This window comes from Pseudomonas sp. 203-8, assembly GCF_020708595.1.
GTDB lineage: Bacteria > Pseudomonadota > Gammaproteobacteria > Pseudomonadales > Pseudomonadaceae > Pseudomonas > Pseudomonas aeruginosa.
This window is the reverse complement of record NZ_JAJFDF010000011.1, coordinates 1-52,758: the sequence shown is the minus strand read 5'-3', so window position 1 is coordinate 52,758 and position 52,758 is coordinate 1. Positions and strand designations below refer to the sequence as shown.

General features: G+C 67.6%; 58 protein-coding genes and 1 other RNA gene (1 of these 59 only partly in view). 24 read left to right on the top strand and 35 right to left on the bottom strand.

The annotated features are described in order from the left end of the window. The 30 genes from acrF2 to LJF27_RS24685 all read right to left on the bottom strand — a co-directional run. Positions 1-138, bottom strand: partial view of an anti-CRISPR protein AcrF2 gene (gene acrF2, locus LJF27_RS24830; RefSeq protein ID WP_015972868.1) — the 5' portion only. The gene continues 135 nt to the left of window position 1, outside the view; the window shows 138 of its 273 coding nt (coding positions 1-138); it begins with the start codon at positions 136-138; its stop codon lies off the left edge, out of view. Between the two features lie 130 nt (positions 139-268). Next, positions 269-736, bottom strand: a complete 468-nt coding sequence (locus LJF27_RS24825) for a phage virion morphogenesis protein (RefSeq protein ID WP_126117183.1) — start codon at positions 734-736, stop codon at positions 269-271. After that, positions 736-2,022: a phage minor head protein gene (locus tag LJF27_RS24820; RefSeq protein ID WP_126117182.1), complete on the bottom strand. Its 1,287-nt coding sequence runs from the start codon at positions 2,020-2,022 to the stop codon at positions 736-738. The genes LJF27_RS24825 and LJF27_RS24820 overlap by 1 nt, the downstream gene beginning before the upstream one ends. After that, entirely contained in the window at positions 2,022-3,608 is a 1,587-nt protein-coding gene (locus LJF27_RS24815) for a DUF935 domain-containing protein (RefSeq protein ID WP_126117181.1), read from the bottom strand. Before LJF27_RS24815 ends, LJF27_RS24820 begins: the two co-directional genes overlap by 1 nt. Positions 3,609-3,619: 11 nt before the next feature. Then, a complete protein-coding gene (locus tag LJF27_RS24810; RefSeq protein ID WP_124197820.1) occupies positions 3,620-5,395 on the bottom strand; it encodes a hypothetical protein in 1,776 nt (591 codons plus the stop codon). After that, positions 5,392-5,892 (bottom strand): DUF1804 family protein, encoded by a 501-nt coding sequence (locus tag LJF27_RS24805; protein WP_015649660.1) that lies wholly within the window; start codon positions 5,890-5,892, stop codon positions 5,392-5,394. Before LJF27_RS24805 ends, LJF27_RS24810 begins: the two co-directional genes overlap by 4 nt. Before the next feature lie 8 nt (positions 5,893-5,900). After that, on the bottom strand, positions 5,901-6,089 hold the full coding sequence (locus tag LJF27_RS24800) for a hypothetical protein (RefSeq protein WP_003094538.1): 189 nt from the start codon (positions 6,087-6,089) through the stop codon (positions 5,901-5,903). A 110-nt stretch (positions 6,090-6,199) separates the two neighbouring features. Then, complete coding sequence (locus LJF27_RS24795; RefSeq protein ID WP_087937239.1) at positions 6,200-6,601, bottom strand: hypothetical protein; 402 nt, start codon at positions 6,599-6,601, stop codon at positions 6,200-6,202. After that, complete coding sequence (locus tag LJF27_RS24790) at positions 6,598-6,840, bottom strand: hypothetical protein (RefSeq protein ID WP_126117228.1); 243 nt, start codon at positions 6,838-6,840, stop codon at positions 6,598-6,600. Before LJF27_RS24790 ends, LJF27_RS24795 begins: the two co-directional genes overlap by 4 nt. Continuing rightward, positions 6,840-7,256 (bottom strand): structural protein, encoded by a 417-nt coding sequence (locus LJF27_RS24785; RefSeq protein ID WP_034051401.1) that lies wholly within the window; start codon positions 7,254-7,256, stop codon positions 6,840-6,842. The genes LJF27_RS24790 and LJF27_RS24785 overlap by 1 nt, the downstream gene beginning before the upstream one ends. Continuing rightward, the gene (locus LJF27_RS24780; RefSeq protein ID WP_164551104.1) at positions 7,256-7,726 is read right to left on the bottom strand and encodes a hypothetical protein; all 471 of its coding nucleotides are present in this window, start codon (positions 7,724-7,726) and stop codon (positions 7,256-7,258) included. Before LJF27_RS24780 ends, LJF27_RS24785 begins: the two co-directional genes overlap by 1 nt. Further along, positions 7,671-8,018: a hypothetical protein gene (locus LJF27_RS24775; protein ID WP_126117230.1), complete on the bottom strand. Its 348-nt coding sequence runs from the start codon at positions 8,016-8,018 to the stop codon at positions 7,671-7,673. Before LJF27_RS24775 ends, LJF27_RS24780 begins: the two co-directional genes overlap by 56 nt. Before the next feature lie 102 nt (positions 8,019-8,120). Continuing rightward, positions 8,121-8,570 carry a Mor transcription activator family protein gene (locus LJF27_RS24770; protein ID WP_015649664.1) on the bottom strand — a complete coding sequence of 150 codons (450 nt, stop codon included), beginning with the start codon at positions 8,568-8,570 and terminating at the stop codon, positions 8,121-8,123. Beyond that, a complete protein-coding gene (locus LJF27_RS24765; RefSeq protein ID WP_039026692.1) occupies positions 8,557-8,964 on the bottom strand; it encodes a gp16 family protein in 408 nt (135 codons plus the stop codon). The genes LJF27_RS24770 and LJF27_RS24765 overlap by 14 nt, the downstream gene beginning before the upstream one ends. Beyond that, positions 8,961-9,257 (bottom strand): hypothetical protein, encoded by a 297-nt coding sequence (locus LJF27_RS24760; RefSeq protein ID WP_039026691.1) that lies wholly within the window; start codon positions 9,255-9,257, stop codon positions 8,961-8,963. Before LJF27_RS24760 ends, LJF27_RS24765 begins: the two co-directional genes overlap by 4 nt. Continuing rightward, positions 9,258-9,329: hammerhead ribozyme type II (locus tag LJF27_RS24755), an RNA gene on the bottom strand. Continuing rightward, positions 9,328-9,597, bottom strand: a complete 270-nt coding sequence (locus LJF27_RS24750; protein ID WP_039026690.1) for a hypothetical protein — start codon at positions 9,595-9,597, stop codon at positions 9,328-9,330. The genes LJF27_RS24755 and LJF27_RS24750 overlap by 2 nt, the downstream gene beginning before the upstream one ends. Positions 9,598-9,599: 2 nt before the next feature. After that, entirely contained in the window at positions 9,600-9,806 is a 207-nt protein-coding gene (locus LJF27_RS24745) for a hypothetical protein (protein WP_031299445.1), read from the bottom strand. A 1-nt stretch (position 9,807) separates the two neighbouring features. Continuing rightward, positions 9,808-10,089 carry a hypothetical protein gene (locus LJF27_RS24740; RefSeq protein ID WP_016068556.1) on the bottom strand — a complete coding sequence of 94 codons (282 nt, stop codon included), beginning with the start codon at positions 10,087-10,089 and terminating at the stop codon, positions 9,808-9,810. A 224-nt stretch (positions 10,090-10,313) separates the two neighbouring features. Continuing rightward, positions 10,314-10,592 carry a hypothetical protein gene (locus tag LJF27_RS24735; RefSeq protein WP_039026689.1) on the bottom strand — a complete coding sequence of 93 codons (279 nt, stop codon included), beginning with the start codon at positions 10,590-10,592 and terminating at the stop codon, positions 10,314-10,316. A gap of 1 nt (position 10,593) precedes the next feature. Beyond that, positions 10,594-11,211: a DUF3164 family protein gene (locus LJF27_RS24730; RefSeq protein ID WP_023107237.1), complete on the bottom strand. Its 618-nt coding sequence runs from the start codon at positions 11,209-11,211 to the stop codon at positions 10,594-10,596. A gap of 13 nt (positions 11,212-11,224) precedes the next feature. Then, positions 11,225-11,536: a hypothetical protein gene (locus tag LJF27_RS24725; RefSeq protein ID WP_023105785.1), complete on the bottom strand. Its 312-nt coding sequence runs from the start codon at positions 11,534-11,536 to the stop codon at positions 11,225-11,227. Further along, the gene (locus tag LJF27_RS24720; RefSeq protein WP_031670550.1) at positions 11,499-11,912 is read right to left on the bottom strand and encodes a hypothetical protein; all 414 of its coding nucleotides are present in this window, start codon (positions 11,910-11,912) and stop codon (positions 11,499-11,501) included. Before LJF27_RS24720 ends, LJF27_RS24725 begins: the two co-directional genes overlap by 38 nt. Before the next feature lie 100 nt (positions 11,913-12,012). After that, positions 12,013-12,648 (bottom strand): hypothetical protein, encoded by a 636-nt coding sequence (locus LJF27_RS24715; RefSeq protein WP_124097318.1) that lies wholly within the window; start codon positions 12,646-12,648, stop codon positions 12,013-12,015. A gap of 71 nt (positions 12,649-12,719) precedes the next feature. Beyond that, positions 12,720-13,385, bottom strand: coding sequence for a hypothetical protein (locus LJF27_RS24710; protein ID WP_034065211.1), 666 nt, complete (start codon positions 13,383-13,385; stop codon positions 12,720-12,722). Next, on the bottom strand, positions 13,382-14,134 hold the full coding sequence (locus tag LJF27_RS24705; protein ID WP_023102198.1) for an AAA family ATPase: 753 nt from the start codon (positions 14,132-14,134) through the stop codon (positions 13,382-13,384). Before LJF27_RS24705 ends, LJF27_RS24710 begins: the two co-directional genes overlap by 4 nt. 14 nt (positions 14,135-14,148) lie before the next feature. After that, the gene (locus LJF27_RS24700; RefSeq protein ID WP_124097317.1) at positions 14,149-16,221 is read right to left on the bottom strand and encodes a DNA-binding protein; all 2,073 of its coding nucleotides are present in this window, start codon (positions 16,219-16,221) and stop codon (positions 14,149-14,151) included. Continuing rightward, the gene (locus LJF27_RS24695; protein ID WP_033972341.1) at positions 16,214-16,423 is read right to left on the bottom strand and encodes a hypothetical protein; all 210 of its coding nucleotides are present in this window, start codon (positions 16,421-16,423) and stop codon (positions 16,214-16,216) included. Before LJF27_RS24695 ends, LJF27_RS24700 begins: the two co-directional genes overlap by 8 nt. Further along, complete coding sequence (locus tag LJF27_RS24690; protein WP_015649675.1) at positions 16,423-16,857, bottom strand: hypothetical protein; 435 nt, start codon at positions 16,855-16,857, stop codon at positions 16,423-16,425. Before LJF27_RS24690 ends, LJF27_RS24695 begins: the two co-directional genes overlap by 1 nt. A gap of 2 nt (positions 16,858-16,859) precedes the next feature. Continuing rightward, complete coding sequence (locus tag LJF27_RS24685) at positions 16,860-17,216, bottom strand: helix-turn-helix domain-containing protein (protein WP_015649676.1); 357 nt, start codon at positions 17,214-17,216, stop codon at positions 16,860-16,862. A 183-nt stretch (positions 17,217-17,399) separates the two neighbouring features. Here LJF27_RS24685 and LJF27_RS24680 point away from each other — a divergent pair, with 183 nt between their 5' ends. Then, positions 17,400-18,110 carry an XRE family transcriptional regulator gene (locus LJF27_RS24680; RefSeq protein WP_223193921.1) on the top strand — a complete coding sequence of 237 codons (711 nt, stop codon included), beginning with the start codon at positions 17,400-17,402 and terminating at the stop codon, positions 18,108-18,110. A 183-nt stretch (positions 18,111-18,293) separates the two neighbouring features. Here the strand turns inward: LJF27_RS24680 and LJF27_RS24675 are convergent, their stop codons facing one another. The 3 genes from LJF27_RS24675 to LJF27_RS24665 all read right to left on the bottom strand — a co-directional run bounded on the left by LJF27_RS24675 (position 18,294) and on the right by LJF27_RS24665 (position 20,987). Continuing rightward, positions 18,294-18,659, bottom strand: coding sequence for a cupin domain-containing protein (locus LJF27_RS24675; protein ID WP_003089408.1), 366 nt, complete (start codon positions 18,657-18,659; stop codon positions 18,294-18,296). Between the two features lie 32 nt (positions 18,660-18,691). Continuing rightward, a complete protein-coding gene (locus LJF27_RS24670) occupies positions 18,692-19,990 on the bottom strand; it encodes an NAD(P)/FAD-dependent oxidoreductase (protein ID WP_003089406.1) in 1,299 nt (432 codons plus the stop codon). A 103-nt stretch (positions 19,991-20,093) separates the two neighbouring features. Beyond that, positions 20,094-20,987, bottom strand: coding sequence for a LysR family transcriptional regulator (locus LJF27_RS24665; protein WP_003117841.1), 894 nt, complete (start codon positions 20,985-20,987; stop codon positions 20,094-20,096). 114 nt (positions 20,988-21,101) lie between these two features. Here LJF27_RS24665 and LJF27_RS24660 point away from each other — a divergent pair, with 114 nt between their 5' ends. From LJF27_RS24660 to LJF27_RS24650, 3 genes are all read left to right on the top strand, one after another. Then, the gene (locus LJF27_RS24660) at positions 21,102-22,277 is read left to right on the top strand and encodes a serine hydrolase domain-containing protein (RefSeq protein ID WP_023116873.1); all 1,176 of its coding nucleotides are present in this window, start codon (positions 21,102-21,104) and stop codon (positions 22,275-22,277) included. Next, a complete protein-coding gene (locus tag LJF27_RS24655) occupies positions 22,277-23,530 on the top strand; it encodes an MFS transporter (RefSeq protein ID WP_003124611.1) in 1,254 nt (417 codons plus the stop codon). The genes LJF27_RS24660 and LJF27_RS24655 overlap by 1 nt, the downstream gene beginning before the upstream one ends. A gap of 299 nt (positions 23,531-23,829) precedes the next feature. Beyond that, the gene (locus tag LJF27_RS24650) at positions 23,830-24,333 is read left to right on the top strand and encodes a hypothetical protein (RefSeq protein ID WP_003113089.1); all 504 of its coding nucleotides are present in this window, start codon (positions 23,830-23,832) and stop codon (positions 24,331-24,333) included. 76 nt (positions 24,334-24,409) lie between these two features. On the opposite strand, the gene LJF27_RS24645 is transcribed toward LJF27_RS24650, so the two are convergent. Beyond that, a complete protein-coding gene (locus tag LJF27_RS24645; RefSeq protein ID WP_078465427.1) occupies positions 24,410-24,991 on the bottom strand; it encodes a helix-turn-helix domain-containing protein in 582 nt (193 codons plus the stop codon). A gap of 54 nt (positions 24,992-25,045) precedes the next feature. Continuing rightward, on the bottom strand, positions 25,046-25,204 hold the full coding sequence (locus LJF27_RS24640) for a hypothetical protein (protein ID WP_003089396.1): 159 nt from the start codon (positions 25,202-25,204) through the stop codon (positions 25,046-25,048). A 289-nt stretch (positions 25,205-25,493) separates the two neighbouring features. Here LJF27_RS24640 and LJF27_RS24635 point away from each other — a divergent pair, with 289 nt between their 5' ends. The 20 genes from LJF27_RS24635 to LJF27_RS24540 form a co-directional block, all read left to right on the top strand. Continuing rightward, a complete protein-coding gene (locus LJF27_RS24635) occupies positions 25,494-26,381 on the top strand; it encodes a TauD/TfdA dioxygenase family protein (protein ID WP_003144063.1) in 888 nt (295 codons plus the stop codon). 40 nt (positions 26,382-26,421) lie between these two features. Beyond that, positions 26,422-27,444, top strand: coding sequence for an ABC transporter substrate-binding protein (locus LJF27_RS24630; RefSeq protein WP_023116870.1), 1,023 nt, complete (start codon positions 26,422-26,424; stop codon positions 27,442-27,444). Between the two features lie 7 nt (positions 27,445-27,451). Continuing rightward, positions 27,452-28,300: an ABC transporter ATP-binding protein gene (locus LJF27_RS24625; RefSeq protein WP_003113091.1), complete on the top strand. Its 849-nt coding sequence runs from the start codon at positions 27,452-27,454 to the stop codon at positions 28,298-28,300. 16 nt (positions 28,301-28,316) lie between these two features. Beyond that, the gene (locus LJF27_RS24620) at positions 28,317-29,183 is read left to right on the top strand and encodes an ABC transporter permease (RefSeq protein ID WP_003117834.1); all 867 of its coding nucleotides are present in this window, start codon (positions 28,317-28,319) and stop codon (positions 29,181-29,183) included. A gap of 109 nt (positions 29,184-29,292) precedes the next feature. Then, positions 29,293-29,910, top strand: coding sequence for a LysE family translocator (locus LJF27_RS24615; RefSeq protein ID WP_003113093.1), 618 nt, complete (start codon positions 29,293-29,295; stop codon positions 29,908-29,910). 95 nt (positions 29,911-30,005) lie between these two features. Continuing rightward, positions 30,006-33,755, top strand: coding sequence for a non-ribosomal peptide synthetase (locus LJF27_RS24610; RefSeq protein WP_023116869.1), 3,750 nt, complete (start codon positions 30,006-30,008; stop codon positions 33,753-33,755). Between the two features lie 29 nt (positions 33,756-33,784). Further along, positions 33,785-34,873, top strand: a complete 1,089-nt coding sequence (locus LJF27_RS24605) for a TauD/TfdA family dioxygenase (RefSeq protein WP_003115897.1) — start codon at positions 33,785-33,787, stop codon at positions 34,871-34,873. Further along, complete coding sequence (locus LJF27_RS24600) at positions 34,870-35,889, top strand: TauD/TfdA family dioxygenase (RefSeq protein ID WP_023116868.1); 1,020 nt, start codon at positions 34,870-34,872, stop codon at positions 35,887-35,889. The genes LJF27_RS24605 and LJF27_RS24600 overlap by 4 nt, the downstream gene beginning before the upstream one ends. 19 nt (positions 35,890-35,908) lie before the next feature. Beyond that, the gene (locus LJF27_RS24595; RefSeq protein ID WP_023116867.1) at positions 35,909-42,286 is read left to right on the top strand and encodes a non-ribosomal peptide synthetase; all 6,378 of its coding nucleotides are present in this window, start codon (positions 35,909-35,911) and stop codon (positions 42,284-42,286) included. Positions 42,287-42,353: 67 nt separating this feature from the next. Then, positions 42,354-42,896, top strand: a complete 543-nt coding sequence (locus LJF27_RS24590; protein WP_003089366.1) for a YbaK/EbsC family protein — start codon at positions 42,354-42,356, stop codon at positions 42,894-42,896. A gap of 219 nt (positions 42,897-43,115) precedes the next feature. Further along, positions 43,116-44,567 (top strand): carbohydrate-binding protein, encoded by a 1,452-nt coding sequence (locus LJF27_RS24585; protein ID WP_003089363.1) that lies wholly within the window; start codon positions 43,116-43,118, stop codon positions 44,565-44,567. Positions 44,568-44,742: 175 nt separating this feature from the next. Further along, positions 44,743-45,492 carry a GntR family transcriptional regulator gene (locus LJF27_RS24580; RefSeq protein WP_003113099.1) on the top strand — a complete coding sequence of 250 codons (750 nt, stop codon included), beginning with the start codon at positions 44,743-44,745 and terminating at the stop codon, positions 45,490-45,492. Next, positions 45,489-47,213, top strand: coding sequence for a fumarate reductase/succinate dehydrogenase flavoprotein subunit (locus LJF27_RS24575; protein ID WP_003113100.1), 1,725 nt, complete (start codon positions 45,489-45,491; stop codon positions 47,211-47,213). Before LJF27_RS24580 ends, LJF27_RS24575 begins: the two co-directional genes overlap by 4 nt. A gap of 85 nt (positions 47,214-47,298) precedes the next feature. Beyond that, a complete protein-coding gene (locus LJF27_RS24570; protein WP_003089354.1) occupies positions 47,299-47,544 on the top strand; it encodes a 4Fe-4S dicluster domain-containing protein in 246 nt (81 codons plus the stop codon). Positions 47,545-47,678: 134 nt separating this feature from the next. After that, positions 47,679-49,085 carry an ABC transporter substrate-binding protein gene (locus LJF27_RS24565; protein ID WP_003113101.1) on the top strand — a complete coding sequence of 469 codons (1,407 nt, stop codon included), beginning with the start codon at positions 47,679-47,681 and terminating at the stop codon, positions 49,083-49,085. A gap of 24 nt (positions 49,086-49,109) precedes the next feature. Then, entirely contained in the window at positions 49,110-49,907 is a 798-nt protein-coding gene (locus LJF27_RS24560; RefSeq protein WP_023116866.1) for an ABC transporter permease, read from the top strand. Further along, positions 49,904-50,758 (top strand): ABC transporter ATP-binding protein, encoded by an 855-nt coding sequence (locus tag LJF27_RS24555; RefSeq protein ID WP_003122732.1) that lies wholly within the window; start codon positions 49,904-49,906, stop codon positions 50,756-50,758. Before LJF27_RS24560 ends, LJF27_RS24555 begins: the two co-directional genes overlap by 4 nt. Next, positions 50,755-51,720, top strand: a complete 966-nt coding sequence (locus LJF27_RS24550; protein WP_023116865.1) for a HEAT repeat domain-containing protein — start codon at positions 50,755-50,757, stop codon at positions 51,718-51,720. Before LJF27_RS24555 ends, LJF27_RS24550 begins: the two co-directional genes overlap by 4 nt. Then, complete coding sequence (locus LJF27_RS24545; RefSeq protein ID WP_003160279.1) at positions 51,717-51,998, top strand: DUF971 domain-containing protein; 282 nt, start codon at positions 51,717-51,719, stop codon at positions 51,996-51,998. Before LJF27_RS24550 ends, LJF27_RS24545 begins: the two co-directional genes overlap by 4 nt. 341 nt (positions 51,999-52,339) lie before the next feature. Further along, positions 52,340-52,758 (top strand): carbohydrate porin (locus LJF27_RS24540; protein ID WP_170943111.1); only part of this gene is annotated, 419 nt, incomplete at its 3' end.

Below are 52,758 nucleotides of genomic sequence, written 5' to 3'. Positions count from 1 at the left end.
CGACTGGATCAGGACGCTGTTGTCGTCGAACGTGTACTTGGTATAGCCCTCGCCATCCCATACCTGATCTTTAGCGATAGCGATGGCTTCGGCGGCTTCGCACGCTGCGACAGTATCTTTGTGCTGCTGAGCGATCATTTGTGCGGTCTTAGTCATGGTGTCTCTCCTTGGGTTCGCCTCGCCGTTGTGGCTGGCATGACGCTAGATTAGGCACATTGTGCCTAATGCGCAATAGGCACAATGTGCCGCTTGTCCGAATTCATTTCCCCTAACGCCCCTGGGATAGAGCAGCTAGAAGGACGTCCAGGACCGCATCGCGGGCGCTTGGCTTGAGCTGGCCGTTTCTGAGGACCGGGAGATACGGGCGCGCAGGGATCGTCACCTTGCGACCCCGCCCAGCCTGACCGCCCAACTGCTGGATAGCTGCGTAGCTCAGATTGGAGCCGATCTGCGCCTGGTCACGGTCAGCGCGGGTTGTGATCGAGCGCGCTAGGGCGTTGGTGACCTGGAGAATCGGATGCGCGCCGCGCCCCTTTGCCTCTCGCGCTGCAACGGTAATGGGGCTCAACTGGGGCCATCCCGGCCCCTCGTCCATGAATGCAAACTCCGTCTCGGCCAGCAGCTCAGCAGCGATGCCGCGCATCAGCGGCAGAGTGTCGGTTACCGCCGCGTAGAGCGCCGCCAGGCGCTCCTGGACCTCGCGGTCCACCAGTTCCAGCTCGATGCGATTGGCCATTAGCGAACCCTCCTGTAACGGCCCAGGGCGAGCCCGTCGTCGATGCTTTCCATCGTCACCTCTGTAACCTGGCTGATGTTCTCCATTTGGCCCGGCCCATAGACGCCACCGCGCAGCCGAACCGCCAGGGTAGAGTCGCCGTCCTGGACGACATAGACCAAGGACTCGCTGCCACGCTCCCACAGCACCATGGCGGGCTGGGCCAGGCGCTGCGGCAGGTTCGCCAACTGCTCGCGAGCGACCGGACTGTTACGGATCACGGTGTCGCTGGCCGATACCACGCCAGCCTGGAGCTGGGCGCCTTGGGCAGCCGCGTAGGTGATATCGGTCGGATCGAGGACGCCGACCGACATCGTCTGTCCCTGGGGCGACGTGGAGCGGTCCACAAACGCCTTCCAGGCGCGCTGGCGTACCGGGTCCAGGAGCACGCCCTGGACCTCGCCGAGGGCGGCAGGCGCTCCCAGCGTGCGCTCGGCCTTGTTGTACAGCACCTGGTCCATCAGGGCGCTCTGTATCGGGCTGCCGTCGAACCCGGCATCGGGACGAAATTGGATCTTCCGACCGGCCCGGTCGGTCGTCTCCAGGGTGGTCAAGGTCTGCTCCCGAATCTCCCCCGTCCGCTTGTCTACGCCCGTCTCGACGGTCACCTGGCCCGTCTTGCCGACGCTGGATTCGACCGTCAGACCACGGCGACGCACAGCGGCCGCCGTCAACGGAACGATTCGGCACCGGCAGTTGTAGCCATTCGGCGGCATGATGTGCTGCCAGATCGGGTCGTCCCAGCGGAACACCTTGCCATGTAGCGCCGCATGGCTGGGCCGGGTGACGCTGTCCATGACGGCCACATACATCCAGTAAGGGTGAGTTTCCCTGGCCTCGTATGCGGCGGCATAGCGCCCGGCCATGTAGGCCGACTGCATGTTGGTCTGGTAGATCGTTTCCAGCCGGCGCGGGCTGCCGAGCTGGGCGACCTCGGCCCCGCCGTCCGGCGCAACCACTATCTGACGTCCCCACCAGCCCTTGGCCTCCAGGATCGGCCGCAGGTTGCGCTGGAAGTCGCGCAGCGTTCCGCCACGCTCCAGGTTATCGACCAGGGCGTCGCGGATGTCCTGGAGCACGTCCAGGCGTGCCGCCTTGGCCACCGTCAGCGCTCGGGCATGGGTGGCCGCGTCAACATCGTGCCAGTTCCAGGTAATGGCGAATCCCTTGCGCTCCAGGTACTCAATGGCGGCCTCCGGCCGCATGGCGAAGATGGCCCGCAGATCGGCCTCGGTTGGCGTTGCCATCAGTCGATCCGATCCAACGTGCCATTGAGCCGGCCCCAGGTGTCGGCCACGAACAGCAACCGATGGAGGGCATCCGCCAGGGCGCTATCGTCCATATCCGGGAATGCCTCGGCCAGCGCGCCGAGCAGCTCTGCCTCGCTACCCCCGCGGCTGATCACATCCAGGAGCGGCGCGACCAGGCTATCGGCCTGGTTTTGCATGTCCTGGGCCGGCAGGCTGGCCAGCACCTGGTCCAGCGCTTCCTGATCGCGGTAGCGTGGTCCAATCACCTGGGCCAGCGCAGCGACGCGAGGACCAGGGCGCCGGCTCAGTTGGGCGATGCCTGCGCCGGCCTGATCGACCAGGACTGCCTCGCCCTTGGCTGGCAGCGGGATTCCCAGCTGCTCCTGGACCCAGTTGACCGGAACCTGGACGCCCAGCTTGACCAGGGGCGGTAATGACGTTGCCATGGCGGCCAGGTCGGCCCGGTCCTTGAGGTCGAACACCAGGCGGGGGGCGCGGCGTGCGTCGAGGTTGCCGGAGCGGTTGAGGACCAGGAGGGGCCAGAGTAGGTCTCGGCTCAGCGTGGCGGCGAGCTGTCGGGCATCCGCCGCCAGAAGGTCATGGCGCACCTCGTTATGGACCTGCCCCAGGGCATAGGCACCACCGCCCGACTCGCTGGTCTGGCTGGTGAGCGTGCCGCCCAGGATGGCCTTCGACATTGAGTCATCGCACCAGCGCATCATGGCCATGAACGGCTCGGCCGAGCCTTTCGACGCTTCCTGGAACTCGATGGACATACTCTCGGGGATGATGCCTGCTGCGGCATGGCCGAGGCCGGTCACGGCCCGCAGCAGGGTCACCTTCTCTTCGTCCGGCGTGCCGGGCGGGTACTTCCCGAGCCGGATCGGCAGACCGTAGATTTCGAGCATTTCCGCCAGGTCGGCCGTGGAGTAGTGCTTGAACAGGTACGGCCAGGCCAGCACCCGGAATAACCCGCTACGCGCCACGTATCCCGAGCGCGAACGCGGCTTGTGCATGATCCAGCCGAACGGCTGGAGTACCTCGCCCGCGATGCTGTTATCGCGCAGGCGCAGCTCGTCCTGGTCGTCCGGGCTCAGTTGAAACCAGCTCTGAGGCCGGTGGTCGAAGGCCTGCGGCAGCCACTCCCGTCCCTGGAGGGACCAGTCCATCTCGATAGCGCTATAGCCGTGGCCGACGCCATCCATGCAATCGAGCATGAGGTCTTCAATGCCCTCCAGGTCGAGCAGCAGCTCGTGGAGATACTCCGCGTCGGCCTTCTCTGCGGCCGAGGCGTTGCGCGGCGGCTCGATGGTCCAGTCCAGGCCGAGGACAGCGCGCTTGCGCTTGCTCATTTCGGCGAACAGGTGGGCGTCGCGTTCCTCCATGTCCATGAACAGCTCGGCCTGAGCCTGGAGTTGACCCTGCTCGGCCTCGATCAAGATGCGAGCCAACTTAGCTGGGGTCAGCCCCTTGGCCGGGTGGTTGGCGAACTCTTTGGCCAGTCCCGTCAGGTGCGCGGTCTGCTGCTTGCGCAGCTGCTGGGTTCGAAGGGGGTTGCCGTAAATATCCACGATGGTGGCCATCGTTGCGTCTCCTACCAGTCGCCGCCCATGCGGCCACCTATGTCAAAAGAGTCTTTGAACTCACTGGAACCCGCAGAGCTGCGACGGCCAGGCACCGGGGTGAATTCATAGGAACCAGCGCGGGTGCTAGCGATCATCCAGAGGATCGACAGGGCGCAAAGGCCGTCGTAGTGGTGCCCGGTCTGCGGTTCTGGCCAGCTGTCCAGCTCGTCGAGCAGGGCGACCAATCCAGGCGAAAACAGAATCCGTGGCGCAAATGCGTCGTTGATGAACGGCTCCATGGCATCGATTCGAACGGACTGGTCCGCCATGCTGGTAACACCGACCAGAGGGAGCGCTACGCGCTGCATCAGCGCAGCCTTGGCGATGTTCTGCCGCTGGATTTCGAATGCCCCGTTGTTCTCGAAACCGATAGCGCGCATCTGGTACTCCCTCTGCGCTGCGATCAGGTCGGCTTCCAGTTTCGAGGGGACGCGCCGCTTGATGGCCGCCTCTATGACGTTGAGTACCTGTTTCTCGGTGTCCCAGCCCCCCACGATGATTGCCGACGGGTCGGACTGTGCGCTCGCCCCGACAGAGGGGTCGCAGGCGCCAAACATCTGCCAACGGCCGGAGCGCATGACCCAAAAGCGCGGGTTGGTAAACGTCTTGTCTTCATCGGATCGCGGGTCGCCTTGCAGCTCGGTCGCGAACGCGGCTTTGTTTTTCGCCCGCTGACGCATCAGCCAGTAGAGCGACCGGACACCTGGCCAACTGGTGACGGCCCCCAGCTCCATCTGCTCACGGTTGTCCTGGTAGAACTGAAACGACGGCAGAGCGCTATCGGGCGCGACGCTACCGCGCTCGGCGTATTGCTCCATCACGGGCTTATCGTCGTTGAGCATCACCTCTTCGCAGTGTGCCCATAGGTCCATGTGGGTGGGGAACGTCTCGATAGCGCGGAAGTGGTGGACCAGGTGCCCGACCGTGCGTTTGGCTCGGCTGATCGGATCGTCCTTATTCAGCACTGTGCCCACGCCTAGATATTTGACGGAGCCATCCGGTGGGCCGAGGTAGTCGATAGCCTTTTCCAGCCAGTCCCATCGGTTGTTGCGCTCGGTCGGGGACTTGGCCTCTTTGTCGGTGATCAGGTCATCGCCCAGGAGCAGCTTGGGACGGCTCGCGCCGTGGAATGTGCCCCGGATCGCCTGTTCAGCGCCGAAGGCCTCCAGCTTGACCCCGGAGAGGGAAACAAACTCGCCGATCTTCCAGACGCTTCCCTTGCCGCAGACTTCGGGGAAGTCCAGGGACAGGGAGGCGTTTACCAGTAGCTCGGTCTTGACTACTTCCAGGAGCTTGGTGGGCAAGCGCGTTTCGGCGCCTAGGAGCGTGATGTAGTCGACGAAGTACGGCGCCGGGCCGGTCATGCCCAGTTCGGCCCGAATCTCCGGTCGCTGGAGCAGCCCCTGGACAACGACATAGCACGGCCCGACCTTGGTCAGCAGTGAGGACTTCGCCTCGCCACGCGGAGCTACCCACCATTCCTTGAGGCCGCTGGAGCTACTGATGAGCTGGGGAAAGCGCTTGAAGAAATGCGCATGGAACAACGAGGCAGGCGGCCGGATGTGGTGCGGGAAGTAGGTATACGCGAAGAACTCGAAATCGCGATCTACCAGTACGCGACGGCGCCGCTCGGCCCGAGCTTCCGGGGAGCTATCGAGGCCGACCTGTTGCGCCTCGATGTCGCGGCGCAGCTGCTGCGCCATGGCGGATAGTTCCCGTAGGAACTCTTTTTCCTCGGCGTTCATTTCAGCCCCTTGGCGATTACTTCCCCGAACGGCTCCAGAATCTCGGCGAAGGCCTGGACGTGCTGCGGGAACTGTTCACGGATGAAGGCCGCCAGGCGCTGGATGACTTCCATTGCGGTGGCCAGGCTGGAGGTTTCCGGTAGTACCCGCTTCGATGCGCTGATCGACTTGTTGTAGGCGTCGGCCAGGCTGGCGAGCATCTGCACCTTGACCGCTGGCGTGATCGCGCTGTCCACCTGGATCGCCTCCATGGTGGCCTGGAACTGCGTCACCAGGCCGGCCAGCACCTGGCGCGCCACGTCCTCCAGCCCACCACCGGCCAGCAACTGCGCCGATTGCGCCTTGTCCCAGTCGTCCCCCTCGGCTTCCGCCTGCTGTTTCCAGCGGCGGGCGGTGCCGTAGGAGACGCCGAACATGGCGGCCGCGACCTCCAGGGACTGGCGGTCGAGGACGTAGGCGCGGCGCAGGGCGTCGCGGGTTTCCTTCGGGTGCGCCATTGACTACCTCAGATACCGAGCTTGATACGCGCCGCGAGCAGGCCGCAGGCAACCAGGCCACCCGCCAGCGCGCCGGCCGCCGAGCCGTACAGCACGGCCTTACGTTCGATCTGCGGGAATCGGTCTTCGAAGCGCTCAAGGCGGCCGTCGATGCGTTGCAGCAGTTCGAACTCGGGAGAGGCTTTCTTTTCGGTCATCGGATCAGTCCTTTTGAAGGTGCCGCACGGTGTCCCAGTGCAGTCCGGCGCAGAGGCCGTATTGGTCGTAGAGTTGTTTGAGGGCAATTGCGGTGGCATCGGGGCTGTCATCAGTCACCGCCACCGGGGTCGGGCACGGTTGAGCCAAGGCCGCCGGTAGTGGCCTTGGCGGCACGTTGACGGGCGGTTTCGAGCTGCTGCATGACGCCAGCAGGAAAGCGGCAGGCAGCGCGATCAGCAGCGGTTTCGGCCAGGGCATGGCGAAGCTCCCGAGTAGTTTGTTGGTCGCTGTCGGCCCGCTGGGCCAGGCGCTGGAAAAGAGCCGCGCTGGTGTCCTGGACCGTCTTCAGTTGTGCCGCCGATTGCTCCAGGACGTCGCGATATGCGCGGGTCTGTGCGTCGGCGCAGGCGGCGCGCCCATCGGCCAGCCCAGCCTCGCGACCGCCCCACCAGCCGGCCGTCCAGACCATCACCAGGAGCACAAAGACAACCAGGCCGACGCGCCAGGTCATGGCGATTTCTCGACGCTGAGCTGGACCTGGTAGGACGCAACGGTCTGCATGAAGCCGTAGGCGAACGCCCCGCCCAGGCCATAGGCGAGGCCTGCGGCACCAATTGCCATGAAGGCCAGAATCACGACGCGGGCCAGCAGGTCGCGGAGATAGAGGCGTATCCAGAGCCATCGGTTGGCCGGGGCTTCACGGCAGATCGCGAACAGATCGCTGAGGCTGATTCCGCTGGGGCGCTGCATCACAGCACCTCCCGCACGGCCTGGGCGATCTGCTCGGCGCTGTAGGGCTGCTGCCCGTTTTCCTGGTGAATGATGGCGGTCACCAGAGCGACCAGGGTGGCCTGGTCCAGGTGCAGGCTGGCCTGCGGCGGAACTCCCATCGCTCGGGCCACGGCCGAGGCATACGCGCGGGTGTTGTTCTCGTTCGACGGCGCCCAGCGTGCGATCAGCGATTCGACGGTGCGCAGGCCATAGACCTTGCGATAGTTCAGCAGCAGCTTTGCCAGGGCGCGGATGCCATTATGCGCGGTGTCGAAGCGGGCGAATCGGGGCTCGACCTTCGGGTTGTGCGGGAGCTGGCCCTGCCAGTTGTTGCGTGCCGACCAAACGATGTTGCCGGGGTTGTTGTTGCGGATGCCGCGAGGTTGAAGGGCCATCAGTTGTTCTCCAGTTTGCGTTTTACCCACTGGGCGAACGCGCCCAGCCATGATTCGCCGTCCCGCTCAAACAGGCGCAGGGCTGCACCGATCAGCCACCAGGCAGGCAGACCGGCAATCACCAGGAGCGGAGCGGAAACGAACAGCAGGCCGACCGCTGGTTCCAGTTGGTAGAGCCCGGCCACCACCTGGGCGGACTCGAACAGCTCGGGGCGGTTGGAGTGCAGGTAAACCACCAGGATCGGGCCGAAGACGCTGGACGCGACGATGGTGCAGAACAGCCGGGCGAACCCCTCTTTCATGGTCCGGGGCCACAGGACGAGGAAGCCCAGGGCGGCGGCCAGGGCGCCCGCGCTGATGTGGATGCCGAACATTTTCAGCAGCGCGGCGCTGCCGGCCGAGGTGGATGCGGGATCAGGCATTTGGTGCTTCCGATGCGAGCGCTGCCCGAATTGCGGATAGGTGCGCATTGCCTACCTCCGGGGCGGACTTGGTGTAGTTGGATATGCGGAAATCGGTGTCGGTGACGCGGGGAGCAGGAGGCGGGCCGCGCCGGATCGACTCGGCGCGGTGGTCCATCATCTGGCGATACGCCTTGACCTTCGCGAAAGCGTCCTCAACGTGCGCCCGAACAAGCGGCTGCCAGTTGACCGGGCAGGCTGCCAGCAGAGCGTTACGACGTTCGCGGCTGGGCTCGGCCAGGATGGCGGCGGCGTAGTCGCGGGGGCTGCGTAGAGACGTTGGGGGGCTAGATGTGCTCATGCCGCCATCGTGGCGGCGAGTGCGACGCGGGATTAGCGGAAGGGGTTCAACGGCTGAGACAGGATCGGCGCGGAGACGCCGGCCGGGGCGTTGCGCCCCGGCTTAGTGGAACAGGGTGGATTGCTGCGGTGCCGGCTCGCTCGGCCGGTTGACAATCTCCCATATCCAGCGGTCGGACAGGTTGTACTGGCGGGCTAGATCGCTGAGCAGGCTACGGGCGGTTTGCCCATCACGCAAGCCCTGTTCGAAGCGCTCGACGATCTCCAGATCGCGCCACCGTACCAGCGCCTTGTGGCAGCGGGCCACGTAAATTTCTTCGCCCCGATAGTGCGTGTGGAGCTGCTCCTCGATGTCGCTGCCCACCAGCTCGGCCAGCGCAGCCCGGCGCGCTTCGCCCCTCCGCGCCCGGCCCTCGGCTATCCGCCAGGACGTTCCGCCGAGCTGCTCGACCACCACCAGGGTGGCCGGCAGTCCTATGCGTCCGGCCATGTCGCGGACGGTATCCGGCAGCATGTCCTGGACCTCCCGAAGATCCACCTCAGACCTGGCCATGGCGGCTCCTGTCGATGATAAGCGCCTGCATCAGCCGGTAGAGCTGGCTGTCGTCCAGCCACTCGACCCGCTCGACCTTGAACATGCGCCGGGCCATATGGTCGGCGTAGCTCCAGGGGCGTTGAGCGCTGGCCAGGAGCGCGGTGATTTTGCGCAGCACGGTTTGTCGATTTTGCGGCACTTTTGGCGTCGCCCGGCCCTGCCGGTTGCTCTTCGGTTTCCAGCCCAGGCGCTGGAACTCGGCCAGCACCTTTCCCACTTGGCGCGGCCCCAAGTCCTTTGCAGAGCGCACGCCCGCGACGCGAGCCAGCAATGCGCGATAGGTGTCATCGTCCATGCCCAACTGGGCCTTGGCGATGTGGATTTTTGCGAGGTTGACGGCGCGTAGGCTCATCGCTTGGTCCTCTTTGGATGGCTTCTCTTTTGGATCAATTCGGCAAAACGTGACGCGTCACGCTCAGCAATTTCGGCAACGTTGTGTAGGAGCAAAGTGACCGCCTCGGCCGGCTCGGCGAAGCCACCGGCTGCGCAGATCAGATCGAGTGCATCAGCCGTTCCCTGGTACATGTCCATGTTGAAGCGGCGGCCGCCCAGCGCAGCGCGGCGCAGGGCATCGCGCTCGCGCTTCGCCCGTTGGCGTTCCCGCGCCAGGCGCCGCTGGCGGTCTGTCTTGGTTTCGTTCGTCATGGGTGGCTGCTCATCAGTACCGGACCACCACGTCCGGCAGACCGTCCCGGCCAGGCCGGGGCGGTTTCGCTCAGTGGACGGTGCGGTTCTTGGCCTTGGTGTAGTGGATTTCCTGCTGCGGTTCTTCGCCGCGAGCGCGGCGCGCCAGGCACTCGTCGCAGGCGCAGGAAACGCCGTTACCAGCTCCGTTCTGCTTTGCGAGTTCCTGGCCGAGGGACATCGTCGCTTGCATAAGGGCATAGGCGACCTTCGATGCTTCGGAGTCGTGCAGCGGCGGGCCTTGCATGGAAAAATCTATTCCGCCTTCGGTGTCGCTTAGGGTGATGGTGTATACGGCCATGGTTATGCCTCCTTCTGTGCGGATGCCTGCTTTTCCAGCTGGCGGATGCGGGTGCGTATTTTCTTCTCGACGATCTTCTGGAGGCCGGTGACCGCGAGCGCGGCGCGGCATTGCTCCAGGTCGAAGCCGGCAACGGCGCGGAGTCGGCTATCGACGTCTACGGCGCCGTAGCTCTGTCCGGGGTGATTGAAGGGGTTGGACTGCTGCATTTCACACCCCCAGCGCACGGAAGCCGGGCCGATCCTGCTGGCCCAGGGTCTGGATGTAGCGGGCGATGGAACCCAGGTTCTCGCGGTCGGTGGCCTCGGGGCTCACACCCGGCACGCGCCGGGCGACTTTCTGGCCCACCTGGTGCGGCTCAGCGGTTGCAAAGACCGCCGCCCGCACGCTGGCCAGCTCGCCCACGGCAAGGGCGAAATAGCCCTCGCCTGGGTGCTCTTCCCGCAGCTCGATTAGGCCGTCGATGCGGCACATGGCGAACGTCTTGGTCATGTCACGCCTCCCGACGCATGTGGCTAGATAGGCTTTCCCGGATTTCCTCAGCGCAGGCACGCCAGGACGCCTCGGAAACCATGGGGCTTTCGAGCGACCCCGGCTCCGAAGCCAGTACCATGCAAGCGAACTGATCCAAGGCTTGGAGGACCATTGCTTGCATCAGCGGTCCGCTTTTGGGGTACTCCATCAAGCGGGTTACAAGCTCCACGTTGGTAGGCATGTCACACGTCTCCCATGAAAACCTGGAACGACTCGCTGTTGTGCGAGGCGATCCAGCGAACGAACTTTTCGAGGGCGTCAATGCCTTCCGCCTGGTTTTTCGCCTCGGGTATGCCGGGCACCAGGAGCGACTTGCCGTCGTAGGCGTGGCGCGAGGTGACTTCGATGATTTCGCGAACGACCTGGTCGTCCCCACGGGCGATCTCGATGGCGCCCTCGGGCACCTGGTCACCGAACTGGATCAGGCCAGAGGCCCAGCAGAAAGCGATGGTGTCGGCCATATCACACCCCCGCCATGTCGAGGCTGATCTGCTGGTACTGGTCGCTGTCGCCGACCCGTTCATAGACGCGGATGTAGGCCTTGGAACCCACCGCCTGGCAGGCGTCGCCAATCGCATTCATGGCTCGCAGCCAGCGCTCGTCTTGGATGTCCAGGCGGCGCAGGGCGAGCACTCGGGCGGTACGGATTTCGCCCTTCGTGTCAGTGCGGAAAGCGTTGGTTACCAGGGTGACCACTTCGGGCCTGGCGCCCTGGGTCCAGTCGCGAAGGCATTCCTCGATCAGCTCGCGGGCGGCCTGGATACGCTCGTCGAACTGGATGGTTTCCTGGATCGCTTTCTTGATCATGTAGCGGCCATCGAAGCTCAGGAGGGAGACGTTCCCTTTCTTGCCTCCAAGCTTGGTGCCGTACTGCTCGACCGACAGATCGACGAAAGCGTCGATGTCGCCGAACGCGGAAGCCTTGAAGCGGGCCAGCTCGCTCTGGACTGCCTTGGCCTTGCCCACCAGCTCCATAACCAACTGGTCGCGGGCCAGGTCAACGGGCTTGATGGTGGCCTCCGGGATCAGGCGCTTTTGCCCGTCCATCCGGTAGCCCTCGGGGATATGTACGTCGTTCATGGGGTAGTCCTTTTCAGTGAATTACGGGTTTGCTGCCGGCGAAGTCGCGGTAGCTGATCGGTTCGCTCCAGGCCAGGGTGATGCCCTGGAAGCGGGTGATGTAACGGGTGCTGCCGGCCGAGGCGTCGCGCTGGAAGCCCATCAGGTAGCCTTTCTCCAGGAGCTGGCGGGCGTCATCTGCGGCAATGGTCACGCGCCCCTCTGTCGGCTCCAGGCGATGAAGGCGAACCCCCATGCGCTGGAGCAGCCGGGCGGCATCGTTGAAGGTGCGCAGGCTCTGGGCCAAGTCAGGCGTCAACACTTTCAAGGGCAATGCGGTTCTCATGGCCTTGTTCCTCTCGTTTCATGGGGGCGGTATGCGGGTTGCGTGGACAGGCGCGGCACGCTTTCCAGCAGCGCATCGCGACGGGGTTGTTCAGCGGCGCCGGCCGCTGGAGGTACTCGCTACACTCGACCGAGGTCACCGCCTCGCCCAGGGCCGGGCACTCAATGCGGCTCAGCGCGGCCAGGACACGACGCTCGACGCGGATCGTCGAGGGCGACGGGTAGCGGTTGGCGAGGATGGTGCTGACGGTCGAACGGCTCATGCCGATTGCCTCGCCGGCCTTCGTCTGGCTGCTGCGGGCCACCTCGGCGGCCAGCAGCTGGACGAAGACGGGCGGACGCTCGCCCCAGGCCGACAGATCGATTGCGCGGTCCATTAGCACCCCCACTGCCAGGCAATGAGGCGGCGGATCGGCAGCAAGGCATCACCGACCAGGACCAGCAGCAGGCCGAGGACCAGGACGATGCCGATGGGCATCAGTGCTCGGCGCATGGCGGCACCTCCTGGCTCAGCAGTGAGGCCGCTCGGTCCAGGCGCTTCCCCTGAACGCGCTCCTGCATTGCAGCGGTTTGACGCTCAAGGTGATTGATAGCCCCCTGGTGCGCCTCCTGTTTCCAGGGATGGCTGTCAGCGACCTTCCTTCCACAAGGATCGCTGCGCACGGAGGCAAGGGCCTGCTCCAGAGGCATTCCCTTGGCCAACCGCATGCGCACGCAGGCGGCGGTGACCTGGCCGAACTGGCTCACCAGCTCCGGCAAGGTGGCTGTTACACCAAACGCGGTGTAGCGGGTGTGTTTTGCCATCGCGGCGCGCCTCGCCGCGACAATCGAGCGCAGACGCCCCTCTGTCATCGGACACTTGCGTCCCTTCTTCTCCTGGTCAGCGCGCAGGCGGTCCCACGACTGACAAGGAGGCACCCAGTCCATGTCTGGCAGGAGTTCCAGGAGTTCCTTGAACTTCCGCGACTGCATACCCAGGGCCTTACTCACGGCCCGACGACTGAACCCACGGCTCGCCATGTCGCGGATGTACTCCTCAATGTTCATAGTGCCGCGAAAGTGGCTTGTGCTAGCCTTCGCGGCGCTACCGCCTTGCTGTGCATGCATTTGCATGGCTCCTCTCCTTCCGGGTGGTGGTAGGTGTCGAGGGGCGGCCACCCCTCGGCACCGTCTTCATCAGGGCCTCAGCCGCCTGATTCGTTGTTCTCTTCGGTATCCGCCACGCCAGCCTGGGCAGCTCCCCGCGAACGACTCCGGTTGTGCTGGTACTCGCCGTGCGAACTCCACATGACCTGGTCCAGGTTCGGGTCGTAGACCTGGCGGCGCGTCTCGCGCTGGACGATGGGCGGCCGTGGACCGGTGTAGCGGCCCGGCTTGAGGGCGTAGTGGCGGCCGTTGCGGGTCAGGTATCCGGCGTTTTGGAGGTCGATGAAGTAGCGCTGAACGGTGCTGGGCGACACGGGCGTGCCCGAGGCCGCCACCGATGCGGCGATCTGTTCCGGGGTCGATGGGCCGAGGATTCGCAACGTCCGCCAGACCGCCTCGGTGGTGTAACCCTGCTGGGATGGCTTGCCATCGGCATTCAGGTTCGGTGCCTCGACGCCGTTGTCGCGGATCAACCGGAAAACGACCTCTTCGCCGCGCTTGAATCCGCGGATCGCCTCGACGTAGCCGCCCAGGCGCAGGCAGGCGACATACTTCTCGACGGTCTTGTCGTGCTGGTTGGAGCGGCGCGCCACGCGGTAGACGGTGAACTCTTCGCGGTTGGCCCGGATGACTTCCCACATCTGCTGGCGGGGGCTCTTGCCCCCGACCATGCAGAGGTGAGCCGGGTTCTTGCCGAGGCTCACTTCGAAGTCCTCGGGCTCGGGGCCGCACCGGTGTACAGCTCCAGGTTCAGGCGCTGGAGGTCGGCCAGTTCCAGCTCGCGCCGGCCCTGAACGGTGGCGGCCTCGGCCAACTGCTCCAGGTTCACCGCGACGCGACGGACAGAGCCCAGGGACTTCTTCACCAGGTGCGCGAGCAGATCGTCAGCGATAGCCACTCCGGGGCTGTAGACCGGCGCCAGGTTGCGGGCGTCCTCCAGGGACACTGGCTGGGCCGGAACCCAGCTCAGAACGCGGCCATGGAAGCGTTCGAACTTCTTGAGCTTGGTCGGCAGCATTTCCTCGCCGATCAGCAAGATGGAGGCTTGGCTGGACTCGTACAGGTCGCGAATCAGCTCGACCTGGCCAGCGGCGACCAGGTGGTCCATTTCGTCGATGATCAGCGGGCGGCCGCTGGCGGCCAGTTCCTCGGCGATCTGGTCGGCCATTTCCGGGATGGTCCCGGCCGGCTTGATGCCCATTTCACCCAGGATCGACTTCAGCGTGTGCTTGCGGGTCCAGACGCTTTTGGCCTGGACGTAGTAGGCGCGGCGGCGATTGGCGACCCAGGCGGCCGAAACGGATTTGCCGAAGCCGGACGGGCCGTAGAAGCAGACCAGGCCGGGCAACGTGGAGGTACGCGACAGCGCTTTCTCCAGGGCGATATCGCAAAGGGCGATGTTGGCGATGTCGGCCATGCCATTGGCCAGTTGGGTGGTTTTCGGGGTGGTCATGAATACAGCTCCTTTCATGCTTGCCGCTGCTGGGCGGCGAATTCTTTGGATTTGGGGTAAACCTCGAACCACTGGGCGGCGTCCGGCTCGATGGGCAGGCCGGAGCGCTGCCGCTCGGCCAGCTCGCACCACTGCCGGTAGCGCTGGGCGGGAGCGGTCGGCAGGGTGAAGACCTGGGCGGTGGTGGCTTGGGTGGCGGCTGCGGCCGGGCGCGGTTCGTCGATCCGCTCGGCCTGCATTTCGAGGGTCGCGGCGCTGCGCGACCGGAGTTGCTCGGGAGTGATCGTGCCGAGGCCGGGGATGGACAGCGGCGTATCCATTTCCAGGGCATACCCGCCGTCACGCTCGGCGCGAATCTCGTCGAGGTGAGCCAGGGCGCGCTTCTCGCGGGCCTCTGCGCGTTTCTCGCGGGCGCGCTCGACATACGAAGCCGGCATGTAGTCGCGGCTGTTGCCGTTCAGCTCTGCTGTGCAGAGGAAGCGGCCCTCGCCGTCGTAGACCCACACCCGGCTGGCGTCGTGGATGTCGTAGCCCACGGCCACCTGGTCGCCGTGGAATTCCTCCAGCTCGCGGGCGAAGTAGCGGTTGCCGATGAACTCCAGTTCGCAGCGGCGGACGGTGCGCAGCACCTGGGGTCGGAACAGCGGCCGGGCCTCGTCGTCGGTGACCCGCATCGGGCTGAAGCCATCGGCTTCGTGGAGCGCCCACGCTTCGTTGGGGGTCATGTGCCGGCGACGACCGGTGTTCGGGTCAACGATGCGCGGCAAGCTGCTGTGCGGCCGGTCGTTGTACTCGGCAATCTGCTGTTCGCAGAACGCGACAAAAGATTCCCAAGACATCAGCGGCATGGTGCCGCCCTTGGCAATGGCCCGGCGAGTCAGCTTGAAGGTGGCCAGCTTGGCCTGGCGGTCCATGTCGGCGCCGATGTAGCCGGGCAGTTCCTTGGCGGCCCGAATCCACAGGCTCTGGTGGACGCGCTCAATCACGCCCCGCGCCTGGCTGTTGTAGGGCAGGCTGTTTTTCATGTCGATGCCCAGGCGGCCCATAAGGCCGACCGCCTCGTCGCGCATCATGTGGTTTACGTAGCCTGAGCCGTTGTCCACGTAGAAGATGGCCGGAATGCCGCCCTTGGTGCAGGCGTCGCGCAGGGCATCGACCACCACCAGGGCCGACTCGGCCAGGCCGGTGGACCATCCCGGAATTCGACGGGTACGGATGTCGATGATGGTGGTGATTTCCGGCCGGAAGGGCCGGCCGTGCATCGGGTGCTGGACCTCGGCGTCGAACGTGTGGCCGTCGCAGGAATAGACGTCGGTCGGGAGTAGCTTGGTGAAGTCGCGGCGAATGAACGGGCGCAGTGCCTTGATTTCATGCTCACCCATACGCCCGACCTCGCGGCTGACGTTGCCCACCTTGCGCAGGAACGCATAGACCTGGTCCAGGCTGGGCATTTGCCCCTGCCAGTGCTTCTCCAGCAGTGCATGGGCAGCGCGGGCGCTGCGCTTCTCCGGCCCCTGGTAGATGGTCATGAATGCCGGCGCCCAGTCGGGAACGCTCATGTCCGGGCGGCGGACCTTCGGCACCAGGGCGCCACGCTCGGCTTGGTCCAGGAAGCGCTCCAGGCTGCGCACGCTCGGCAGGCCATCCGCGCTCGGGCGGCCGCGAGGATCGCGGGCCATCTTGAGCATGGCGAGCAGTTGCGGCTCGACCTGGCCGAGGCGCGCCATGTCCAGCATCAGGGTGATGGAGCGTTTCCGGCTGTAGCCGGTGCGGGCCATCATCAGGTCCAGGGCGTGCAGCACCCCCTGGCGGGCATCGGCGACCAGCTGCTGGCGGTTGCTTTCGACCAGGGCCAGTTGAGTCTCCTGGCGGACCACCTTGGTGGCCACCTCGCCCAGGGCGGCGTTCAGCAGCGCGGCGCGGGTTTCCTCGGGGAGGCTGGAAATGTGGTATTCACGCCCACCGCCTCTACCCATGTGCTTTCTTTGCTGCCAGGAGTCACGGGTGGCGCGACTATTGATGCCTTGAACCGTGCCAGGCAGTCCGGGCAGGCCGGCCAGCTTCTGTGCGGAGAACCATTCACTCATGGTCGCCCCCGACAGCTTTGCGCTGGGCGATCAGGGCGTCACCGAGGGCCAAGGCCGCCGATTCGAGCCAGTCCAGTGCGTCCCGAAAGGAACGGTTGTGAACGGTGCTTTCGTCCGTAGCGCTGGCCTCTTTGACTAGGTTCCAGAACTCGGTGGCGTTCCGCAGGTTGTCGAGCAGCGGTTTGAGGTCGGTGTTTGTCATCACGGCTCCCCCAGGATTCGTTTCAGCTCACGCGCCTGCCGACCCGCTTCCTCGCGGGTCCGCTCCAGGCGGCCCAGTTCGGCGAGCAGTGCGTCTCGGCCATAGGCCACGCGGCCACCCCGCACATCGACCAGCCAGTTGGTCAGCAGGTGGCTCGCGCAGACGTCTTCCAGGAGGGCGGCGCGGTAGAAAGGCAAGTTGTGATCAACTCGGGCGGGACTCGACCAGGCGTCGAGCATGTTCTTGCTCACGTCATCGCCGGAGAGGCGCGACATGCGGGCGGCAATCTCGTAACGGTCGAGGTTGGCGGCCTTCAGTATTTCGCTGACCAGCTCGCTGACCTGGGCGGCGTAGTTGCACTCACCGGGTATAGCGCGAGCTGGCTGCGGAACATCGAAGATGTCCAGGGTGCGGTCGTCTTTGCGGCGGGCCATGTTCAAGCCCCCGCGTCGGCTTTACGCTGCGCTTGGTCAGCGTATCTGTTATTTTTCCCGGATCGGCATATGACACTGTCATATGCCTTGAGGGTTTCCGAACGATTGGGCCGTTGCCGCTTCGGATTCTCGTCGTCGAGCCAGCGCTCAGGCCACAGCACCAGGGGGCTGAGGTCGAGTACAGCAGCGATGGCGCGCTCTACCCGAGGGTAGGGATTCAGCTTGGCGTTTTTGACTGCCGGGCTGGAGACGTCGAGGGAGCGGGCCACCTCGGCCAGGGACGACCCCCTGGCGCGGAGCTGGTATTTGATCCACTCCCAGCGGACGTTGTTGTCGCGGGGGATTTCGGTTCTGTTCATGCCTACGTTCCATCTCAACCACCGTGCCGGGTGGTTTTTTAGGGGTGTCTAACGTGACTTAGGGCATAAACATAGCGCTATAGAAGTTGAAAAACAAGCTCTATAGCGGTTTTCAAGTTCTATAGGATGCGGTTTTCGATCTCTATAGAATTAATATCAATTAAATCAAATAGTTAGGTCTACATGAAAACGCGTAGCGAGCGCACCGCCAGCCTTTCAAGTTCCGCAACCGAACCTGAAAATGACGCTGCTTTCATCGAAAGGCTGCGCTCCATTGTCGCTATAGCAGGGAGCGCAAGTGCTTTAGCGAGGAATGCTGGAATCTCCCAAGGCGGGTTGCAGAGGTACCTGAAAGGCGGGGAACCCACCCGGAGAGTGCTAATTTCCTTGGCGAAGGCGGCAGGCGTGAGCCTGGGCTGGCTTATGACCGGCGAGGGCAGCCAGAAGTCGGAAGAGCGGGAGGCTACGGGGTCGGACCAATACGTCTACGTCCCCCTGTATGACGCAAGGGTCAGCGCGGGACATGGAAGCTGGAGCGAAGGCGCGCACGTTATTACGCAGCTTGCCTTTACGCGCTACAGCTTGAGTAAGAAGGGGTTAGAGCCAACCAGGATGTCGGCAGTAAGGGTCGGGGGCGACTCCATGGAGCCCCTCCTGTCGGATGGCGACGCCGTTGTTATCGACCATGACCTCAGAACCGTGCGGGATGAAGCGATCTATGTGATTCGGGTCGGGGATCAGCTCTACGCCAAGCGCTTACAACGACAGTTCGATGGCTCTATCGCGATCATCAGCGAAAACAAGGCGTATAAGGACATGGTCGTCCCCAAGGACCAGCTTTCTGACTTGGATATCATTGGCCGCGTTGTCTGGCTTGGTCGATGGATGGTTTAGCGCTCATTCCGTGCCAATTAACGATCAATATTTTGCAGTCCTTGCTCAATCCTGATCGATTTTTTCCAAACTGTCCCACAGTGCCTGTCCGGCTGGAGCCCTAGTGCTATAGGGGCTCTGGCCTATCCCTCCCTCTTTTGGCATGTGTCAAAACAGTCACCTCCCCACAGTCTCTTCGGTGTCTCAAGCCACCGCGTAGTAATGCTTGACGAAGCCGCCGTCGGCAACCTCCCAGAGCACCGGGGTGCCCTTGCTGACGAACCAGCTGTCGCCGGCCTTGTAGAGCGTGCTCTGGCCGGTGGACTCGTCGGTGAGGCGGACCTCGCCGCTGACCACCGTGGCCTGTTCGCTGAACGGATAGGTCATGCGGAACTTGCCGGCGGTAGTGCCGAAGTAGGCGGCGCTGACCGGGTCGGTGGGGGCTCCTGCGGTCATCTTGCCGAAGGCTTTCACCTCGCCTTCGAGGATCTCCGAGCCGAGGTCGGCGACGCTGCCCCAGGCGTCCAGTTCATCGAGGGTGATGCCGTGGCGGATAACGGTAATGGCCATGGGAATGCTCCTTGTAGAGTGATCGGTAGGTTTCAGCGCCGGCCGTTCCAGTAGCCGGAGAGCTGGTGCCAGGTCTTGCCTGCGCTGAGCAGCAGCGGGCGGAAGTGGTCCTTGCCGTGGATCGGGATGCGGCGCACCGAGCTGAGCAGGTCGTAGCGCGCCGAGCCTTCGCTCATGCCTTCGGCGAGGACCTTGCAGACGATGTGGCTGGGGGTCACGCCGAACCCGGAATAACCCTGGACGAAGAACGCGTTGGGCCGCCCCGAGAGGCTGCCGATCTGCGGGAACAGGTTGGCGCTGCAAGCCATCGGCCCACCCCAGGCGAGGTCGATGCGGACGTGCTCCAGGTAGGGGAAGATCTTCAGCATCAGCTTGCGGTTCCAGGCCTTGAGGTCGCCGGGAATGCGTTCGACGAAGGGCGTGGCGGCGCCGAACAGCAGGCGGTTCTCGTTGGTCACCCGGTAGTAGTCGATGACCGGGCGGATGTCGCTGTAGGCGCCGCGGATCGGGCTGATCCGCTGGATCAGTTCGTCCGGTAGCGGCTCGGTCATCATCTGGAACGCGTAGGTATTGATGGTGGTGCGGTGCAGCTCGGGTTCGAGCCGGTTGAGGAAGCTGTCGCAGGCCCAGAGCAGCTTGTTCGCGGTGACCGAGCCCTTGGCCGTGCGCACGCGGATGCGCTCGCCGTATTGCACCTCCAGCGCCGGGCTGTATTCGAATATCCGTGCGCCGAGGCCGGCCAGTGCCTTGGCTTCGCCGAGCAGCAGGTTGAGCGAGTGCACATGGCCGCCGCCCATGTGCAGCAGGGCACTGCCGTAGGCGTCCGAGCCGATGATCTGGCGCACCTCGGCACCGTGCAGGTAACGGATCTCATGGGGCGAGCCGAGCGACCGGAATTCCTTTTCCCAGGCCTGCAGGGTCTTCGCCTGGCGTGCGTTGAAGCCCATGTAGCCGTAGCCGTGGCAGAAGTCGGCGTCGATGGCGTACTTCTCGATACGGCCCTTGATGATGTCGGCGCCGAGGTCGCTGATCTCGAAGATCGCCCGCAGGCCGTCCTCGCCGACGTCCTTGCGGATCTTCTCCAGGTCGTGGCCGATGCCGGCCATGATCTGCCCGCCGTTGCGCCCGGTACCGCCGAAGCCGAGGTGGCGGGCCTCCAGCACGACGATGTCGGTGATGCCGTGCTCGGCCAGCTCAAGCGCGGTGTTGATCCCGGAGAAGCCGCCGCCGATCACCACCACGTCGGCGTCCAGGTCGGTTTCCAGGGAGGGGAAGGACAATTCGTACTTCTTGGTCGCCGTGTAGTAGGTCGGCGTCTCGATGTTGATCATGGATGCGGCCTGGCAAGGGGTGGATGTACCTATTAGACGCTCCGTGGCCGCCGCGGTCTTGTTCCTGTCTGCCGCCGGCTTGACCGGCCCTGCCAGGCGCGCTTCAGCCCAGCGTGGCGATCACCCGTGGCGCGACGAAGTCGATGAAGGCGCGCAGCTTGGGCGAGACCTGGCGGCCGGACGGCCAGAGCAGGAAGAACCGCGCGCGGCGCTCGCAGAAGGTGTCGAGGACGCTGACCAGGCGCCCTTCGCGCAGCGCCTCGCGGATCGAGAAGTCCGGCAGGCAGGCGATGCCCTGGTCGCGCAGGGCGAAGCAGACGCGGGTCTCGATGTTGTTGCAGACCATCGACACCGGGATCTGCGGCGGGGCTTCGCCGTCCGCGCGGCGCAGCGGCCATTCCTCGAGGCGGCCGGTATTGGGGAAGCGGTAGTGCAGGCAGGTGTGCCGCAGCAGGTCTTCCGGGCAGCGCGGCGTGCCGTGGCGGGCGAAGTAGGCCGGCGAGCCGACCAGCTTCAGCTGGAACTCACCCAGTTCGCGCATGGACAGCCGCGAATCCACCGGCTGGCCGGTGCGCAGGACCACGTCGAAGCCTTCGTCGACGACATCCACCACGCGATCGCTGAAGTCGAGGTCTAGCTCGATGTCCGGATAGGCCTGCATGAAATCGGCGAGCGTCGGCAGGACCAGCCCGCTGACCAGCGGCAGGCTGACCCGCAGGCGCCCGCGCGGGGTCTCGCGGCTTTGCGACAGCTCCAGCTCGGTGGCTTCGATCTCGGCCAGGATGCGCCGGCTGCGCTCGAGGAACAGGCTGCCTTCGGCGGTCAGGGTGATGCTGCGGGTGCTGCGGTGGAACAGGCGCACGCCGAGTTTCTCTTCCAGGCGGGCGACCCGCTTGCCCACCGCCGAGGCGCTGACGCCGAGGGTCCGGGCGGCGCCGACGATGCTGCGGGTCTCGGCGACGCGGACGAAGACGGTGAAACCGCTGAGGCTGTCCATGCAAGGCTCCGATTACGGACATGATGGTCCGGATAGAACGGAACTCTATCCGTCTTTTTCCGCTTTTGCAGCGCTCTTAGCCTGTCCGCATCCTTCATCTGCGGAGAGTCCCGCATGTCCAGTTTCGAACGAGAGCCAGGCTGCGGCCTGGCGGAAAATGTCGATCAGGTGATCGAGGCGGCATTCGCCGACCAGCGCCTGGTGGGGGCGGTGGTGCTGGTGGCACACCGGGGGCAGTGGCTCTATCGACGGGCTGCCGGCCTGGCCGACCGCGAGGCCGGCCGGACAATGGGCGAGGACAGCCTGTTCCGCCTGGCCTCGGTGAGCAAGCCGATCGTCAGCGTCGCCGCCCTGAGCCTGGTGGACGAGGGCCGGCTGGCCCTCGATGAGCCGATCGCCGACTGGTTGCCGGCGTTCCGTCCGCGCCTGGCCGACGGCCGCGAGGCGCGCATTACGCCGCGGCAGTTGCTGAGCCACAGCGCCGGCCTCGGTTATCGCTTCCTCGAAGCCGACGCAGACGGCCCCTATGCCCGCGCCGGGATTTCCGATGGCATGGACCTGCCGGGTTTCGACCTGGCCGAGAATCTCCGTCGCCTGGCCTCCGTGCCCTTGCTCTACGAACCCGGCCGCGCCTGGGGCTATTCGCTGGCCACCGACGTGCTCGGCGCGCTGGTGGAGCGGGTCGACGGGCGGCCGCTGGCGGAAGCGCTGCGGCAGCGGGTCGGGATTCCAGCCGGCATGCGCGACAGCGGCTTCCTCTGCGCCGACGCGTGCCGACTGGCGGCGGTCTACGTCAGCGACCGGCCACGCCCGCGCCGAATGGCCGGGCGGGAGACCGTGGCGCCGTTCGAGGACAGCGTCGGCATTCGCTTCGAGCCGAGTCGGGCTTTCGAACCGTCTGCCTATGCGTCCGGCGGGGCGGGGATGATCGGCAGCGCCGGCGACGTGCTGCGCCTTTTGGAAATCCTTCGCCAGGGCGGCGCGCCGTTGCTGACGCCTGGCCTGGCGGAGGAGATGGGCCGCGACCAGGTACCCGGCCTGGAACTGCCGGCCAATCCCGGTTTCGGCTTCGGCCTGGGTTTCTCCGTGCTGCGCGACCCGGCTATCGCGCAATCGCCGGAGGCTCCCGGCACCTGGCGCTGGGGCGGCGCCTACGGGCATTCCTGGTTCGTCGACCGGGCCCGCGAACTGTCGGTGGTGGCGCTTACCAACACCCTGTTCGAGGGCATGTCGGGACGCTTCGTCAACGACCTGCGCGACGCCGTCTACCGTTCCGCGGAGCTGCGCTGATGGGACGCCGCGAAGCATTTCCGGAGAACGCCGGGGCCGCTGCGTCGGCCGTGGCGCCGCGGCTGCCGCTGAGTGCGCTGCTGGCGATGGCGATGTCCGGCTTCGTCGCCATTCTCAGCGAAACCCTGCCGGCCGGCCTGCTGCCGCAAATCGGCGCGGGGCTGGCGGTCAGCGAGGCGCTGGCCGGGCAACTGGTCAGCGTCTACGCCTTGGGTTCGCTACTGGCCGCGCTGCCGGCGGCGAGCCTGACCCAGGGCTGGCGGCGGCGCCGGGTGCTGCTGCTGGCGCTGCTGATCTTCTTCGTCTGCAACAGCCTAACCGCCGTTTCCTCGGATTACCGCCTGACCCTGCTGGCGCGCTTCGGCAGCGGCGTCGCCGCCGGCCTCGCCTGGGGCCTGCTGGCCGGCTACGCGCGGCGCCTGGTGCCGCCGGAGCAGCAGGGGCGGGCGCTGGCGGTGGCCATGCTCGGTGCGCCGCTGGCGCTGTCGCTCGGCGTTCCGCTGGGCACCTGGCTGGGCGGCCTGCTCGGCTGGCGCTGGGCCTTCGGCCTGTTGTCGCTGACCGCGCTGCTGCTGGTCGGCTGGGTGCTGCGCAGCGTGCCGGACTTCCCTGGCCAGCCGGCCGGGCGGCGCCTGCGCCTGCTCGGGGTGCTGCGCACGCCGGGCGTGCGTCCGGTATTGCTGGTGATCGTCGCCTGGGTGCTGGCGCACAACATCCTCTACACCTATATCGCGCCGTTCCTCGCCAAGGTCGGCCTGGGCGCCTCGGTGGACCTGGCCCTGCTGGTATTCGGCAGCGCCGCGGTGGCGGGAATCTGGCTGGTCGGCGTGCTGGTCGACCGGCACCTGCGGCGGATGGTCCTGGCCAGCCTGGCGCTGTTCGCCGTGGCGGCGCTGGCGCTGTGCCTGGGCGCTCGCTGGAGCTGGCTGGCGTTCGCCGGCCTGGCCCTCTGGGGGCTGACGTTCGGTGGCGCGGCGACGCTGCTGCAGACCGCCTCGGCGGACGCCGCCGGGGAGGGCGCCGACCTGGCCCAGTCGATGATCGTGGTGGCCTGGAACCTGGCCATCGCCGGCGGCGGAGCGTTGGGTGGCATGGTGTTGCAGCGCTGGGGCAGCGAGATGCTGCCCTGGACCCTGCTACCGCTGATCGGCTTGGCCGCCGTGCTGGTCTGGGGCAATGCCGCGCACGCTTTCCGCGTCGGCCCGCGCGACTTCCGCAGGGCATCGTCCGAGCACCGGAAAGCGGCGCAATAGACGGGGCTGCGCCCGGCAAGGGGAAAAAGGCTGCGGGTCTTAGAACGTTTATTCACCTGGGTTATTTGGATAGGTCCGTTTCGAATATCCATCGCGTCGAAATACCGGCTGTGACGATGCGTTCCTCCGCCATGCAGCGGAATCCGCTGTCATTGCGCCGAACATCTTCGCTGTCTCGCCGCTAGCCACCATGCAGCGCCCGGCTCGGCTGTTGCACCGGCATCTTGCCGGTGCGTCGGCGCTGCCTAGAATCGGCCCCATTCGCACCTACCCCCGCTTCGCCTACAGGAGTTACCGCCATGATGAATGCCATGCAGATGCCGATGAACATGAATGCCGCCATGCCGATGATGCCCATGATGGGCATGCCGATGATGATGGCGACCATGCAGTGCGAAACGATGGACGACGGCATGCTGTGCAAGATGATGCCGGCGATGGGCATGGACATGGGCCAGTTCCGCAACAGCGCCGAGATGATGGCGATGATGATGAACTGCGGCATGCCCATGATGATGCAGTGCGGCAACCTGGCGATGATGGGCATGTCCCAGGCCTGCATGGCGATGATGCCGACGATGGGCATGGGGATGGGCATGCCGATGATGGGCATGGCTCCGATGAAGTGCATGATGGAGTGCTCCATGCAGGGCGACGCCATGCACTGCAGGATGATGCCGATGCAGGGCATGGACATGGAGATGTTCAAGAACTGCTGCATGCTGATGGCGAAGATGATGGAGTGCGGCATGCCGATGATGATGAGTTGCAACGGCATGCCGATGATGTGCTGCACCTGCTGATCCGTCGCCGGATGGAAAAGGCCCGCCCGGGATGACCGGGCGGGCCTTTCTTCGTCCATGGCAGCAAGGCCGGGGGTCAGTACAGGCGCTCCGGGTAGGTCATCACCAGGTACGCCAGGGCTTCGCTATCGGCGGGGTTGCGGTAGCTGTGCGGCTGGTCGGCGTAGAACAGGATCGAGTCGCCGGTGGCGAGCAGGAAGCGCTCCTCGTTGACCCGCACTTCCAGTACCCCCTGCGCCACCACCAGGTTCTCCTGGGTGCCGGGGGCGTGGGCTTCGGCGTCTTCCTGGCCGAGGCCGCGCAGGCGCAGTTCGTAGAACTCCACCTGGCGCGCCACATCGAAGGGGAACAGCGCGCGGCTGGTGAAGGCGCCGTCGGCGCTGACCAGGCGCTTGCTCTGTTGCGCCGGCAGCACGGCGACACCGGCGAAGGCGCGATCGTCGAGGAAGGCTGCCACCGACACCTTGAGACCCTGGGCGATCTTGCACAGCACCTTGATCGACGGCACGCTGCGCCCGGACTCGATCTGCGCCAGCATCGCCCGGCTGACACCGGAAATCCGCGCCAGGGCGTCCAGCGAGAGATTGCGCTTGCCGCGCAGGCGCAGCAGGTTGTGGGCGACGCGCTGGCCAATCAGATCATCGGGTTCGGTATGCACGCCGGCGGCCAGTTCCAGGTGGGCAACGCCATCGCTGGCGGGCAGGTTCATCGGTCAGGCCCGGCGGCTGCGCTCGTCGTGCCTGGCTGGCGGTTGCGGCACGGCGTAGCCGGCCCGCCAGGCGTACACCGCCCACATCATTTCGCCCAGGCGGCGTGCCTGGCGGCGCGAGCGGTAGCGGGCGAAATCGATGACGTTGTCGGTGCGGTCCATGAGGCATTCCTCGGGCGGCGGGTTCGATGGCAGCCAGACTATCCCTTCGCCGCTTAGAGCCATAAATACTAAGTTTTTATTTATTAATTCACTTTTGTGCTTACAAGGAACGCCGAACCGTACGGAGCAGCATATTTATATTCTTTAAAGGTATTTAAATTAATTTTCTTATTCCAATAAATTAAAGGCTCTCGCGTACCTGCCGACCAATCGGCGCGCCGCACCGAATCCATGCCGCCTCGCGCGGTATCTCGTGCCCGGCGTGTCCGGGCTTGCGTGGGAGTCAGCGATGTCCGTTTCCCTTCCGGCGCCAGCGCGCGCCGACGTTCCCTTGCAGATCCGTGCCCTCGATGCCGCGTTCGGCGCCGAGGTGCTCGGCCTCGACCTCGGGTTGCCCCTGGCCGCCGAGGACTTCCGCCGTATCCACCGGGCGCACCTGGACCACCATGTGCTGGTGTTCCGCGAGCAGCGCATCACCCCGGCGCAGCAGATCGCCTTCAGCCGGCGCTTCGGTGAGTTGCAGATCCATGTGCTGAAGCAGTTCCTGCTCCCAGGGCATCCGGAGATCCTCATCGTTTCCAACATCGTCGAGAACGGCCAGCCCGTCGGTCTCGGCGATGCCGGCAAGTTCTGGCACTCCGACCTTTCCTATAAGGAGCTGCCGAGCCTCGGTTCGATGCTGCATGCCCAGGAGCTGCCGGAGGAGGGCGGCGATACTCTGTTCGCCGACATGCACAAGGCCTGGGACAGCCTGCCGGAAGCCCTGCGCAAGGCCATCGAGGGACGCACGGCGGCGCATTCCTATACCGCCCGCTACAGCGAACCGCGCTTCGAGGGCAACTGGCGGCCGACCCTGAGCGCTGCCCAGCTCGCCGAGGTGCGCGAAGTGGTCCATCCGATCGTGCGCACCCACCCGGAAAGTGGGCGCAAGGCGCTGTTCGTCAGCGAAGGTTTCACCACCCGCATCGTCGGCCTGCCGGCTGACGAGAGCGCCCAACTGCTCGCCGAGCTGTATGCGCACAGCGTGCGCCCCGAGCACATCTACCGGCATCGCTGGCAGGCGCATGACCTGGTGTTCTGGGACAACCGCTCGCTGATCCATCTCGCCGGCGGTTGCCCGGCACACCTGCGGCGCAAGCTCTACCGCACCACCATCCAGGGCGACGCGCCGTTCTGACGACGGCACGCGCTTCCCCCTTTTCGCCAGGAGCGTTTCCATGAACCGCATTCCCCGTTTCACCCGCCTGGTCGCCGCGCTCGGCCTGGGCCTGAGCCTCGCCACCACGCTGCTGGCCAGCCGGCCGGCGCAGGCCGAGGGCGAGATCCGCATCGCCGAGCAGTTCGGCATCGTCTACCTGCTGCTCAACGTGGTCCGCGACCAGCACCTGATCGAAAAGCACGGCCAGGCCGAGGGCCTGCAAATCAAGGTCGACTGGACCCAACTGTCCGGCGGCGCGGCGGTCAACGATGCGCTGCTGTCCGGGGCGATCGATATCGCCGGTGCCGGTGTCGGTCCGCTGCTGACCATCTGGGACCGTACCCGCGGGCGCCAGAACGTCAAGGCGGTGGCTTCGCTGGGCAACTTCCCCTACTACCTGCTGAGCAACGACCCGCGGGTCAGGAGCATCGCCGACTTCGGCGCCGGGGATCGCATCGCCGTGCCGGCGGTGGGGGTTTCGGTGCAGTCGCGCTTCCTCCAGTACGCCGCGGCGAAGCAGTGGGGCGACAAGCAGTTCGACCGCCTCGACAAGTACACCGTGGCGCTGCCGCATCCGGACGCCACCGCCGCGCTGGTGGCCGGCGGCACCGAGCTGACCGGGCATTTCTCCAACCCGCCGTTCCAGGACCAGGCGCTGGCCAACCCGAAGGTCCACGTGGTGCTCGACAGCTACGAGCTGCTGGGGCCGAATTCGCCGACCGTGCTGTTCGCCACGGAGAAGTTCCGCCAGGACAACCCGAAGACCTACCGGGCCTTCGTCGAGGCGCTGAAGGAAGCGGCGGCCTTCGCCCAGAACGACAAGGCGGCCGCCGCCGATACCTATATCCGGGTGACCGGGGCGAAGATCGACCGAGCCGCGCTGCTGAAGATCATCGCCAATCCGCAGGTGGAGTTCAGCGTCACGCCGAAGAACACCTATCCGCTGGCGGAGTTTCTCTACCGGGTCGGTGCGATCCGCAACAAGCCGGCCTCCTGGCAGGACTATTTCTTCCAGGACGGCGCGCCGTTGCAGGGGAGTTGAGACGCCGATGAACGCCGCCTCCCGCCAACCTTCCACGCTCCCCGCCGACGCCCTGCTGGCGGTGGACGGAGTCAGCCTCGAATACCGCACCCGCTCGCGCGTGGTGCGGGCCACCCAGCGGGTCAGCTTCGAAGTCGACCCGGCCGATCGCTTCGTCCTGCTCGGCCCGTCCGGTTGCGGCAAGTCGACCCTGCTCAAGGCGGTGGCCGGCTTCATCACGCCCAGCGAGGGCGAGATCCGCCTTCAGGGACAGGCGGTCAGGGCGCCCGGCCCCGACCGTATCGTGGTGTTCCAGGAGTTCGACCAGTTGCCGCCATGGAAGACCGTACGGCAGAACGTGCTGTTCCCCTTGCGGGTGTCCGGCCAGGTGACGCGCGACGAGGCCGAGCGACGCGCCGACGAATGCCTCGAGAAGGTCGGCCTGGCGGGCTTCGCCGAGGCCTACCCGCACACGCTGTCCGGGGGCATGAAGGCGCGGGTGGCGATCGCCCGGGCGCTGGCGATGCAGCCGAAGATCCTGCTGATGGACGAGCCGTTCGCCGCGCTGGACGCGCTGACCCGGCGAAAGATGCAGGAGGAACTGCTGCGCCTGTGGGAAGAGGTGCGTTTCACTCTGCTGTTCGTCACCCACTCCATCGAGGAGGCGTTGGTGGTGGGCAACCGCATCCTGCTGCTCTCGCCGCACCCGGGGCGGGTCCGGGCCGAAGTGCACGGCCACCCGTTCGGGCTGCACAGCCTTGGCGGCGAGCCGCTGCAAGCCGCGGCGCGACGCATCCACCGCTTGCTGTTCGACGAGGGCGGCGAACCGACGGCGGCCGCGACCCTCGACTTCGCCGATATCCGGCTGGCCCATTGAGCAGAGGAATCGATCGATGAGTCGAGTCACGCGCGTTCGCGAAGAATACGAAGTCCAGCTCGAACCCCTGCTGGAGGTCTCCCTGGAGCGGCGCCTGCCCCTGAGCCAGCGTCTCTGGCAACAGGGCTGGCTGCGCAAGGGGCTGATCCTGGCGCTGCTGGCGCTGGCCTGGGAGCTGGCGGCGCGGGTCCAGGGCAACGACCTGCTGCTGCCAGGCTTCCTGCAGACGGCCAGGGCCCTCGGCGAGGGCCTGGCCAGCGGCGAACTGCCGGCCAAGGCGGGGATCTCCCTGCTGGTGCTGTTCAAGGGCTACCTGCTGGGGATCGTCCTGGCCTTCGTTCTGACCAGCCTGGCGGTCTCCACGCAGTTGGGCCGCGACCTGCTCGGGACCCTCACGGCGATGTTCAACCCGCTGCCGGCGATCGCGCTGCTGCCGCTGGCGCTGCTCTGGTTCGGCCTGGGCCAGAACAGCCTGATCTTCGTGCTGGTGCATTCGGTGCTCTGGGCGCTGGCGCTGAACACCTATGCCGGTTTCCTCGGTGTCTCGGAGACCCTGCGCATGGCAGGGCGCAACTACGGCCTGCGTGGCCTGCGCTTCGTCCTGCTGATCCTGGTGCCGGCGGCGCTGCCGTCGATTCTCGCCGGGCTGAAGATCGGCTGGGCCTTCGCCTGGCGCACGCTGATCGCCGCGGAACTGGTGTTCGGCGCGAGCAGCGGCAAGGGCGGGCTCGGCTGGTACATTTTCCAGAACCGCAACGAGCTGTACACCGACAAGGTATTCGCCGGCCTGGCCGTGGTGGTGCTGATCGGCCTGCTGGTGGAGAACCTGGTGTTCGGCAGCATCGAGCGCCTCACGGTGAAGCGCTGGGGAGTGCAACGCTAGGGCGGCGGACGGGTGGAGTGTTACGGCAACTTTCTCGGCAACTGTTGCGCTGGCGCGGCGGCAAAGCGGAGTAACGTCTTGCCCGCACCCACTTCAAAGGATGGAACGAATGTCGCTCTCCGTGGATCTGCTGCTGGCGTTCTCCCTGTTCGCCTTCGTCACCTCCGTCACGCCCGGTCCGAACAACACCATGTTGCTGGCCTCGGGGGTCAACTTCGGTTTCGTCCGCTCCATCCCGCACATCCTCGGGATCAGTTGCGGCTTCTTCATCATGGTGATGGCGGTGGGCTTCGGCCTGGGCACGGTGTTCGAGGCCTATCCGGTGCTGTACACCATCCTGCGCTACGTCGGCGCGGCGTACCTGCTGTACCTGGCCTGGAAGATCGCCACGTCCGGCCCGGCCGGCAACGACCCGGAGGGACGTGGCAAGCCGTTGAGCTACTGGGGCGCGGCGGCGTTCCAGTGGGTCAACCCGAAGGCCTGGGTGATGGCGGTCGGCGCCATAAGCACCTATACGCCGTTGCAGGGCTACTTCACCAACGTGGTGGTGATCTCGACGGTATTTGCCCTGATCAACGCGCCGACCATCGGAATCTGGGCCGGTTTCGGCAGCATGCTGCGCAACGTGCTGCGCGATCCGCGCTGGCTGAGGGTGTTCAACGTAGGGATGGCGCTGCTGTTGGTCGCGTCGCTGTACCCGATCCTCGCGGAAAGCCATTCGGCCTGACCTGTCACCACCCTATCAATTGTATTAGCTCGTAACTCGTCGCCATTTCGTGAAGAGTTTTTCGCTCGGTGCCCAGCCTCGGAAGGGGGAGAGCGATGCAGGAGCGACATGGCTTACCGTTACGCAGCTTTTCGTCGGGCAAGGCGCTGACCGCGGGACGCGCAGCGCGCCCGGAGGTTGCGCAGGAGCGGCGCTACCTGCAAGGCGCCCCGCTGGGGCTGGAGTTGCCGGGACGAATCGCCTTGCGCGACCCGCATTGCGCCTGGCAATGGTTCGAGCCGGAGGCGGCCGCGGAAGCGTTCCCGGCGGCGCACTGGCTGGCGGCGTTCCTGGTACTGCTGGGACGCTACGGCAACGAAGAGATCACCCTGGGCTTTCCCGAGCCGATCACGGTTCGCGGGCGGCAGGCGCCCGCGCTGCTGCGTTCCTCCTACCGGGCGATGGAGTCGTCCGCCGAACGTAGCGCGCGGCTGGCGGAAGAACTCGATGACGCCCGGCGGCAGCTATCCGCCGACGGCCAGGAGCGCGCCGCCCTGGCCGGGCGCTGCGCGGTCCAGGTGCTGGCGGCGCGGCCGACGGCGAGCAGCCCCGGCTGGCTGGCCCTGGTGCTGGCGGCGGACGGCAGCGTCGGCCTGGCTCTGCGCGATCCCCAGTACGACGAATTGCGGCGTATCGCCGGCCATCTCGCGCGCCTGGCGCGCGGCCTGGTCGACGCCCAGGCCTGCGTCGGCCGGCTGCCCTGGCTGGACGCCGACGAAGAGCGCCGTTTGCAGGCCCTGCGCAGCGAGCCCCAGGCCGCCCCGTCGCGCGGCGTACTCCACCATCTGTTCGAGGCCCAGGCGCGGCGCACACCGCAGCGCATCGCCGTGCACGCCGCCGACCGTAGCCTCAGCTATGCCGAGCTGGAGCGCGAAAGCGCCGCGCTCGCCGTGCGCCTGCGCGCCGCCGGGGTGGCTCCGGAGCAGCGGGTCGGGGTCTGCCTGCGGCGCGACAGCGGCCTGCTGGTCGGCCTGCTTGGCGTGCTCCGCGCCGGCGGTTGCTACGTCCCGCTGGACCCGGCCTATCCGGAGGAGCGGGTGGCCTACATGCTCGACGACGCCGACTGCCTGCTGGTGCTGGTCGACGCGAGCACCCGCGAGCGGGTCGCCGCGCTGGGCCGGCCATGCCTGACGCTGGAGGAGGGCGGCGACCAGGCGAACGACCTGGCGCTGCCCGCGAGCGAGGTCGGCGCCGACCACCTCGCCTACATCATCTATACCTCCGGATCCACCGGACGCCCCAAGGGCGTCGCCATCGAGCACGGCAGCGCCCATGCCTTCCTGCGCTGGGCCGGCCAGCACTATGCCGCCGAAGAATGGAGCGGGGTACTGGCGGCGACCTCGGTGTGCTTCGACCTGTCGGTCTACGAGCTGTTCGGCACCCTGGCCGAAGGCGGCACGCTGCACCTGGTGGAAAACCTGTTCAGCCTGCCGGACTACCCGCGCCGCGACGAGATCAGCCTGCTCAATACCGTGCCCTCGGTGTGCGCCGCGCTGCTCGCCCTCGGCGACCTGCCGGGCGGGGTGCGCACGCTGAACCTGGCCGGCGAACCGCTGCGCGGCCACCTGGTGCGACAGATTCGTGGCCAACCCCAGGTACGGCGCCTGGTCAATCTCTACGGGCCGACCGAGGACACCACCTATTCGACGGTGCACGAACTGGACCTGCACGCCGAAGCGCTCGACGAGCCGCCCATCGGCCGACCGCTGCCCGGCACCACGGTGGAGGTGCTCGACGGCTTCGAGGCGCCGCTGCCGCTGGGCGTGGCCGGGGAACTGTACCTCGGCGGCATCGGCCTGGCGCGTGGCTATTTCGGCAAGCCGGAGCAGACCGCCGAGCGTTTCCGCGTCGATCCGGGCAGCGGCGAGCGCCGCTATCGCACCGGCGACCGCGTACGCATGCGCGAGGACGGCGTGCTGGAACACCTCGGCCGGCTCGACGACCAGGTCAAGTTCAACGGCTTCCGCATCGAGCTGGGCGAGATCGCCTCGTGCCTGGCGAGTTTTCCCGGGGTGAGCGAAGCCTGCGCCATGCTCACCGAGGACAGCGCCGGCCTGCGTCGGCTGGTCGGCTACCTGGCGGCGCCGTTCGCCCCGCCGCTCCAGGCGCTGAACGAGCACCTTGGGCAAAGTCTGCCGCACTACATGTTGCCGTCGGCGTTCGTGGTCCTGGCGGAGCTGCCCAAGACGCTCAACGGCAAGATCGACCGCAAGGCCCTGCCGCGTCCCCAGGCGACCGGCGCCGAGCCCCAGGCGCTGCCCAGCGATCCGCTGGAGCAGGCGCTACACCAGGCCTGGCAGGCGCAGCTTGGTGCGCCGCCGCGCGCCGGACAGGGCTTCTACGCCGCCGGCGGCGATTCCCTGCGGGCGGTGCACCTGCTCGCGACGCTGCGCCAGCGACTGTCCCGACGCGTACCGTTGCAGGCGTTCGCCGGTGGCCCGGCGACCCCCGAGGCCCTGCTGGAACTGCTGCGCCAGGCCGCGCCCGAGGGCGACGAGCCGGAGCCGAGCGCCGGCGCCGCCGGGCTGAGCCTCGCCGAACGGCGCCTGTGGGTGGCCCAGCAACTGGCGCCGGAGGACACCTCCTACAACCTGCTGGCCCACCTGCGCATAGTCGGCGCCACGGCCGACGCCATCGAACAGGCCTTGCGCCAGTTGCTGGAACGGCATGTGGCGCTGCGCCGGCGTGTCGAAACGGGCGTCGACGGGCCGCAGCCGCATGCGCTGGCGGCGCATGCGGTGCCCCTGCAACGCCTGCTGGCGAGCGACGCCGTCCACGCCGAGCGGTTGCTGGAGGATGGCGTGCGCCGTGAGGGCGCGCGAGTCTTCGACCTCGCCCACGAGGCGCCGGCACGCCTGCTGCTGGTCGTCACCCGCGACAGCGCGCGCGCCGACCTCCTGCTCAGCGTCCATCACTACGCCTTCGACGATGTGTCGCTGGCGGTCTTTGCCGCGGAACTGAAGACGCTGCTCGATGGCGGTCGCCTGGGCGTGCTCGCCAGCACGCCGGAACAGGTTGCCGCCCGCGAGCGCGCGGCGTTGGCCTCGGGACGCCTGGACCGCGTCGCCGAGCGCTGGGCTGAGCGTTTGTTGCCGCTGGCGAAGGCTCCCGGCGCCGCGCCGGCGCGCCCGGAGGAGAGCGGCGGGCGCGCCGGCCAACGCCTCGCCCTGCCGGTTTCCGCCGCCGTCCATGCCGCCTGCCGGGCGCTGGCCGAACGCACCTCGGTAAGCCCGTTCAGTGCTGCGCTACAGGCCTTCGCCGAAGTGCTCGGCGCCGAACTGGGCGTCGACGACCTGCTCGTCGGCGTGGCCCTGGCCGGGCGTTCGCGCCTGGAAATGCAGGGGCTGGTCGGCTGCTTCGTCAACCTCCTGCCGCTGGCGGTCGGCCTGCGTCCGGAGCAGTCCGTGGAGTGGCGCCTGCGCCAGGTCGGCCATGATCTGCTGGAACTGCTCGAACACCAGGACGTGCCCCTCGAATGCGTGACCCAGGCCCTGCGCCAGCGCGGCGCCAGCGGCCTGCCGATCCGCATCGCCTGCGGCGCGCACAACGGTCGGGCGGCCCCGGCGGTGGATGCCGGGGTGCGCGTCGAAGCCGACTTCATCCCGGTGCCTGGCGCGCGCCTGGACCTGACGCTGTGGCTGGAAGACCAGCCGCAGGGTTGGCTGGCCGTCTGGACCGGGGCCAGCGCGATCTTCGACCTGCACCGCATCGAGCGCCTGCACCAGGCCTGGGAGCGGCGCCTGCTGGCGAATGCCGGCGAACCTATCTCGAAACGCATGTCGCCGGAGGGCTGCAACGCTTCCTGACGACCCCGAGCCTCCCACGGAGAACAGCGATGGAACGAACAGCTCCCAGTCTCACCGGTCGCGGCTTCGCCCGGCCGCGCAATCTCAGCCCGCGCAGCAGCGAGGCGCTGGTGCGGCGCCCGGCGGCGGAGCGCGACGGCCTGCCGCTGCTGATCGAGGCACAGGCTCCCGGCCTGTCCCTGGCCGACTGGATTCGCGAGCAGGGCCAGTCCCTGCACGACGACCTGAACCTGGCTGGCGGCCTGTTGCTGAGAGGCTTCGAGGTCGATTCGGCAGAGCGCTTCCGCGCAGCCGCCGCTGCCTTCGCCCCGCAACTGCTCGACTACAAGGAGCGTTCCTCGCCGCGTAGCCAGGTCAGCGGCGAGGTCTACACCTCCACCGAGCATCCGGTGGACCAGCCGATCTTCCTGCATAACGAGCAGTCCTATACCGCCGACTGGCCGCTGTACATCATGTTCCATTGCCAGGTCGCGCCGCTCGAGGGCGGCGCCACCCCGGTGGCGGCCAACCGGCTGGTGCTCCGCCACCTGCCGGACGAATTGCTGGAACGCTTCGGGCGCCTGGGCATCCTCTACGTGCGCAACTACCGCGCCGGCCTCGGCCTGTCCTGGCGCGAAGCGTTCCAGACCGACAGCCGCGCCGAGGTCGAGGCGTTCTGCGCTGAGCACCGGATCGCCCATGCCTGGATCGGCGACGAGCACCTGCGCACCTGGCAGAGGCGCGCGGCGTTCCAACGCCACCCGTATACCGGCGAGCGCCTGTGGTTCAACCACGGCATGTTCTTCCATGCCACCAGTCTCGAGCCGGGCCTGCGCGATGCGCTGCTGCGCAGCGTCGCCGAGGAAGACCTGCCGTACCAGACCTACTACGGCGATGGCAGCCCGATCGAGGCGCAGACCCTGGCGACCATCCGCAGCGCCATAGACCGCGAGACGCGGCGCTTCGACTGGCGCGTGGGCGACGTGCTGATCCTCGACAACATGCTCGCCCAGCACGGCCGCGAGCCGTTCCGCGGGCCGCGACGGATCCTCACCATCATGTCCACGCCGTATTCCAGCCTGGCGCCCGCCGACGTCCCGCCGACACCTCCGCGCCTGGCGCTCGGAGGTGCCGCATGAGCGCCTCGTTCAGCGCGCCGCGCCTGCGCCCCCGGCAGCTCTCGGCCGGCGACCTGGTGGAGGAAAGCCTGCTCGACCCGGCCAACGACTACCTGCGCATCGTCCGCGCGCGCCAGCCGGGCATGGACCTGCGGCAATGGATCGCCGCCGCCGGCGCAGGGCTGCGCGACAGCCTGCTGCGGCATGGCGGCATCCTGTTTCGTGGCTTCGCGGTAGACGGAGCGGAGGGCTTCTCCCAGGCGGTACAAAGCTTTTCGCCGAACATGCTCGACTACCTGGAGCGCGCGGCGGCACGCCAGGAAGTGGCGCACCGGGTGTTCACCTCCACCGAGTTCTCGCCGGACGGCTGGATTCCGCCGCACCACGAGATGTCCTACTCGCACAACTGGCCGAGCTATATCCACTTCTACTGCCAGACACCGCCCGCCACCCAGGGCCGCACGCCCCTGGCCGACGAGCGCCGGGTCAGCGCTCGGATACCCGAGGCGATCAGGCAGCGCTTCCTCCGCCATGGGGTGTGCTACGTGCGCAACTACGGGCCGGAGATCGACCTGACCTGGCAGGAAGGCTTCCAGACCGACAGTCGCGCCGAGGTCGAGGCCTACTGCCGGCAGACCGGTACCCAATGCACCTGGCTCGACGACCAGCGCCTGAATACCCGCCAGGTACGCCAGGCGATGGTGCGCCACCCGCTCAGCGGCGAGACGCTGTGGTTCAACCACGCGCACATGTTCCATGTCTCCAACATGCCGCCGGCCCTGGCCCGGGCCTTGCTCGACGAGGTCGGCGAACAGGGCCTGCCGCGCAACGCCTACTACGGCGACGGCAGCCCGATCGAGGCGGAGGTGCTGGACACCATCCGCGCCGCCTACCGCGAGGAAACCCGCGCGTTCGCCTGGGAGCGCGGCGATGTCCTGATGCTCGACAACTTCATCAGCGTCCACGGCCGCGAGCCGTACACCGGCGAGCGCAAGGTGCTGGTGGCGATGACCGACCTGCATGTCCACCAACCCTGAACCCGTGCGAGGGATAGCCATGAGTGCGTCAGAAGACCTGCAATCCGCTGTGCAACCGGCCGCGAGCGAAGCGCTCGAAGGATTCCCGCTGTCTCCCTTGCAGACCCGCGCCTGGCGCCGCCATGCCGAGCGGCCGGAAAATACGGTTGTCGGCGTGCGCCTGCACGCCCCGGCCGATACCGTGGCGACGCTGGAGCGGCTGCGCCGGGCGCTGGACGGCGAGGCGCAACTGCGCGTGGCCTACCGGACGATGCCGGGCATGAGCCTGCCGGTGCAGGTACTGGATGGGCGCGCGGCCGATCTGCTGGTCGAGCGCCTGCCGGGAGATGGCGACTGGGCCGGACGCTTCGCGCGCGAAAGCGCGCGTCTCGCCGCTTCGCCCCTGGGCGGGGAAGGCCAGCCGGTACTGGCGCTCGGCCTGCTGCTGGACGCCGCCGGAGAGACGCTCCAGGGGCTGTTGCTGGCGGCGCCGGCGTTCGTCGTCGATGCGGCCAGCCTGGTGGCGCTGCTGCGCCGCGGCCTGGGGCCGGCCGGCCAGGCGAGCGCGGACGAGGGAGACGAGGCGCTGCTGTTCCAGCATTTCTCCGAGTGGGCCAACGAGGCGCTGGCCGGCGAAGACGGCGAAAGCGCCAGCGGTTACTGGCGCGAGCAGGCGGCCGTTGCGGCGGAGAGTCCGCTGGCGCTGGCGGACGACCTGGGCGAAGGCGAGTGGACGGCGCGGCGCCTGCTGCCGCGCGCGCTGCTCGTACGCCTGGCCGCCAACGGCTTGCCGGAGGCGGCCGCCCTGCTGGCCTGGACCCAGGTCGCCGGGCAGTTCCAGGGCGACGAGGGACTCCCTCTGGAAATGGCGCGACTGGTCTCGGGGCGCCTGTTCAACGAGTTCGCCGAGCTGGCCGGACCGTTCGCCGGGGTCGCGCCGCTGTGCCTGGAGAATGTCCGCGCGGGCAGCGTCGGCGAGCGGCTCGACGCCCTCCAGGCGGCGATCCTCGCCCAGGAGGAGGCAGCGGCCCTGCGCGATCCCTTTGCCCCCGACTGGCCGCTCGCCGAGTTGGGCTTCGCCTGGCTGGCGGGCGAACTGGATGGCGCCGGGGTGGCCGAGCTGGATTGCCGTCAGCCGCCGCTGGGTGGGTTCCTCGAGTTGCAGGTGCTGCCCCACGGCGAAGGCCGGCTGGCCAGCCTGCGGGTCCGCCGCGACCATGACGGAACGCTGGCCGGGCGCTTGCTCGACGCCTGGGTCGAATGCCTGGAAAGCATCGCCGCCGACAGGCAACTGCCACTGGCCGGGCTGCCGTTGATCGGCGCGGCCGAGCGCGAGCGCTACCAGGCCTGGCAGGGCGAGCGCGTGGAGCCCGCGCCGGTGGAATCCCTGGTGGCCGCGTTCGATCTGCGCGCCTCCCTGCAGCCGCAGGCGCCGGCGTTGCTGGATGCCCACGGCAGCCTGGATTTCGCCACGCTGCGCGCGCGCAGCGAAGCGGTCGCCGAAGCGCTGCTGGCTGCCGGCGTGCGGCCCGGCCAGGCGGTGGCGGTGATGACCGGGCGCAACCGCGAGGCGATCGTCGCCCTGCTCGGGGTGATGCGCGCCGCGGCGGTGTACACCCCGGTCAATCCGGAGTTTCCGGCGGCGCGGGTGGAGCGGATGCGCGAAGCGGGCGGGATCGTCTTCGCCCTTGCCGATGCCGAGTGCGCCGGGCGCGCCCGCGAGGCCTTCGCCGGGGCCTGCCTGGACCTGTCGAGGCTGCCGCTTGCCGGCAGCGGCATGAGCCTGCCGGCGCCGGGCGGGCGCGATGCGGCCTACATGATCTTCACCTCGGGCACCAGCGGCCAGCCCAAAGGCGTGGTGGTCGAGCACGCCAGCGCGCTCAACCTGTCCCAGGCCCTGGCGCGCACGGTATACGCGAACGTGGTGGGCGAGGGCCTGCGGGTGACGGTCAACGCGCCGTTCTCCTTCGATTCCTCGATCAAGCAGATTCTCCAGTTGCTCTCCGGCCATTGCCTGGTCCTGGTGCCGCAGGAGGTGCGCAGCGATCCGCAGCGGATGCTGGGGTTCCTCGAAGAACGGCGCATCGACGTGCTCGACTGCACCCCGTCGCTGTTCCGCCTGCTGCTCCAGGCCGGCCTCGACGATGCCCACCCGGCGCTGCCCGGGCGCATCCTGGTAGGGGGCGAGCGCTTCGACGAAGCGTCCTGGGAGGTCGCCGCCGGCTGGCGCCGCTGCCAGGTGTTCAATCTCTACGGTCCTACCGAAGCCACGGTGAACGCCAGCCTGGCGCGGGTCGCCGAGCATGCGCGGCCGACCATCGGCCGCGCCCTGGCCAACGTCGATCTGCATGTGGTCGATGGCCTCGGTCGTCGCAAGACCCGTGGCGCCAGCGGCGAACTGTGGATCGGCGGCGCCGGGGTGGCGCGCGGCTATGCCGGCGACGCCGGCGAGGCGGCCGGGCGCTTCCTCGAGGAGGGCTGGCCGGGCAGCGGCCGCCTGTACCGCAGCGGCGACCTGGTGCGCTGGCGCGCCGACGGTTGCCTGGAGTTCCTCGGGCGGATCGACGAACAGGTGAAGATCAACGGCTACCGCATCGAACTGGGCGAGATCCGCAGCGCGTTGCTGGAACACCCGGCGGTGGGCGAGGCGGCGGTACTCACCGACGAGGCCGATGCGGCCGAGCCGGGCGCGGATCGCCGGATCGTCGCCTTCGTCACCGCCGCCGGGGAGACCGCGGACGAGTCCTGGCTGGAAGTCGACCTGCCCAGCGGGCACCGGGTCGCCGGACTGAACCTCAACGAAACCGAGTACGTCTACCAGGAAATCTTCGTCGACGAGGTCTACAGCCGCGACGGCATCGTCCTGCCGCCGGACGCGGTGGTCCTCGACGTCGGTGCCAACATCGGCCTGTTCTCGCTGTACATCGCCAGCCGCGCGCCGCGCGCGCGAGTGGTCGCCTTCGAGCCGCTGGCACCGATCCGCCGGCGCCTGGAGGCCAACCTCGGACGCTACGCACCGCAGGTCGAGGTATTCGGCATCGGTCTGTCCGACGCCGAGCGCGAGGAAACCTTCACCTACTATCCGGGCTACTCGACCTTCTCCGGGATCGCCGAGTACGCCGACGCCAACGGCGAACGCGACGTCATCCGACGTTACCTGAGCAACCAGGGCGAGGAGGGCGGGGCCAACCTGCTGCTGGACAACATCGACGAAATCCTCGACGACCGCCTGCGCGCCGAAGCCCACCGCTGCCGCCTGCGCCGCCTCGACCAGGTGATCGGCGAACTGGGCCTGGAGCGTATCGACCTGCTGAAGATCGACGTGCAGCGCGCGGAAATGGATGTGCTGCTCGGTCTCGACGATGCGGCGCTGGCCAAGGTCCGGCAGATCGTCCTGGAGGTCCATGACAAGCGCGACGGTGCCACCGCCGGCCGCGCCGATGCCTTGAGCGACCTGCTGCGCCGCCATGGCTTCGAGGTGAGCATCCGTCAGGACGCGCTGCTGGAGGGTACCGACCGTTACAACTGCTACGCGGTGCGCCCGGGCTATGCCGAGTCGCTGGCTGAGCGCATCGACTGGCGCGCGCTCGCGCCGCGCCCCGCCGCGGCCCTCGGCGGCGAGCTGAGCGAGCAGGCCCTGCGTGGCTTCCTCGAGGCGCGCCTGCCGGCCTACATGCTGCCGAGCCGGATCGCCCGGGTCGAACGCCTGCCGCTGACCGCCGAAGGCAAGCTCGACCGTCGCGCGCTGTTGGCGGCGCTGGCCGCCGAGGCGGCCGCGCAGACCCTGGAAGCGCCGGCCAATGCCACCGAGGCGGCCCTGCTGGATATCTGGAAGAGCGTGCTGAAACGCCCGGCGATCGGCGTCAGCGACAATTTCTTCCAGGTCGGCGGCGACTCCATCCGCCTGATCCAGATGCAGGTCATGGCGCGCGAGGCGGGGCTTGCCTTTACCCTGCGCGACGTGTTCAACCACCAGAGCATCCGCGAACTGGCGCGCCTGCTGGCCGCTCCGGCGAGTCCGGCGGATGCGGCCGCGAGCTCGGCGCCGCAGACGCTGGAGCCGTTCGCCCTGTTGTCGGCGGCGGAACGCAAGCGCCTGCCGGAGGGGCTCGACGACGCCTATCCGATGACCAGCCTGCAACAGGGCATGCTCCTGCAAAGCGAGGCCAGCGGCGATCCACGGCTGTTGCACAACGTCGTCCTGCACGAGGTGCATGGACGCCTGGACGGCGAGTTGCTGGCGCGCGCCTGGGCGATCCTGATCGGCCGCCACGCGATCCTGCGTACCGGCTTCGATCTGCACGGTGGCCAGGTTCCCCTGCAATGGGTCCACCCGGCCGCTGCGGTCGCCGCCGAGGTGCCGGTGCACGACCTGTGTGGCCTCGATGGGGAAACACGGCGCCTGCGCCTGCGTGCCTGGATCGAGGAAGAGCAGGCCACCCCGTTCGACTGGAGCCGCCCACCGCTGGTGCGCCTCGCCGCGCTGGCGCTGGACGAGCGGCGCTTCGCCCTGGGCGTCGCCGAACACCATAGCGTGCTGGACGGCTGGAGCCTGCAAAGCCTGGTGGACGAGCTGCTGGCGGTCTACGCCGACCTTCTCGCCGGTGTCGTCGCGCGGGAAGCGGAAGCGCCCGCGGTAGGCTTCCGCGACTACGTGGCGCTGGAGCGTGAGGCCGAGGCCAACGCCGCCTCGGCGCTGTTCTGGCTCGACTACCTGGCCGGCGCCCGCTACCGGCCGTTGCCCGGCCTGGCGGAGGAGGGACCCCGGCGCATGGCGGCGGTCCGCGTGGACGTGCCGGCCGACAGCCTGTCGCGCTTGCGCGCCCTGGCCGAACGCAGCGGCTTGCCCTTGCGTTCGTTGTTGCTGGCGGCGCATGGCCGAGCGTTGTGCCGCTTCAGCGATGCCGATGAAGTAGTCACCGGCTTCGTCAGCCACGGGCGCCCCGAGGAGCCGGGAGCGGACCGCCTGCTCGGCCTGTTCCTGAACACCCTGCCGTGCCGGCTGTCGGCTTCCGTCGATCTGCTCGACAGCGCCCGTCGCGCATTCGACTACGAGCGCGCGAGCCTGGAACATCGGCGCCATCCGCTGGCGGCGATTCGCAGGCGCAACCGCGAGTTGCGCCTGGACAGCCTGTTCAACTTCGTCGACTTCCACCAGGACGACGCCGCGCCGACGGCGGGAGTAAGGCACGGCGGCATCCTCGACCAGGTGGTGGTGGACGTCGACGTGCCGCTGGCGGTGGACTTCGCGGTGGCCGGCGAGCGCCTTGAGGTGGGCTTCCAGTACGCCGCCGGACGTTTCCCCGCCGAGCGCGCCGAGGCGCTGGCCGACGCCTACCGCGAGGCGTTGCTGGCGCTGCTCGAGGACCCGGCGCAGCCGCCCACGGCGGCCCAGGCCGAGGACAGCGTGGAGCTGCGGCGGGTGCTCAAGGTGTTGTCCCGGGTGCTCGGCCGGCCGCTGGCGGCCGACCAGGGCTTCGCCAGTGCCGGCGGGCATTCGCTGCTGGGCGTGCAGGCGATCGCCGAATTGCGCCGGCTGACCGGCAGGCAACTGAGCCTGGGGCTGTTGCAGGGCGATCCGGATGCCCGCGAAGTGGTGCGCCGCTGCCATGCCGCCGACGCGCCGCCGTTGCCGCCCGCCACCGAGCGCGCCCGGGCCCTGTGGTTGCAGCGCAGCGGGAGCGCGCAGCCGCGCCTGCGCCTGATCGCGCTGCCGCCCGCGGGCGGCAACGCCGGCACTTTCCGTGGTTGGGACGCGCGCCTGCCGGCGGACGTGGAGCTGCTGGCGATCCAGTATCCGGGGCGCCAGGAACGCCAGGACGAGCCATTCGTCACCGATGTAGAGGCCATGCTCTGTGCCATCGACGACGCGCTCCTGCCATTGCTCGACCGTCCGTTCGCCCTGGTCGGCGCCAGCCTCGGTGGCATGCTCGCCTACGAACTGGCGGCACGCCTGGAAAGCCTGCACGGCCTGCGCGCCAGGCAGTTGTTCGTGATCAGCAGCCGCGCTCCGGGGCCGGACCTGGAATACCCGCGCTTCCATGCGATGGGCGACGCCGAGTTGCTGCGAACCCTGCGCGAGTACGACGTGCTGCCGCTGGAAGTGCTCGACGACCCGGAGCTGCGCGAGATCAGCCTGGCTACCCTGCGCGCCGATTCGCGCCTGGCCGCCGACTATCGCTACCGCCCGCGCGAGCCGTTGGCCATACCGATCACCGCGATCCTCGGCGAGCAGGACCCGGGCGTCTCCAGGGCGGCCATCGACGGCTGGCGGCGGCACGCCAGCCGCTACGAGCTGGAGACCCTGGCCGGCGGCCACGGCCTGGTGGTGACGGCGGCGGAGGAGGTCTGCGCGATCCTGCGGCAGCGCCTGGCGCCCGATGTGCCTGGCGGCGTGCCGGCGAACCTGGCAACCTGAACCGCCGGCCCCTGCCACCCGCCTGGCGGCAGGGGCCGGTGCCGTCCGTCTTCATTCGAGGTTGCCCATGGTTCTGCGCGAATACACCCAACGCCACCGGCTCGACGCCGTCGCCCCGGCCGACTACCACCGCCATCTGCCGGAGCAGGTCGCGCGCGGCCTGCCTTCCGCCGAGCTGGTGGTGTTCCGCGTCGCCGACGAGCATTCCGACACCGCGGCGTTCAGCGCACGCTACGGCTTTGGCCTGGAGGACTGCGCCAACACCCTGGTCCTGCGCTACAAGCGCGACGGCGCCGAAGGCTATGCCGCGGTGGTCAACCTGGGCTCGCGGCGGCTCGACGTGAACGGCGCGGTCAAGGCGCTGCTCGGGGCCCGCCGGCTGTCCTTCGCCGCCCGCGAGGTCGCCACCGAGCTGACCGGCATGCAGTTCGGCGGCATCACCGCGTTCGGCTTGCCCGAAGGCATGCCGCTGCTGGTCGACGCGGCGGTCTTCGAACGGCCGTTGGTGGTGATGGGCGCCGGGGTCCGCGAGACCAAGCTGCTGCTGTCCCCGGCACTGCTGAAAGACCTTCCCGGAGTGGTGGTCGCCGAACTCAGCGAAGCCGGTTGAACCCGGCGCGGAGCATCGCCGCCGCGGCTCTGCCAATTGTGGTAGGTGAAGCCTTCCGCCGTCTCTGCAACCATGCCCCCGCCCTGATCGCGACAAACGCCGGAATGCCCCGTGGTAGACGCTCGCGCCTGTTTTTTCTAAGCGTTCGCGGCGGCCACGGCGCGGTTCGTCGGACAGCCCCTCCGGATGCGTTTCCTACCTTCATCCGAGGAGCGGTAAATGATCAGGATCGACTTTTCCCAGTTGCACCAGGCCCGCGAAGATGCCGCGGCGGCCATGCCGAGCATCGCCGGCAAGAAGATTCTCATGGGCTTCTGGCACAACTGGCCGGCCGGCGCCGCCGACGGCTACCAGCAGGGCTCGTTCGCCAACATCGCGCTGGAAGACGTGCCGAGCGAGTACAACGTGGTCGCCGTGGCCTTCATGAAAGGGCGCGGCATCCCGACCTTCCAGCCATACAACCTGTCCGACGCGGAGTTTCGCCGCCAGGTCGGCGTGCTCAACGCCCAGGGCCGCGCGGTGCTGATTTCGCTGGGGGGCGCCGACGCGCACATCGAGTTGCACGCCGGGCAGGAGCAGGCGCTGGCCGCCGAGATCGTCCGCCTGGTGGAAACCTACGGTTTCGACGGCCTGGACATCGACCTCGAGCAGAGCGCCATCGACCTGGCCGACAACCAGCGGGTGCTGCCGGCGGCCCTCAAGCTGGTGCGCGAGCACTACGCCGGGCAGGGCAAGCACTTCATCGTCAGCATGGCCCCGGAGTTCCCCTATCTGCACAAGAACGGCAAGTACGTGCCTTATCTGCAGGCCCTGGAAGGCGTCTACGACTTCATCGCGCCGCAGTACTACAACCAGGGCGGCGACGGCCTGTGGGTCCAGGAGGCGAACGGCGGCAAGGGCGCCTGGATCGCGCAGAACAACGACGCGATGAAAGAAGACTTCCTCTACTACCTCACCGAGAGCCTGGCCACCGGCAGCCGCGACTTCGTGCGGATCCCGGCGCAGCGCCTGGCCATCGGCCTGCCGAGCAACGTCGATGCGGCGGCTACCGGCTACGTGATCGATCCCGCCGCGGTGAGCAACGCGTTTCGCCGCCTGGAAGCCGCCGGTCACGCGATCAAGGGCCTGATGACCTGGTCGGTGAACTGGGACGATGGCCTGAACAAGCGCGGCGAGCGCTACAACTGGGAGTTCCGCAAGCGCTACGCCAGCCTCATCCATGACGGCGAGGGCGGCGACCAGCGCCCGGCGGCGCCGCAGGGCCTGCGTCTGCTGGAGCGCGGCGAGACCAGCCTGGTGCTGGCCTGGAACGCCTCCAGCGGGCAGCGTCCGATCGATTACTACAGCCTCTATCGCGACGGCGCCATGGTTGGCCAGAGCGCCGCGCTGGGTTCCACCGACAGCGGCCTGACGGCGGACACCCGCTACAGCTATTTCGTCACCGCCACCGATACCCAGGGCAACCAGTCGCTGCCCAGCGAAGGCCTGGAGGTCAGCACCAGCGGCGGGGCGGTGGATCCGCAATTCCCGCAATGGCGGGAGAACCAGGCCTATCGGGTCGACGATGGGGTGACCTACGAGGGGCTGCGCTATCTCTGCCTGCAGGCGCACACCTCCAACAGCGGCTGGACGCCGCCGGTAGCCTTCACCCTCTGGCGGCCGCTGCGCTGAGGGGGCGGGCCGGTCCGCGCTGCGGGCCGGTCCTTTGGCCGGCGAGAGCCACGCACGGGTGGCGCCATATCCATATGCGTTTTCGGTATTTCCGCTTGATCGTTCATGGCGTTTACCATCACAGCATAACTTGTTATAACAAGTGTCCGAGCCACTCCGACAAGCGAATCCGACCATGGGCAAACTGCTCCCGCTTTCTCCCGTGCCGCTGTACAGCCAGCTCAAGGAGCTGCTGCGCGGGCGCATCCTCGACGGCGTCTACCCGCCGCTCAGCCGCATGCCCTCGGAGAACGAGCTGGGCAAGGCCTTCGACGTCAGCCGCATCACCGTGCGCCAGGCGCTCGGCGACCTGCAGAAGGAAGGGCTGATCTTCAAGATCCACGGCAAGGGCACCTTCGTCGCCCGGCCGAAGGCGTTCCAGAACGTCAGCACCCTGCAAGGCCTGGGCGAGTCCATGACGCAGATGGGCTACGAGGTCATCAACCGCCTGCATGGCCTGCGCTACGTGCCGGCCGGCGCGCGGGTGGCCGAGCGCCTGCGGGTGGAAGAGGGCAGCCCTGTGTGCGAGATCAAGCGGGTGCGGCTGGTCAACCGCGAGCCGGTTTCGCTGGAAGTCACCTACCTGCCGCAGGCGCTCGGCGAGCGCCTGGAGAAGGCCGACCTGGTGACCCGCGACATCTTCCTGATCCTCGAGAACGATTGCGGCATTCCCCTCGGCCATGCCGACCTGGCCATCGACGCGGTGCTCGCCGATGCCGACCTGACCCGCGCCCTGGCGGTCGAGGAGGGCGCGCCGATCATGCGTATCGAGCGCCTGACCCATGCCGCCGACGGCGCGCCGCTGGACTTCGAATACCTCTACTACCGCGGCGACGCTTTCCAGTATCGCCTGCGCATCGATCGGCAGAAGGGAGAGCGGGCATGAACACCCTGGAGCAGGAATACGACATCGTGGTGATCGGCGGCGGCACCGCCGGGCCGATGGCGGCGATCAAGGCCAAGGAGCACGACCGCGAACTGCGCGTGCTGCTGGTGGACAAGGCCAACGTCAAGCGCAGCGGCGCCATCAGCATGGGCATGGACGGGTTGAACAACGCCATCGTCCCCGGCCACGCCACGGCCGAGCAGTACACCCGGGAAATCACCGTGGCCAACGACGGCATCGTCAACCAGGCGGCGGTATACGCCTATGCCAGCCACAGCTTCGAGACCCTGCGGCAGCTGGATCGCTGGGGCGTCAGGTTCGAAAAGGACGAGACCGGCGACTATGCGGTGAAGAAGGTCCACCACATGGGCGCCTATGTGCTGCCGATGCCGGAAGGGCACGACATCAAGAAGGTGCTCTACCGCCAGCTCAAGCGTGCGCGGATCCCCATCGCCAACCGCCTGGTCTGCACCCGCCTGCTCACCGATGCCGAGGGCGCGGTGAACGGCGTACTCGGTTTCGACTGCCGCAGCGGCGACTTCCATGTGATCCGCGCCAAGGCGGTGATCCTTTGCTGCGGCGCGGCGGGCCGCCTGGGCCTGCCGTCCTCGGGCTACCTGATGGGTACCTACGAGAACCCGACCAACGCCGGCGACGGCTACGCCATGGCCTATCATGCCGGCGCCGAGCTGGCCAACCTGGAATGCTTCCAGATCAACCCGCTGATCAAGGACTACAACGGCCCGGCCTGTGCCTACGTCACCGGCCCGCTGGGTGGCTATACCGCCAACGCCAGGGGTGAGCGCTTCATCGAATGCGACTACTGGAGCGGGCAGATGATGTGGGAGTTCCACCAGGAACTCGAAGGCGGCAATGGCCCGGTGTTCCTCAAGCTCGACCACCTGGCGGAGGAAACCATCCAGACCATCGAGGACATCCTCCATGGCAACGAACGCCCCAGTCGCGGGCAGTTCCACGCCGGGCGCGGCACCGACTACCGCCAGCAGATGGTCGAGATGCACATTTCCGAGATCGGCTTCTGCTCCGGCCACTCGGCCTCCGGCGTGTGGGTCAACGAGAAGGCCGAGACCAGCGTGAAGGGCCTCTACGCCGCCGGCGACATGGCCGCGGTGCCGCACAACTACATGCTCGGCGCCTTCACCTATGGCTGGTTCGCCGGGCGCAACGCCGCCGAATACGTCGCCGGGCGCGCCTTCAGCGCGGTCGACCGCGCCCAGGTCGAGCGCGAGCGTGCGCGGATCGAGGCGCCGCTGCTGCGCGAGCATGGCCTGCCGGCGGCGCAGGTGGAGTACAAGCTGCGCCGGCTGGTCAACGACTACCTGCAACCGCCCAAGGTGACCCGCAAGATGGAATTGGGCCTGCAACGCATCCAGGCCATCGCCGAGGACCTGGAGCGGATCAAGGCGGACAACCCCCACGAGCTGATGCGCGCCCTGGAAGTCAGCGTTATCCGCGATTGCGCGGAGATGGCCGCGCGCGCCTCGCTGTTCCGCACCGAGAGCCGCTGGGGCCTGTACCACCACCGGGTGGACTATCCGCGGCGCGACGACGCTGCCTGGTTCTGCCACGCGCACCTGAAGAAGGACGAGCAGGGACGCATGGCCAGCTTCAGGAAACCGGTCGAACCCTACCTGTTCGCCATCGACGAAGGCGAACAGCAGGCCTACCAGCGCCTGCGGCTGAGGAACGACGCCGCCTAGGGCCCCACGCCCCGGCGTAGTACCGCTAGACACCGAGCCCGCCGCCACGAAAGCGGGCCAGATCGAACCACGAGGACCGCGTGCCATGGCCTACCGACCCCAGGACATCTTCTTCCGCAGCAGCGCCCCGGTGACCATCGACGAAGACCGCTGCATCGCCGACAAGGGCTGCACCGTCTGCGTCGAGGTCTGCCCGATGGACCTGCTGGCCATCGATCCGACGACCCGCAAGGCCTACATGGCCTACGACGAGTGCTGGTACTGCATGCCTTGCGAAAAGGACTGCCCGACCGGCGCGGTGAAGGTCGAGATTCCCTACCTGCTGCGCTGACGCCCGCTCCCGGCAAGCGAGGCAGAACCCGCCATCCGGCCACTCCCGGACGCCACCCTGAAACACCCCTCGTTTCCCACCACCGTCCGGGTGGCGGAGACGATTCCCATGACCATGATTCGAGGGGAATCCCCATGCGACTGCGTGCAATCCTGGCCAGCCTGGCGCTGGCCCTGACTTCCCTGGGTGCCCAGGCGGAAACCATCCGCGTGGCCATCGGCACTCAGGACACCACCATCAACTGCGCCGCCGGCGGGCTGCTGATCCGCGAGCTGGGCCTGCTGGAGAAATACCTGCCGCGCGACGGCCGCTACAAGGATGCGGACTACCGGGTGGAGTGGAAGAACTTCACCAGTGGCGCACCGCTGACCAACGAGATGGTCGCCGGCAAGCTCGACTTCGGCGCCATGGCCGACTTTCCCGGCACCTTCAACGGCGTGGCCTTCGCCGCCGCCGGCAAGCGCAGCCTGTTCATCAGCGTGCTGTCCGGCAGCACCCGTGGCAGCGGCAACGGCATCGTGGTACCGAGCGGCTCGCCGGTGCAGTCGCTGGCCGAACTGAAAGGCCAGACCATCTCCGTACCGTTCGCCTCCACCGCCCATGGCATGCTGCTGCGCGCGGTGGCGGCGCAAGGCTGGGACCCGCAGCGCGACGTGACCATCATCGCCCAGCCGCCGGAAATCGCCGGTTCGGCCTTGCAGGCGAACAAGATTGCCGCCCATGCCGACTTCGTACCCTTCGCCGAGCTGTTCCCCAATCGCGGCTTCGCCCGCAAGATCTACGACGGTTCCCAGGCCAACGCGCCGACCTTCCATGGCGCGCTGGTGGACGCCGCCTACGCCGAGCGCTATCCGGAGGTGGTGGTGGCCTACCTGCGGGCGAGCATCGAAGCTAATCGACTGCTGGCCGCCGAACCGGAGAAATACAGCGAGCTGATCGAGAAGGTCACCGGCATCGAGGCCGAGGTCAATTACCTGTTCCACGGTCCGCTCGGCCTGCAGACCCGCGACCAGGCCTGGAAACCCGAATACCGCCAGGCGCTGGCGACCTCCATCGACACCCTGAAGCTGCTGAAGAAGGCCGACCGTGGGCTGGACGTCGAGCGTTTCGTCGACGACCGCTACATCCGCGAGGCCTACCGTCAGGCCGGGCTGGACTACCAGGCGGCGCTGGCAGACTACGCACCGTCGCCGCTGCGCGCCAGCGACGCGCGCAGCGGCCGGCCGATCGAGGAGTTCGAACGGGTAGCGCAGATCTGGGTGAAGGGCGAGGCCAGGGTGCGCCATTACGCTTCGCCGGAGTCGGCCCTGGCCGATCTTGCCGAGCTGAAGGCGCAGGGCAAGGCGATTCGTGCGATCTACGCCCAGGATCGTGACAGCGGGATCAAGCTGCTGGCCAACCAGGCGTGGTTCGTCCGCGACGGCGAGGGTCGCCTCAACGCCTTCCTGCTCCGCGAGCAGGCCCAGGACTATGCCCGCCGCCATGGCGGCGAGGTACGCGACTTTGCCGCCGCCAGCCAGCAGGCGCTGGCGCTCCGCTGAGGCGGGCGTCTTCGGAGTTCGCCCATGAGTTCGCTTCCGATCTCCCGACGCTGGCGCTGGGCCACCCGCGCCGCTTCGCTGGCGGCCTGCCTGGCGTTCTGGCAGCTCGCCGCCGGTCTGCAACTGAATCTGGGCCTGGTGACCTTCGCCAACGTGCCGACGCCCGGTGCGGTGTTGCTGGCGGCCTGCAACCTGGCCCAGTCCAGCGTGCTCCTGGCGCACCTCGGCGCCAGTCTGGCGCGGGTCTTCGCCGGCTATCTGCTGGCCGCCGCGCTGGGCATCGCCCTCGGCCTGGCGATCGGCCGCTCGGCCTGGGCCGAGGCCTTGCTGCTGCCGCCGCTGGAAGTGCTGCGGCCGATCCCGGCGGTGGCCTGGATTCCCCTGGCGATCCTGATGTTCCCTTCGTCGGAGGCCTCGATGATCTTCATTACCTTCACCGGCGCGCTGTTCCCGATCCTGCTCAATACCGTGCATGGCGTGGAGGCGCTCGATCCGCGCCTGCTGGCTTCGGCGCGCAGCCTGGGGGCGGGGCGCCGGGCGCTGCTGCGCGAGGTGCTGCTGCCCGGCGCCGGACCGGGCATCTTCACCGGCCTGGCGATCGGCATGGGCACCTCCTGGTTCTGCCTGGTGACCGCCGAGATGATCTCCGGGCAATGGGGACTGGGTTACTACACCTGGGCTTCCTACAACATCCAGAACTACGACGAGGTGGTGGTCGGCATGCTGCTCATCGGCCTCTTCGGCATGGGCAGCAGTGGGTTGGTGAAGCGCGTCGGCGCGTCGCTGACGCCCTGGTACGCGGCGGGAGGCAAGGTCCGATGACGACGGCCGGCAACAGCCTGGGGCGCATCCAGATCCGCGACCTGAGCATCCGCCTGGGGCAGGGGAGCGAAGCCTTCGAGGCGGTCCGCGATCTGAGCCTGGAGGCGCGGCCGGGCGAGTTCGTCTGCCTGCTCGGGCCTTCGGGATGCGGCAAGTCGACCCTGCTCGGCGCCCTGGCCGGCCACCTGCGGCCAAGCGCCGGCAGCGTGAGGGTCGACGGCCGGAGCGTGGAAGGACCTTCGCCGCAGCGTGGCATGGTATTCCAGCAGCACACCCTGTTCCCCTGGCGGCGGGTCCGCGACAACGTCGCCTTCGGCCTGAAGATGCAGGGCCTGGCCCGCGCCGAGCGCAACCGGCGCGCCATGGAGATGCTCGGACTGGTGGGGCTGGCGGACTTCGCCGGGCGCTGGCCCGGCCAACTGTCCGGGGGTATGCAGCAGCGCGTGGAGATCGCCCGGGTGCTGGTCAACCGGCCGCGCCTGCTGCTGATGGACGAGCCCTTCGGCGCCCTCGACGCGCAGACCCGGCTGAAGATGCAGACCTTGCTGCTGGACGTATGGGCGCGGGTCCGCACCACGGTGCTGTTCGTCACCCACGACATCGACGAGGCCCTGTACCTGGCGGACAGGGTGCTGGTGATGAGCCCCCGTCCGGGACGGATCATCGCCGACCTGGCGCTGGACTTCCCGCGCCCGCGCGACACCCGGCTGGTGACCAGCGCCGACTTCGTGCGCCTGAAACGCCACTGCCTGGAACTGCTCGACCACGACGACGGCCGCCAGTTGCCGCGCCTGACCCCGCTCGGCTTGCCGCCGGGCATCACCCCGGACCGACTGCGGATCGCCATATGACCTGTAAAAACGCCACCCTGCCCGAAATCCTCGAACTGTCGCTGCGCCTGGAGGACGCCGACCCCGGCGTACGCCGCCTGGCGCTGATCGAACTGGCCGACCTGGAGCTGCCGGAGGCGCTGCCGTTGCTGGTTGCGGCCCTGCGCGGCGATCCCGACCCCGGCGTGCGCGGCGAGGCCGCGCGCCTGCTGGAGGCCTGGGAGGAAGACGCAGTGGTCGATGCGCTCTGTGCGGCCCTGGCCGATCCGGTGCCGGCGGTGGCCGATGCCGCCGCGCAGAGCCTTGGCGAACTCAAGGAACCGGCCGCCGGGCGGCGCCTGCTGCCGTGGCTCGGGCATGCCGATGCCTTCGTCCGCGCCAGCGTATTGCGTGCGTTGCGCGAACTGCGCCTGGAGGAGAGCGCCGCGCCGGCCCTGGCCGCCCTCGGCGATCCGCAGGCGGCGGTGCGCCGCGAGGCGGTGGCGGTGCTCGGCTGGCTCCGCCACCAGCCGGCCCTGGCCGAACTGGCCAGGCTGGCCAGCGCCGATGTCGACCCGGAGGTACGCCGGGCGGCCACCGGCGCCCTCGGCCTGAGCCGCGAGGCGACGGTGCTGCCGGCGCTCTGCGCGGCGCTGGCGGACGCTCAATGGCAGGTTCGCGAAGAGGCGGCGACGACCCTTGGCAAGCTGGGCCGGGAGGAGGCCGGCGAGCCGCTGCTGAAGGCCCTGGCGGACGACTACTGGCAGGTCCGCCTGCGCGCCGCGCGGGCGCTCGGGCGCTTGCGCCACCGGCCGGCGCGGGAGGCGCTGGAAGCATTGCTCGGCCATCCCATCGGCAACCTGCGCAAGGAGGCCGCCCTGGCCCTCGGCGAACTGGCGGACCCGGCCTCGGCCCAGGCCTTGCGGGTCGCCGAAGGCGACGGCGATCCCGAGGTGCGCAAGGCGGTGCGCATCGCCCTGGCGCAACTGCGGGTGCCGGCATGACCCAGCCGCCGCTGCGCCTGCGCAATGCCGCCAGGGACGGCTGGCTGATTCTCGAATGGGCGGACGGCGCGGTCAGCCGGATCGACCATGCCCGCTTGCGCGCCGCCTGTCCCTGTGCGCAATGCCGGGCGCAGCGCCTGCGCGGACGGATCGTCGCGGCGGAGCAGGGCGTGCGCCTGCGCGATATCCGCCTGCAGGGCTACGGCGTGCAGTTGCTGTTCGACGATGGCCACGAGCGCGGTATCTACCCCTGGTCCTATCTGCGCGACGAACTCTGAGGCGGGTATTGTTCCGCTCCCGGCAACAACGTGAAGCGCGTTCATGGGTTTCAGATTATTGCCAATCCCTGCGTTGTCCCCGTCCCGCCACGGCCACCACCCGGGTGACCCGCTCGAAGGCCCACCGCCTGGCTTCATTGTCGTTTCCGTAACACTGTTTTCCAGCCTGAAACGTTTCAGCTTTACTTGCAAAGACCTTATCATTCGCAAATTAACCATTGTTCTGCTTGGCTCAGATCATGAGTCCTCTTCATAAACCCTTGCTCCTTGCAAGGTTATCGAGGAAGTAGAGCGGTCGCTGCGTGCGGCCAGTCGACCATTCGCAACGAGGAAGCGTTCGCGTGAAATCCCATCTTCTCCGCCCGGCCCTGCGCCCCGTGGCCGGCGGCCTATTGTCCGCCTCCCTGCTGTGCAACGCGGTGCACGCCGCCGAGGCGTTCTCGCCGAACTCGAAATGGATGCTCGGCGACTGGGGCGGCAAGCGCACCGAGCTGCTGGAGAAGGGCTACGACTTCAAGCTGGAGTACGTCGGCGAGGCGGCGGCCAACCTCGACGGCGGCTATGACGACGACAAGACCGGACGCTACACCGACCAGTTCGCCCTGGGCGTGCACATGGACCTGGAGAAGATCCTCGGCTGGAAGGCTACCGAGTTCCAGTTCACCGTCACCGAGCGCAACGGCAAGAACCTTTCCAACGACCGCATCGGCGACCCGCGTGCCGGGCACATCAGCTCGGTGCAGGAGGTCTGGGGCCGCGG

Excerpts from the sequence above, each read along its gene's own strand:
- LJF27_RS24660 (WP_023116873.1), top strand. The coding sequence starts at position 21,102 with ATGTCCAGTTTCGAACGAGAGCCAGGCTGCGGCCTGGCGGAAAATGTC.
- LJF27_RS24730 (WP_023107237.1), bottom strand. The coding sequence starts at position 11,211 with ATGAACGACGTACATATCCCCGAGGGCTACCGGATGGACGGGCAAAAG.
- LJF27_RS24560 (WP_023116866.1), top strand. The coding sequence starts at position 49,110 with ATGAGTTCGCTTCCGATCTCCCGACGCTGGCGCTGGGCCACCCGCGCC.
- LJF27_RS24585 (WP_003089363.1), top strand. The coding sequence starts at position 43,116 with ATGATCAGGATCGACTTTTCCCAGTTGCACCAGGCCCGCGAAGATGCC.
- LJF27_RS24635 (WP_003144063.1), top strand. The coding sequence starts at position 25,494 with ATGTCCGTTTCCCTTCCGGCGCCAGCGCGCGCCGACGTTCCCTTGCAG.
- LJF27_RS24565 (WP_003113101.1), top strand. The coding sequence starts at position 47,679 with ATGCGACTGCGTGCAATCCTGGCCAGCCTGGCGCTGGCCCTGACTTCC.
- LJF27_RS24735 (WP_039026689.1), bottom strand. The coding sequence starts at position 10,592 with ATGGCCGACACCATCGCTTTCTGCTGGGCCTCTGGCCTGATCCAGTTC.
- LJF27_RS24545 (WP_003160279.1), top strand. The coding sequence starts at position 51,717 with ATGACCCAGCCGCCGCTGCGCCTGCGCAATGCCGCCAGGGACGGCTGG.
- LJF27_RS24800 (WP_003094538.1), bottom strand. The coding sequence starts at position 6,089 with ATGACCGAAAAGAAAGCCTCTCCCGAGTTCGAACTGCTGCAACGCATC.
- LJF27_RS24680 (WP_223193921.1), top strand. The coding sequence starts at position 17,400 with ATGAAAACGCGTAGCGAGCGCACCGCCAGCCTTTCAAGTTCCGCAACC.
- LJF27_RS24550 (WP_023116865.1), top strand. The coding sequence starts at position 50,755 with ATGACCTGTAAAAACGCCACCCTGCCCGAAATCCTCGAACTGTCGCTG.
- LJF27_RS24815 (WP_126117181.1), bottom strand. The coding sequence starts at position 3,608 with ATGGCCACCATCGTGGATATTTACGGCAACCCCCTTCGAACCCAGCAG.
- LJF27_RS24595 (WP_023116867.1), top strand. The coding sequence starts at position 35,909 with ATGAGTGCGTCAGAAGACCTGCAATCCGCTGTGCAACCGGCCGCGAGC.
- LJF27_RS24690 (WP_015649675.1), bottom strand. The coding sequence starts at position 16,857 with ATGGCCCGCCGCAAAGACGACCGCACCCTGGACATCTTCGATGTTCCG.
- LJF27_RS24570 (WP_003089354.1), top strand. The coding sequence starts at position 47,299 with ATGGCCTACCGACCCCAGGACATCTTCTTCCGCAGCAGCGCCCCGGTG.
- LJF27_RS24720 (WP_031670550.1), bottom strand. The coding sequence starts at position 11,912 with ATGGACCGCGCAATCGATCTGTCGGCCTGGGGCGAGCGTCCGCCCGTC.
- LJF27_RS24715 (WP_124097318.1), bottom strand. The coding sequence starts at position 12,648 with ATGCAAATGCATGCACAGCAAGGCGGTAGCGCCGCGAAGGCTAGCACA.
- LJF27_RS24675 (WP_003089408.1), bottom strand. The coding sequence starts at position 18,659 with ATGGCCATTACCGTTATCCGCCACGGCATCACCCTCGATGAACTGGAC.
- LJF27_RS24615 (WP_003113093.1), top strand. The coding sequence starts at position 29,293 with ATGTCGCTCTCCGTGGATCTGCTGCTGGCGTTCTCCCTGTTCGCCTTC.
- LJF27_RS24795 (WP_087937239.1), bottom strand. The coding sequence starts at position 6,601 with ATGACCTGGCGCGTCGGCCTGGTTGTCTTTGTGCTCCTGGTGATGGTC.
- LJF27_RS24685 (WP_015649676.1), bottom strand. The coding sequence starts at position 17,216 with ATGAACAGAACCGAAATCCCCCGCGACAACAACGTCCGCTGGGAGTGG.
- LJF27_RS24785 (WP_034051401.1), bottom strand. The coding sequence starts at position 7,256 with ATGGCCCTTCAACCTCGCGGCATCCGCAACAACAACCCCGGCAACATC.
- LJF27_RS24600 (WP_023116868.1), top strand. The coding sequence starts at position 34,870 with ATGAGCGCCTCGTTCAGCGCGCCGCGCCTGCGCCCCCGGCAGCTCTCG.
- LJF27_RS24775 (WP_126117230.1), bottom strand. The coding sequence starts at position 8,018 with ATGAGCACATCTAGCCCCCCAACGTCTCTACGCAGCCCCCGCGACTAC.
- LJF27_RS24590 (WP_003089366.1), top strand. The coding sequence starts at position 42,354 with ATGGTTCTGCGCGAATACACCCAACGCCACCGGCTCGACGCCGTCGCC.
- LJF27_RS24620 (WP_003117834.1), top strand. The coding sequence starts at position 28,317 with ATGAGTCGAGTCACGCGCGTTCGCGAAGAATACGAAGTCCAGCTCGAA.
- LJF27_RS24760 (WP_039026691.1), bottom strand. The coding sequence starts at position 9,257 with ATGACGAACGAAACCAAGACAGACCGCCAGCGGCGCCTGGCGCGGGAA.
- LJF27_RS24725 (WP_023105785.1), bottom strand. The coding sequence starts at position 11,536 with ATGAGAACCGCATTGCCCTTGAAAGTGTTGACGCCTGACTTGGCCCAG.
- LJF27_RS24810 (WP_124197820.1), bottom strand. The coding sequence starts at position 5,395 with ATGAACGCCGAGGAAAAAGAGTTCCTACGGGAACTATCCGCCATGGCG.
- LJF27_RS24780 (WP_164551104.1), bottom strand. The coding sequence starts at position 7,726 with ATGCGCACCTATCCGCAATTCGGGCAGCGCTCGCATCGGAAGCACCAA.
- LJF27_RS24650 (WP_003113089.1), top strand. The coding sequence starts at position 23,830 with ATGATGAATGCCATGCAGATGCCGATGAACATGAATGCCGCCATGCCG.
- LJF27_RS24805 (WP_015649660.1), bottom strand. The coding sequence starts at position 5,892 with ATGGCGCACCCGAAGGAAACCCGCGACGCCCTGCGCCGCGCCTACGTC.
- LJF27_RS24700 (WP_124097317.1), bottom strand. The coding sequence starts at position 16,221 with ATGAGTGAATGGTTCTCCGCACAGAAGCTGGCCGGCCTGCCCGGACTG.
- LJF27_RS24825 (WP_126117183.1), bottom strand. The coding sequence starts at position 736 with ATGGCCAATCGCATCGAGCTGGAACTGGTGGACCGCGAGGTCCAGGAG.
- LJF27_RS24580 (WP_003113099.1), top strand. The coding sequence starts at position 44,743 with ATGGGCAAACTGCTCCCGCTTTCTCCCGTGCCGCTGTACAGCCAGCTC.
- LJF27_RS24790 (WP_126117228.1), bottom strand. The coding sequence starts at position 6,840 with ATGCAGCGCCCCAGCGGAATCAGCCTCAGCGATCTGTTCGCGATCTGC.
- LJF27_RS24555 (WP_003122732.1), top strand. The coding sequence starts at position 49,904 with ATGACGACGGCCGGCAACAGCCTGGGGCGCATCCAGATCCGCGACCTG.
- LJF27_RS24665 (WP_003117841.1), bottom strand. The coding sequence starts at position 20,987 with ATGGACAGCCTCAGCGGTTTCACCGTCTTCGTCCGCGTCGCCGAGACC.
- LJF27_RS24770 (WP_015649664.1), bottom strand. The coding sequence starts at position 8,570 with ATGGCCAGGTCTGAGGTGGATCTTCGGGAGGTCCAGGACATGCTGCCG.
- LJF27_RS24640 (WP_003089396.1), bottom strand. The coding sequence starts at position 25,204 with ATGGACCGCACCGACAACGTCATCGATTTCGCCCGCTACCGCTCGCGC.
- LJF27_RS24630 (WP_023116870.1), top strand. The coding sequence starts at position 26,422 with ATGAACCGCATTCCCCGTTTCACCCGCCTGGTCGCCGCGCTCGGCCTG.
- LJF27_RS24670 (WP_003089406.1), bottom strand. The coding sequence starts at position 19,990 with ATGATCAACATCGAGACGCCGACCTACTACACGGCGACCAAGAAGTAC.
- LJF27_RS24745 (WP_031299445.1), bottom strand. The coding sequence starts at position 9,806 with ATGCAGCAGTCCAACCCCTTCAATCACCCCGGACAGAGCTACGGCGCC.
- LJF27_RS24655 (WP_003124611.1), top strand. The coding sequence starts at position 22,277 with ATGGGACGCCGCGAAGCATTTCCGGAGAACGCCGGGGCCGCTGCGTCG.
- LJF27_RS24610 (WP_023116869.1), top strand. The coding sequence starts at position 30,006 with ATGCAGGAGCGACATGGCTTACCGTTACGCAGCTTTTCGTCGGGCAAG.
- LJF27_RS24575 (WP_003113100.1), top strand. The coding sequence starts at position 45,489 with ATGAACACCCTGGAGCAGGAATACGACATCGTGGTGATCGGCGGCGGC.
- LJF27_RS24705 (WP_023102198.1), bottom strand. The coding sequence starts at position 14,134 with ATGACCACCCCGAAAACCACCCAACTGGCCAATGGCATGGCCGACATC.
- LJF27_RS24605 (WP_003115897.1), top strand. The coding sequence starts at position 33,785 with ATGGAACGAACAGCTCCCAGTCTCACCGGTCGCGGCTTCGCCCGGCCG.
- LJF27_RS24820 (WP_126117182.1), bottom strand. The coding sequence starts at position 2,022 with ATGGCAACGCCAACCGAGGCCGATCTGCGGGCCATCTTCGCCATGCGG.
- LJF27_RS24625 (WP_003113091.1), top strand. The coding sequence starts at position 27,452 with ATGAACGCCGCCTCCCGCCAACCTTCCACGCTCCCCGCCGACGCCCTG.
- LJF27_RS24740 (WP_016068556.1), bottom strand. The coding sequence starts at position 10,089 with ATGACCAAGACGTTCGCCATGTGCCGCATCGACGGCCTAATCGAGCTG.
- LJF27_RS24765 (WP_039026692.1), bottom strand. The coding sequence starts at position 8,964 with ATGAGCCTACGCGCCGTCAACCTCGCAAAAATCCACATCGCCAAGGCC.
- LJF27_RS24750 (WP_039026690.1), bottom strand. The coding sequence starts at position 9,597 with ATGGCCGTATACACCATCACCCTAAGCGACACCGAAGGCGGAATAGAT.
- LJF27_RS24695 (WP_033972341.1), bottom strand. The coding sequence starts at position 16,423 with ATGACAAACACCGACCTCAAACCGCTGCTCGACAACCTGCGGAACGCC.